The organism is Chryseobacterium suipulveris (assembly GCF_022811685.1).
Lineage (GTDB): Bacteria > Bacteroidota > Bacteroidia > Flavobacteriales > Weeksellaceae > Kaistella > Kaistella suipulveris.
On the sequence record NZ_CP094532.1, the window covers coordinates 1,320,247 to 1,377,589 of the forward strand.

Annotated in this window: 61 protein-coding genes and 1 tRNA gene (2 of these 62 running past the window's edge); 29 read left to right on the forward strand and 33 right to left on the reverse strand. The window is 38.3% G+C overall.

Annotation, left to right across the window (positions count from 1 at the left end):
- The 9 genes from MTP09_RS06250 to MTP09_RS06290 all read right to left on the reverse strand — a co-directional run.
- Positions 1–291, reverse strand: the 5' portion of a protein-coding gene (locus MTP09_RS06250) for an ArsR/SmtB family transcription factor (RefSeq protein ID WP_243551232.1). Its footprint begins 36 nt before the window's first position; the window shows 291 of its 327 coding nt (coding positions 1–291); it begins with the start codon at positions 289–291; its stop codon lies beyond the left edge, outside the window.
- 305 nt (positions 292–596) lie between these two features.
- Positions 597–1,013, reverse strand: a complete 417-nt coding sequence (locus MTP09_RS06255; protein ID WP_209391450.1) for an RDD family protein — start codon at positions 1,011–1,013, stop codon at positions 597–599.
- A gap of 272 nt (positions 1,014–1,285) precedes the next feature.
- Positions 1,286–1,738, reverse strand: a complete 453-nt coding sequence (locus MTP09_RS06260; RefSeq protein WP_124806579.1) for a DoxX family protein — start codon at positions 1,736–1,738, stop codon at positions 1,286–1,288.
- Positions 1,739–1,790: 52 nt separating this feature from the next.
- On the reverse strand, positions 1,791–2,363 hold the full coding sequence (locus MTP09_RS06265) for a Crp/Fnr family transcriptional regulator (protein ID WP_243551234.1): 573 nt from the start codon (positions 2,361–2,363) through the stop codon (positions 1,791–1,793).
- A gap of 234 nt (positions 2,364–2,597) precedes the next feature.
- Positions 2,598–3,032 carry a hypothetical protein gene (locus tag MTP09_RS06270; protein ID WP_243551236.1) on the reverse strand — a complete coding sequence of 145 codons (435 nt, stop codon included), beginning with the start codon at positions 3,030–3,032 and terminating at the stop codon, positions 2,598–2,600.
- Positions 3,033–3,036: 4 nt separating this feature from the next.
- Positions 3,037–3,315 (reverse strand): hypothetical protein, encoded by a 279-nt coding sequence (locus MTP09_RS06275; protein WP_243551238.1) that lies wholly within the window; start codon positions 3,313–3,315, stop codon positions 3,037–3,039.
- A gap of 1,172 nt (positions 3,316–4,487) precedes the next feature.
- Positions 4,488–4,787 (reverse strand): hypothetical protein, encoded by a 300-nt coding sequence (locus tag MTP09_RS06280; protein WP_243551240.1) that lies wholly within the window; start codon positions 4,785–4,787, stop codon positions 4,488–4,490.
- 883 nt (positions 4,788–5,670) lie between these two features.
- Positions 5,671–6,366: a DUF6624 domain-containing protein gene (locus MTP09_RS06285; RefSeq protein ID WP_243551162.1), complete on the reverse strand. Its 696-nt coding sequence runs from the start codon at positions 6,364–6,366 to the stop codon at positions 5,671–5,673.
- A gap of 871 nt (positions 6,367–7,237) precedes the next feature.
- On the reverse strand, positions 7,238–7,735 hold the full coding sequence (locus MTP09_RS06290; protein WP_243551110.1) for a hypothetical protein: 498 nt from the start codon (positions 7,733–7,735) through the stop codon (positions 7,238–7,240).
- 626 nt (positions 7,736–8,361) lie between these two features.
- On the opposite strand from MTP09_RS06290, the gene MTP09_RS06295 reads away from it, so the two are divergent.
- Positions 8,362–8,559 (forward strand): hypothetical protein, encoded by a 198-nt coding sequence (locus tag MTP09_RS06295; RefSeq protein ID WP_243551242.1) that lies wholly within the window; start codon positions 8,362–8,364, stop codon positions 8,557–8,559.
- 68 nt (positions 8,560–8,627) lie between these two features.
- Here MTP09_RS06295 and MTP09_RS06300 read toward each other — a convergent pair whose 3' ends face one another.
- The 5 genes from MTP09_RS06300 to MTP09_RS06320 all read right to left on the reverse strand — a co-directional run bounded on the left by MTP09_RS06300 (position 8,628) and on the right by MTP09_RS06320 (position 11,677).
- Positions 8,628–9,044, reverse strand: a complete 417-nt coding sequence (locus MTP09_RS06300) for an RDD family protein (protein WP_209391450.1) — start codon at positions 9,042–9,044, stop codon at positions 8,628–8,630.
- Between the two features lie 189 nt (positions 9,045–9,233).
- Entirely contained in the window at positions 9,234–10,097 is an 864-nt protein-coding gene (locus MTP09_RS06305; RefSeq protein WP_243551244.1) for an AadS family aminoglycoside 6-adenylyltransferase, read from the reverse strand.
- A gap of 225 nt (positions 10,098–10,322) precedes the next feature.
- Complete coding sequence (locus tag MTP09_RS06310; RefSeq protein ID WP_243551246.1) at positions 10,323–10,703, reverse strand: hypothetical protein; 381 nt, start codon at positions 10,701–10,703, stop codon at positions 10,323–10,325.
- On the reverse strand, positions 10,693–11,007 hold the full coding sequence (locus MTP09_RS06315) for a hypothetical protein (RefSeq protein WP_243551248.1): 315 nt from the start codon (positions 11,005–11,007) through the stop codon (positions 10,693–10,695). The genes MTP09_RS06310 and MTP09_RS06315 overlap by 11 nt, the downstream gene beginning before the upstream one ends.
- Before the next feature lie 226 nt (positions 11,008–11,233).
- Positions 11,234–11,677: an HNH endonuclease gene (locus tag MTP09_RS06320; protein WP_069148679.1), complete on the reverse strand. Its 444-nt coding sequence runs from the start codon at positions 11,675–11,677 to the stop codon at positions 11,234–11,236.
- Positions 11,678–12,954: 1,277 nt separating this feature from the next.
- Here MTP09_RS06320 and MTP09_RS06325 point away from each other — a divergent pair.
- On the forward strand, positions 12,955–14,055 hold the full coding sequence (locus tag MTP09_RS06325) for a tyrosine-type recombinase/integrase (protein WP_243551250.1): 1,101 nt from the start codon (positions 12,955–12,957) through the stop codon (positions 14,053–14,055).
- Between the two features lie 237 nt (positions 14,056–14,292).
- Here the strand turns inward: MTP09_RS06325 and ggt are convergent, their stop codons facing one another.
- The 3 genes from ggt to MTP09_RS06340 form a co-directional block, all read right to left on the reverse strand.
- The gene (ggt, locus tag MTP09_RS06330; RefSeq protein ID WP_243551252.1) at positions 14,293–15,978 is read right to left on the reverse strand and encodes a gamma-glutamyltransferase; all 1,686 of its coding nucleotides are present in this window, start codon (positions 15,976–15,978) and stop codon (positions 14,293–14,295) included.
- Positions 15,979–16,002: 24 nt separating this feature from the next.
- Positions 16,003–16,452, reverse strand: a complete 450-nt coding sequence (locus tag MTP09_RS06335; RefSeq protein ID WP_243551254.1) for a GAF domain-containing protein — start codon at positions 16,450–16,452, stop codon at positions 16,003–16,005.
- 164 nt (positions 16,453–16,616) lie between these two features.
- Positions 16,617–18,044: a TonB-dependent receptor gene (locus MTP09_RS06340; protein WP_243551602.1), complete on the reverse strand. Its 1,428-nt coding sequence runs from the start codon at positions 18,042–18,044 to the stop codon at positions 16,617–16,619.
- 54 nt (positions 18,045–18,098) lie between these two features.
- On the opposite strand from MTP09_RS06340, the gene MTP09_RS06345 reads away from it, so the two are divergent.
- The 5 genes from MTP09_RS06345 to MTP09_RS06365 all read left to right on the forward strand — a co-directional run bounded on the left by MTP09_RS06345 (position 18,099) and on the right by MTP09_RS06365 (position 21,876).
- Positions 18,099–18,863, forward strand: a complete 765-nt coding sequence (locus MTP09_RS06345; RefSeq protein WP_243551256.1) for an MBL fold metallo-hydrolase — start codon at positions 18,099–18,101, stop codon at positions 18,861–18,863.
- Positions 18,864–18,931: 68 nt separating this feature from the next.
- Positions 18,932–19,013: transfer RNA gene (locus tag MTP09_RS06350), tRNA-Leu, on the forward strand.
- 395 nt (positions 19,014–19,408) lie between these two features.
- Positions 19,409–19,942 carry a YceI family protein gene (locus MTP09_RS06355; protein ID WP_243551258.1) on the forward strand — a complete coding sequence of 178 codons (534 nt, stop codon included), beginning with the start codon at positions 19,409–19,411 and terminating at the stop codon, positions 19,940–19,942.
- Between the two features lie 27 nt (positions 19,943–19,969).
- Positions 19,970–21,307 carry a hypothetical protein gene (locus MTP09_RS06360; RefSeq protein WP_243551260.1) on the forward strand — a complete coding sequence of 446 codons (1,338 nt, stop codon included), beginning with the start codon at positions 19,970–19,972 and terminating at the stop codon, positions 21,305–21,307.
- A 59-nt stretch (positions 21,308–21,366) separates the two neighbouring features.
- Positions 21,367–21,876: a hypothetical protein gene (locus MTP09_RS06365; protein WP_243551262.1), complete on the forward strand. Its 510-nt coding sequence runs from the start codon at positions 21,367–21,369 to the stop codon at positions 21,874–21,876.
- Between the two features lie 80 nt (positions 21,877–21,956).
- Here the strand turns inward: MTP09_RS06365 and MTP09_RS06370 are convergent, their stop codons facing one another.
- The 3 genes from MTP09_RS06370 to queG form a co-directional block, all read right to left on the reverse strand.
- Entirely contained in the window at positions 21,957–22,634 is a 678-nt protein-coding gene (locus MTP09_RS06370; RefSeq protein ID WP_243551264.1) for a TIGR02117 family protein, read from the reverse strand.
- A 585-nt stretch (positions 22,635–23,219) separates the two neighbouring features.
- Positions 23,220–24,152: an IS256 family transposase, variant Zn-binding type gene (locus tag MTP09_RS06375; RefSeq protein ID WP_456237125.1), complete on the reverse strand. Its 933-nt coding sequence runs from the start codon at positions 24,150–24,152 to the stop codon at positions 23,220–23,222.
- A 202-nt stretch (positions 24,153–24,354) separates the two neighbouring features.
- Positions 24,355–25,284 carry a tRNA epoxyqueuosine(34) reductase QueG gene (gene queG, locus MTP09_RS06385; RefSeq protein ID WP_243551266.1) on the reverse strand — a complete coding sequence of 310 codons (930 nt, stop codon included), beginning with the start codon at positions 25,282–25,284 and terminating at the stop codon, positions 24,355–24,357.
- A 77-nt stretch (positions 25,285–25,361) separates the two neighbouring features.
- On the opposite strand from queG, the gene MTP09_RS06390 reads away from it, so the two are divergent.
- The 6 genes from MTP09_RS06390 (at position 25,362) to MTP09_RS06415 (ending at position 29,657) form a co-directional block, all read left to right on the forward strand.
- On the forward strand, positions 25,362–25,649 hold the full coding sequence (locus MTP09_RS06390; RefSeq protein ID WP_243551268.1) for a rhodanese-like domain-containing protein: 288 nt from the start codon (positions 25,362–25,364) through the stop codon (positions 25,647–25,649).
- A 254-nt stretch (positions 25,650–25,903) separates the two neighbouring features.
- Positions 25,904–26,479 (forward strand): hypothetical protein, encoded by a 576-nt coding sequence (locus MTP09_RS06395; protein ID WP_243551270.1) that lies wholly within the window; start codon positions 25,904–25,906, stop codon positions 26,477–26,479.
- Positions 26,480–26,593: 114 nt separating this feature from the next.
- Positions 26,594–27,643: a glucokinase gene (locus MTP09_RS06400; protein WP_243551272.1), complete on the forward strand. Its 1,050-nt coding sequence runs from the start codon at positions 26,594–26,596 to the stop codon at positions 27,641–27,643.
- A 55-nt stretch (positions 27,644–27,698) separates the two neighbouring features.
- Positions 27,699–28,274 (forward strand): YceI family protein, encoded by a 576-nt coding sequence (locus tag MTP09_RS06405; RefSeq protein WP_243551274.1) that lies wholly within the window; start codon positions 27,699–27,701, stop codon positions 28,272–28,274.
- Between the two features lie 111 nt (positions 28,275–28,385).
- The gene (locus tag MTP09_RS06410) at positions 28,386–28,952 is read left to right on the forward strand and encodes a YceI family protein (protein ID WP_243551275.1); all 567 of its coding nucleotides are present in this window, start codon (positions 28,386–28,388) and stop codon (positions 28,950–28,952) included.
- 63 nt (positions 28,953–29,015) lie between these two features.
- Entirely contained in the window at positions 29,016–29,657 is a 642-nt protein-coding gene (locus MTP09_RS06415; RefSeq protein ID WP_243551277.1) for an alpha/beta hydrolase, read from the forward strand.
- 23 nt (positions 29,658–29,680) lie between these two features.
- Here MTP09_RS06415 and MTP09_RS06420 read toward each other — a convergent pair whose 3' ends face one another.
- The 3 genes from MTP09_RS06420 to MTP09_RS06430 form a co-directional block, all read right to left on the reverse strand.
- On the reverse strand, positions 29,681–30,028 hold the full coding sequence (locus tag MTP09_RS06420) for a tellurite resistance TerB family protein (RefSeq protein ID WP_243551278.1): 348 nt from the start codon (positions 30,026–30,028) through the stop codon (positions 29,681–29,683).
- A 56-nt stretch (positions 30,029–30,084) separates the two neighbouring features.
- Complete coding sequence (locus MTP09_RS06425) at positions 30,085–31,170, reverse strand: BT_3928 family protein (protein ID WP_243551279.1); 1,086 nt, start codon at positions 31,168–31,170, stop codon at positions 30,085–30,087.
- A gap of 141 nt (positions 31,171–31,311) precedes the next feature.
- Entirely contained in the window at positions 31,312–31,878 is a 567-nt protein-coding gene (locus MTP09_RS06430) for a DUF1599 domain-containing protein (protein ID WP_243551604.1), read from the reverse strand.
- 348 nt (positions 31,879–32,226) lie between these two features.
- Between MTP09_RS06430 and folP the strand changes: the two genes are divergently transcribed.
- Positions 32,227–33,072 (forward strand): dihydropteroate synthase, encoded by an 846-nt coding sequence (gene folP / locus MTP09_RS06435; protein WP_243551280.1) that lies wholly within the window; start codon positions 32,227–32,229, stop codon positions 33,070–33,072.
- Positions 33,073–33,241: 169 nt separating this feature from the next.
- Here the strand turns inward: folP and MTP09_RS06440 are convergent, their stop codons facing one another.
- A complete protein-coding gene (locus MTP09_RS06440) occupies positions 33,242–34,393 on the reverse strand; it encodes a glycosyl hydrolase family 18 protein (protein ID WP_243551281.1) in 1,152 nt (383 codons plus the stop codon).
- A gap of 222 nt (positions 34,394–34,615) precedes the next feature.
- Between MTP09_RS06440 and MTP09_RS06445 the strand changes: the two genes are divergently transcribed.
- A complete protein-coding gene (locus MTP09_RS06445; protein WP_243551282.1) occupies positions 34,616–34,927 on the forward strand; it encodes a hypothetical protein in 312 nt (103 codons plus the stop codon).
- Positions 34,928–35,097: 170 nt separating this feature from the next.
- Here MTP09_RS06445 and MTP09_RS06450 read toward each other — a convergent pair whose 3' ends face one another.
- The 8 genes from MTP09_RS06450 to MTP09_RS06485 form a co-directional block, all read right to left on the reverse strand.
- Positions 35,098–35,175 carry a hypothetical protein gene (locus tag MTP09_RS06450; RefSeq protein WP_243551606.1) on the reverse strand — a complete coding sequence of 26 codons (78 nt, stop codon included), beginning with the start codon at positions 35,173–35,175 and terminating at the stop codon, positions 35,098–35,100.
- 196 nt (positions 35,176–35,371) lie between these two features.
- The gene (locus MTP09_RS06455; RefSeq protein ID WP_243551283.1) at positions 35,372–37,165 is read right to left on the reverse strand and encodes an acyl-CoA dehydrogenase family protein; all 1,794 of its coding nucleotides are present in this window, start codon (positions 37,163–37,165) and stop codon (positions 35,372–35,374) included.
- A 15-nt stretch (positions 37,166–37,180) separates the two neighbouring features.
- The gene (locus tag MTP09_RS06460; protein WP_243551284.1) at positions 37,181–38,362 is read right to left on the reverse strand and encodes a thiolase family protein; all 1,182 of its coding nucleotides are present in this window, start codon (positions 38,360–38,362) and stop codon (positions 37,181–37,183) included.
- Between the two features lie 56 nt (positions 38,363–38,418).
- Positions 38,419–38,778 (reverse strand): four helix bundle protein, encoded by a 360-nt coding sequence (locus MTP09_RS06465; protein ID WP_243551285.1) that lies wholly within the window; start codon positions 38,776–38,778, stop codon positions 38,419–38,421.
- Between the two features lie 99 nt (positions 38,779–38,877).
- The gene (locus MTP09_RS06470) at positions 38,878–41,271 is read right to left on the reverse strand and encodes a 3-hydroxyacyl-CoA dehydrogenase/enoyl-CoA hydratase family protein (RefSeq protein WP_243551286.1); all 2,394 of its coding nucleotides are present in this window, start codon (positions 41,269–41,271) and stop codon (positions 38,878–38,880) included.
- A gap of 9 nt (positions 41,272–41,280) precedes the next feature.
- The gene (locus MTP09_RS06475) at positions 41,281–41,733 is read right to left on the reverse strand and encodes a MarR family winged helix-turn-helix transcriptional regulator (protein ID WP_243551287.1); all 453 of its coding nucleotides are present in this window, start codon (positions 41,731–41,733) and stop codon (positions 41,281–41,283) included.
- A 162-nt stretch (positions 41,734–41,895) separates the two neighbouring features.
- Positions 41,896–42,819, reverse strand: coding sequence for an ABC transporter ATP-binding protein (locus MTP09_RS06480; protein ID WP_243551288.1), 924 nt, complete (start codon positions 42,817–42,819; stop codon positions 41,896–41,898).
- A gap of 214 nt (positions 42,820–43,033) precedes the next feature.
- Positions 43,034–44,005, reverse strand: coding sequence for an iron ABC transporter permease (locus MTP09_RS06485; RefSeq protein ID WP_243551289.1), 972 nt, complete (start codon positions 44,003–44,005; stop codon positions 43,034–43,036).
- 128 nt (positions 44,006–44,133) lie between these two features.
- On the opposite strand from MTP09_RS06485, the gene MTP09_RS06490 reads away from it, so the two are divergent.
- Entirely contained in the window at positions 44,134–44,892 is a 759-nt protein-coding gene (locus tag MTP09_RS06490) for an NHL repeat-containing protein (RefSeq protein WP_243551290.1), read from the forward strand.
- A 41-nt stretch (positions 44,893–44,933) separates the two neighbouring features.
- The gene (locus tag MTP09_RS06495) at positions 44,934–45,182 is read left to right on the forward strand and encodes a hypothetical protein (RefSeq protein ID WP_243551291.1); all 249 of its coding nucleotides are present in this window, start codon (positions 44,934–44,936) and stop codon (positions 45,180–45,182) included.
- Between the two features lie 110 nt (positions 45,183–45,292).
- On the opposite strand, the gene MTP09_RS06500 is transcribed toward MTP09_RS06495, so the two are convergent.
- Entirely contained in the window at positions 45,293–45,865 is a 573-nt protein-coding gene (locus MTP09_RS06500) for a TlpA family protein disulfide reductase (RefSeq protein WP_243551293.1), read from the reverse strand.
- Positions 45,866–45,897: 32 nt separating this feature from the next.
- Between MTP09_RS06500 and MTP09_RS06505 the strand changes: the two genes are divergently transcribed.
- The 12 genes from MTP09_RS06505 to MTP09_RS06560 all read left to right on the forward strand — a co-directional run.
- Positions 45,898–47,025 carry a 2Fe-2S iron-sulfur cluster-binding protein gene (locus MTP09_RS06505; protein ID WP_243551295.1) on the forward strand — a complete coding sequence of 376 codons (1,128 nt, stop codon included), beginning with the start codon at positions 45,898–45,900 and terminating at the stop codon, positions 47,023–47,025.
- A gap of 59 nt (positions 47,026–47,084) precedes the next feature.
- Positions 47,085–47,642: a SanA/YdcF family protein gene (locus MTP09_RS06510; RefSeq protein WP_243551608.1), complete on the forward strand. Its 558-nt coding sequence runs from the start codon at positions 47,085–47,087 to the stop codon at positions 47,640–47,642.
- Positions 47,643–47,726: 84 nt separating this feature from the next.
- A complete protein-coding gene (gene udk / locus MTP09_RS06515; protein WP_243551297.1) occupies positions 47,727–48,344 on the forward strand; it encodes a uridine kinase in 618 nt (205 codons plus the stop codon).
- 1 nt (position 48,345) lies between these two features.
- On the forward strand, positions 48,346–48,699 hold the full coding sequence (locus MTP09_RS06520; RefSeq protein ID WP_243551300.1) for an FtsB family cell division protein: 354 nt from the start codon (positions 48,346–48,348) through the stop codon (positions 48,697–48,699).
- Between the two features lie 188 nt (positions 48,700–48,887).
- Positions 48,888–50,057, forward strand: coding sequence for a methylmalonyl-CoA mutase family protein (locus MTP09_RS06525; protein ID WP_243551302.1), 1,170 nt, complete (start codon positions 48,888–48,890; stop codon positions 50,055–50,057).
- 48 nt (positions 50,058–50,105) lie between these two features.
- Positions 50,106–51,257, forward strand: a complete 1,152-nt coding sequence (locus MTP09_RS06530) for a class I SAM-dependent methyltransferase (protein ID WP_243551304.1) — start codon at positions 50,106–50,108, stop codon at positions 51,255–51,257.
- Between the two features lie 85 nt (positions 51,258–51,342).
- Positions 51,343–52,008, forward strand: coding sequence for an OmpA family protein (locus MTP09_RS06535; RefSeq protein WP_243551306.1), 666 nt, complete (start codon positions 51,343–51,345; stop codon positions 52,006–52,008).
- Positions 52,009–52,227: 219 nt separating this feature from the next.
- Positions 52,228–53,610, forward strand: a complete 1,383-nt coding sequence (locus MTP09_RS06540) for a dipeptidase (RefSeq protein WP_243551308.1) — start codon at positions 52,228–52,230, stop codon at positions 53,608–53,610.
- A 124-nt stretch (positions 53,611–53,734) separates the two neighbouring features.
- Entirely contained in the window at positions 53,735–54,751 is a 1,017-nt protein-coding gene (locus MTP09_RS06545) for a T9SS type A sorting domain-containing protein (protein ID WP_243551310.1), read from the forward strand.
- 65 nt (positions 54,752–54,816) lie between these two features.
- On the forward strand, positions 54,817–55,521 hold the full coding sequence (locus MTP09_RS06550; RefSeq protein ID WP_243551313.1) for an SDR family oxidoreductase: 705 nt from the start codon (positions 54,817–54,819) through the stop codon (positions 55,519–55,521).
- A gap of 222 nt (positions 55,522–55,743) precedes the next feature.
- Positions 55,744–56,490: an electron transfer flavoprotein subunit beta/FixA family protein gene (locus MTP09_RS06555; RefSeq protein WP_243551315.1), complete on the forward strand. Its 747-nt coding sequence runs from the start codon at positions 55,744–55,746 to the stop codon at positions 56,488–56,490.
- Between the two features lie 197 nt (positions 56,491–56,687).
- On the forward strand, positions 56,688–57,343 hold the 5' portion of the coding sequence (locus MTP09_RS06560) for an electron transfer flavoprotein subunit alpha/FixB family protein (protein ID WP_243551317.1). The gene runs 292 nt beyond the window's last position; the window shows 656 of its 948 coding nt (coding positions 1–656); it begins with the start codon at positions 56,688–56,690; its stop codon lies off the right edge, out of view.

Consider the following 57,343-nt stretch of genomic DNA (forward strand, 5'->3'; position numbering starts at 1 on the left):
TGTTTCAAAATAAAATTCAAACATTGAAAGTGTTTCTTCATTAATGCAGTAACACACGGAATTTCCTTCTATATTTCCTTTTATTAATCCTGCGTCTTTAAGTTGTTTTAAGTGTTGTGAAACGGTTGGTTGTGCCAAAGGCAGTTTATCTACAATATCACTGCAAATGCATTCATTCACTTTTAGAAGATATTCCAAGATTGCAATTCTTGCAGGATGTGCCAATGCTTTCGCAATGTTTGCGATTTCATTTTGTTGGTCTGTAAAATGTTCGGTTTTTGTTGCTCCCATTTTTCTACATTTTGATATTGCAATATTACGATGAATTTTTTAATCTTAAAATATTTTTTCGTTTTTTTGTCTTTTTATACGGGATTTTGGTTAGAATTGCAGGTAACGGAAAAAGTATTGGCGAAGTGCGGGCTTAATTTGAATGAAAGTTCAAGTTCAGACCAATCGTAGCCGATATTTTTTCCATGGAACTAAATTACAAAAAAATTGTGGAATGGAAAAATAGCGGCGGCTAAAAAGAAGAGGATTTTCAATTCCGATGTTCCGCCCGCATTTTGCCAATACAATGTTAGCTGCAGTGTCTTTTATTCAGTCAATTTTATCACTTTAGTTTTTGCAAGTAAATCACCCAATCGCTGGCTTTCTGGCGAATTTTTAATAATAATTATTCCAACCAAACCGAAGAGAGACATATCAATTGGATCGAGTAAATGTCTTAAAAATGATTGTTTAAAGTCAATATTCTTTTCAGTATTTAAATCAACAGGTTTAAGTTTCATCAAATAATTTCCCAAAGTTGAATTCAGGGTTGATTCAATAACACAAAAATAGAAAAACCAAAAAATAAAGATTGGAATTGCTTTTAGTCCATTTACGGAATATTCGCCTAATTCATTTTTTTCTCCAAAAGTAAAAATGTAAATGCAAGTTAAAGTCAAAACAATTGAATAATCAATAACTCCAGCAATAATTCTAGATATTAGATATTTTTCTTTTTTCAATTTTTAGTTTTTTAAGAATTTGGATTTTAGCGGAGTCTTTCTGACATTGCAGCTAACGGAAAACGGCTTGGCGAAGGCGGGGATAAGAAAGACGAAACTTCCAACTAAACCCGAACCGAGCAAAAACCATTTTCGTTTTTTCAAAATTACAAAAAATAAAAAACGAAATGGTTTTTTGCGGCGACAAGTGAGAGAATCTCCTAACTTATAACTTCAACCCCGCTTTTGCCAAACCGATGTTAGCGGTTCGGGCTGTTGGTCTGTGTCATTTGTCAGCCTTTAATAGCTGAAAGATATGTCCAAACTATAAACAGAATTTGTAACGGTATTCTAAACCACAAATACGTCAATCCGTTTCCGTCAGAAGTCCCTTTTTGATAATCAATATGATTTATAGCTGCAAAGATATTTGCAGGAAGTATAAGGAGAAAAAATGCAATCAACAGCCACGCTGTAACTATTCGTAAACTCGGGATAAAAAGTCCAACTGCTGCCACAATTTCTATAATTCCTGTCAGATAAACGACTGTCGTTTTGTAGGGTATAAAATCGGGCAACATCATTGTCATACCTTTGGTAAATGTGAAATGTGCAACTGCCGTAAACACAAGCATTACCGACATTGCAATTCTTCCTGACGAGGCAAAGTCATAATTGCCACGAAAAATTTTAGTTGCAAAAAGCAAAACTGAAAACACAGAAAGTAATACTAATAAAGGTTTCATATGTATTTTTTTGTGGCAAAGGTCAGCATATTTATAGAGTGAAACAATGAACCTAAGTTAAGAAAATACGTTTACGTATTCTGCTCAACGCTTGTGGGGTAATACCAATGTATGAAGCAATATATTTCAATGGGATTTTTTCTATGAGTTTAGGTTGTTCGGTAAATAAATTCAGGTAACGCTGTTCGGCAGTTTCGTTTAGAAGCGAAAGTTCTCTTTGGGATTTTTTGAGAAACAAATCTTCGCTTGCCTGTCGTCCAATGGTGTTTCCGATTTTAGTTTTCTTATATATGCTTTGCAGGTCGTTATATGTCAGTCGCCAAAGCGTTGTTTTTGTTAGCGTCTCTATGTTGTAAGAAGAAGGTGTTTGGGTGAGGAATGAATTATAGCCACTTACAAAGTTGTTGTCAAATATAAAAGCGAATGTCAAGTCGTTTTCTTCTTTTGGAATATAGGAACGCACAATGCCTGTTTCAACAAATGAAAGGTAGTTTTCTGTTTGTCCCGTTTTTAAGAGAATATAATTTTTAGGAAACTCCTTCCTTGTGAGTTTTGAAGAAAAAAATTGCCAATCTTTGTCTGTCAGCCTAACGTTTTTTTCAAAATATTGTCGTATTTGTTCCATTATAAATGCTTGCACCGCTGTAGGTTAGCCTGACCGCTAACGGAAAAAGTATTTGCGAAGGGCGGGCTAAATTTAACTGAAAGTTCAATTTCGACCGAATGAAGCAAATTGCTTTTTCAGATTACCAAATTACAAAAAAAAGTAATATGAAAAGCAAGTTGCGACTAAATGCATCGGGTTTTTCTATTATATATTCAACCCCGCCTTTTGCAAATACAATGTTATATGCCGTTTTTATTTACGATAATTCTCAGGTGAAAATGGGTCATTATTTGATTTCCTCGCATTTTCACTTCTCAATTTTTTAAATAAATAATCAAATGCATTTAAAACTCTCCTATACTGTTCTTTATCATCAAAGAATAACCTTGCAAGGTTTGAATATCTCGTTTCGTAACTTGTATTATAATTAGGATTGTCAATACATTCAATATTATTTATGCATTTAAATTGAACTTGGAAAGTACTAAAGGGATACCAACCTAATTCAATATCAGAATAATGGAACTTTCCAACTCTTGAAATTGAAATATACCCCTGCTCATCAACACTAATAGAATTTCGGCTCAAATTATTATTGATATAGTTTATCGTTTCAGTTTTTGACATATTTTGGGAAAACAAAACTTGAAACGAAACAATTGTAATAAATGTAAATATGGTTTTCATAAAATCATAATTTTTTTAAATCTTCATAAATTCTTTTAAGCAAATTTCCAGTTGAAATCAAAACTGGAAGTGTATTTGAAACTAAATTATAATGGCGCGAATACAATGTTTCAACACTTGTGTTTAATATTGATAATTCGTTATCGATTTCGCCGGAAGTATATTCAATTCTTTTGCTAGTATATTCCTTAAGTTCATTTAAATTTAATTCTGAAATTTCATCTTTCTTGCTGAAATCCAAAGAAATAATTTGCTTTTTTAAGTCATCAAGTGTATAGTTCATACGAGTTTTGTTTTAAAATGGCATATAACGGGAAAGGGCTTGGCGAAGGCGGGGATAAGATAGACGGAAATTCCAACTAAACCCGAACCGAGCAAAAACCATTTTCGTTTTTTCAAAATTACAAAAAATAAAAAAACGAAATGGTTTTTTGCGGCTAAAAATGCTAAAAAGTTCAACGCAAGGGAACTTCAACCCCGCTTTTGCCAAACCCATGTTGTGCGCAGTATTTTTAGTTCGGCGACTTGGATTTAACTCGTTAAATTCAGGTCAGAGAATTAAAAATCAAGCACGACAATTTTTTTCACCCACGAAATAGCGAAGATTTTCAGAATTTTATTCACGGATTTTAGAAAAGCATTCACGCAGAATTTATTCACGCAGTTAAGTGAAAAATTTGTAAAAGTCAAGCACAATTTTTACAATCCAGTGGAATTTTTGTAGATTGATTTTAGGCTTTTTGCGCATTTTTCAGTCAGCGTTTTGAAAAATTCAGCACAATTTTTAATACTCAAATCCGTAAGTTTTTCGCAAAGTTTTTTTCTGGATTTAGGAAAATCAGCGCAAAGAATTTCAGATTTCATTCAGTTTTAGAAGTTTAAATTCAGGTCAAAATTTTGATTTTTCAGACCGAAATTTCTTTTTGATACCGCGCTTCTAATATTGCGCACAACGGAAAAAGTATTGGCGAAGTGCGGGCTAAAAATGAACTAATGTTCAATTTTCGACCAAACGGAGCCGATGCTTTTTTCGGATTGTTAAATTAAGAAAAAAATCAATACGAAAAAGCAGCGGCGGCTAAAAATCACAAATCTTTCTACTTGGATTCAACCCCGCATTTTGCCAATACTATGTTAGCAGAAGTTGTATTTTATTTTTTTGTAAATTGTTGCTATTTTCTTCGTGATTTTCTTTAATTTGGAAATACTTCAGTAATTTCAGTTGAAATTTTTTATTGCAATCCAATTTAGAGGCATTCCATTCTTTATTTTTCTTACTTCTTCTATTTGCTCTATTTTTTTGCTTTTTTCAATCCATTAAAATCTAGAAGAATAATATTTTCGGTTTCAATTTTTCCATAAGTCAATTCTCCGATTAAAAAAAACTCGATTTAACATTTTTTACTAAATCGTAGATTAAGAATTTTCCAACTATAGATTGATTTGAAGATTCCATTATTTATTCAGTTTTGAGAAGAATTTCTGCAAAATATTTTTTCTATCATTCTCTGCAAGTTTATAAGGTTCATAAATTCCATAGATTAAATTTGAAAATTCTCCGGCAGAAAACCTTGTCGTTTTATTTCCAGAATTTATTTCGTAAACATTAAAAGAATAATTTTGTTTGTAGAGTGGATCTTGAATTTGAATTGTTTCTCCAGTATTTTTCCATTCAAATTCCCAAATATTTAAATTGTCAATATAATACGGTTCACTATCAACAATAGTTTTTTTGAACTGCCAAATTTCTTTCATTTTTTTGTGGGGAATTTGGTTACAATTTCTGCTAACGGGAAACGGCTTGGCGAAGGCGGGGGAAAGAAAGACAAAAAGTTCAACTAAACCCGAAACCAGCAAAAAACCATTTTCGTTTTTTCAAAATTACAAAAAATAACAAACGAAAATGGTTTTTTTGCGGCGAAAAGTGCAGAAATTTTCTAAATGATAACTTTCACCCCCGCTTTTGCCAAACCGATGTTGTGCGCAGTATTTTCGGTTCGAGGACTTGGATTTAACGGCGTTAAATTCGAGTCAGAGAAGTGAAAATCAAGCACGACAGATGTTTTCTGGTGCAGAATTACAAAATAAATTCAGAACTTTAGTCAGCGAATTTTTTTAAATCTCCGCGCAAATTATATTCATTCAGTTAAGCGCAATATTTGTCAAAGTCAAGCACGTTTTTTGAAAAAGTTAATGAGATTTTAATTAGAAATTTTAATGCGCAAAGTTTTTTAAAAGTCAAGCACGATAATTTTAAAAGTCAGCGCAATTTTTTTGAAACTCAATTCCGCAATTTTCTTAACAAAGTTTTCTTCATAATTTTTAAAAGAATTAGCACAGAGTTTTAAAAATTTAAGTCAGTTTTAGAAGTTAAACTCGAGCAAGTTTTAAAAATTAAAACCGCATTTTCTTTTGATAACCGCACTTCAAATATTGCGCACAACGGAAAAGGGCTTTGCGAGGTGCGGGCTACTGCAAACCGAAAGTCGGGAGGAGAACCAATCTCTAGCAAAAACCATTTTCATTTTTTCAAATTTACAAAAAAAAATGAAATGGTTTTTTGCGGGTATTTTCTAGAATATTTCTGAGATTTCCTTCAACCCCGCATCTTGCAAAACCCATGTTATCGGCAGTTGCTTTATTTTTTTGTTAATTTCTCAATTTCTTTAAGTGTATATTTTTTTGAATAATCAATTCCCATTGATTTCGCATATTCTTCTATTGACATTTTAATATCCATAGAAGTTCTTAATTCATTTACTTTTTCAGGATTTTCAATTGGCCAAATAAAATTTGTCCATTCTTCCTTTTTGGTTTCGGGATTAACAAATAATCTTCCTGCACCTTGAGTTCCATAAATTTGTTCTTTACCTTGATACATAAGCATCCTATCTTTCATCATTGCGATTTGTTGTTTACTTAAATCTCCATTTTCTTGTGCTTTTATCATTAATGGAAAATACTTTTCAATAATTGGAAGTTTTGAATGTTGAATAACATACCAAACTGCATTACTTAGTTTCTCTCCGACAAGTTCCTTTCCTGGATAACCATATTTTTTGATTATTTTTTCCGTTTTTAACAAATTGATACTGTCATTTTTTTCTGTTATTTTCCATCCTTGCTTTTGAAATTCACTTTCGCTTATTTTATAAGTCTGTAAAATTTCATTTTTTCTTTCTGGCCTTAAATCTGGTGTCCAAAGTTCTCTCAATTCTTGGTCAGATTTTAGAATTTGAGTTAATTCACTTTTCAGTTTGTCTTTCTGATTTTGAGTAACAGAGCAAGAGGTTAAAAGTGCTAAAAAAGTTATAATTGTCAATTTAATTTCCATTTCAAACATAATTTTGGTATACAATTGCCGATAACGGAAAACGGCTTTGCGAAGGCGGGGATTTTACAACCGAAAAGTTCTATAAAAACTACACCGAGCAAAAACCATTTTCGTTTTTTCAAAATTACAAAAAATAAAAAAACGAAATGGTTTTTTGCGGCGAAAAGTGCTGAAAACTTTCAACGCAAGGTAACTTCGCCCCCGCTTTTGCAAAACCGATGTTATGTGATGTGGCAACTTTTCAGCGTATTTTCAGCAGTCAGATTCAGTTTCATCGCCTTTATTCAGCAAGATTTTAAAAATTCAGCGTGAAATTTGTAAAAATCAGTCAGATGAAATATTCAGAGCGTTAAATTTCAAAAATTTTTTCGGAAAGTTTTTGCGCGCGAGTTTTTTTCAGCGTTTTTATTTTCAGGAAGTTGTTTTTCAGGCAGAATTTTATTCAGCAGCGTGATATTCAAGCGTAAGTTTTTTTTCACGCAGAGTTTCCGTTAGTGATTTGGTGTCAGAAATCAGTTTTTTTAAGTCAAGTCCGCATTTTATTTAGTCAGTCAAGCAGAAAATGAATTCAGACCATATTTTCAAGCACATTTAGGTCTGGATTCAGTTTCTTTTTATTCACTAAAAATCGTGGATTTTATTTCGGAGCGTGATTTTAGGCGCCATATCACATAACGGAAAAAGTATTTGCGAAGGGCGGGCTAAATTTAACTGAAAGTTCAATTTCGACCGAACGAAGCAAATTGCTTTTTCAGATTGTTAAATTACAAAAAAATACAATATGAAAAGCAAGTTGCGACTAAATGCAACTGATAGTTCTATTAAAGATTTAACCCCGCCTTTTGCAAATACTATGTTATACGACGTAATTTTATTTCTTTGTAAATATGCTGTCAACTTTTTTAAAAATTTTCCTTCTTAATTCGTTCTCATTTGAATTCGGCTTTCCTAAAATAAATCCAATCCATTTTGTTGAGTTTTTATTTTCTGTTGATAAATAGATAGAGTCAATATTGGATTGATTATTATTTTGAAAAGCAATTTTTCCATCTATTCTGTCAAGAATATAAATTTCAGATTTTTCAATATTATTTCGGAATTTATCCATTGCATAATCTGACAATTTAGTTCCATCTTCAAATTTTACAATTTGATTTAGTATACCTTTTTTTCTTTGAAAATCAACAAATAGAATTCCATTTTTAGGGATTTTATATTCTATGTTTTGTTTATTATAATCAATATTTTTTTTCTGTCGATAAATTACAATAAAATTATTCACATTGTTAGGAACAGTAAAAATTTCTTTAGGATTTTCCTTTTTACAACCTAAAAATAATATTAAAAATATTACTAAAATTTTATTCAACGTAGTTTTGGTATTATGTCGTATAACGGAAAAAGTATTTGCGAAGGGCGGGCTAAATTTAACTGAAAGTTCAATTTCGACCGAACGAAGCAAATTGCTTTTTCAGATTGTTAAATTACAAAAAAATACAATATGAAAAGCAAGTTGCGACTAAATATATCGGGTTTTTCTATTATATATTCAACCCCGCCTTTTGCAAATACTATGTTAGCTGTAGTAATTTTTCTTTGATTTATTTCAGCAAATTTATTACTTTTTAATATTAAGGGGATTAATAATGAACTAAGTAATATAAATAATGTAAAAAATTTATCAAGAATTTTAGTTTTCTTGTTTCTTCTTGGAGTGAGAGTCTTTCCAACAACTTCTATAATTATATTTCTATTATAAATTTTTCTTATTAAAAAATTGAAAATATTGTAAGAACTATAAAAATTATTGGAGAAAAATAATATGTTTCAAGAGTTAAGGTGTTAAATCGGATTATTCCAATTACACTTAGGAATAATGAGATTAGTATATATTTTAATGAAGATTTAAATTCAAATAATTGATGATATTCATGTAGATTATTTTGTTTGTTCTTTTTCTCAATTAGAAAAATTATGAATCCGAATCCAATTAAAATGGAAAGTATTGTTAAGAATGAATTCATTTTCTATTTAAACGTCATTTTTGGAATTATTACAGCTAACGGAAAAAGTATTGGCGAAGTGCGGGCTAAAAATGAACGACTGTTCAATTTTCGAACAAGCGGAGCCGATATTTTTTCCATGAAACTAAACTACAAAAATAATGTGGAATGGAAAAATAGCGGCGGCTAAATGTGACAAATCTTTCAATTATCCCTTCACCCCGCATTTTGCCAATACTATGTTAGCTGCAGTGTCTTTTATTCAGTCAATTTTATCACTTTAGTTTTTGCAAGTAAATCACCCAATCGCTGGCTTTCTGGCGAATTTTTAATAATAATTATTCCAACCAAACCGAAGAGAGACATATCAATTGGATCGAGTAAATGTCTTAAAAATGATTGTTTAAAGTCAATATTCTTTTCAGTATTTAAATCAACAGGTTTAAGTTTCATCAAATAATTTCCCAAAGTTGAATTCAGGGTTGATTCAATAACACAAAAATAGAAAAACCAAAAAATAAAGATTGGAATTGCTTTTAGTCCATTTACGGAATATTCGCCTAATTCATTTTTTTCTCCAAAAGTAAAAATGTAAATGCAAGTTAAAGTCAAAACAATTGAATAATCAATAACTCCAGCAATAATTCTAGATATTAGATATTTTTCTTTTTTCAATTTTTAGTTTTTTAAGAATTTGGATTTTAGCGGAGTCTTTCTGACATTGCAGCTAACGGTTTGGGTATTGCCGAAGGCGGGGATTTTTAGCACAAAAGTTCAATCGAAGAACGAAAGTTGAACCTTTCACAAATGCCCAATAGAAGCCGTTCAGCCCCGCTTTTGGCAATACCATGTTGTACGACGTAGTTATGTTTTGAATTTTAGTTCGGTTAAATATTTTCGTATGTCTTTTTCTAATTTATCATGGTATTTATAATCTAGTTTTTTAGATAATTCTGTTCCTATTTCAGAAACTAAATCAACCATTGAAAATAGAGCAGTCCAATTGTCTTCTATATTACTTCCTGAAAATGTGTTTTCTGTTTTTGCCCACATTTCTTGGTTTAGATACTTTTTGAATAGCCTTCCGTATTTATTGGTTGTTACGTTCCAATTGTGTTCACTTGCAATGAACCATTCAATTAAGGGAACTAAATATCCGGTGCGAATTACTGTTTCTGACATATATTTTGCATAGAATATTTCGTCTCTCGCAAGACATTTAGCCACATAAGTCGTGTCCCACCAAAAGTCATTGAGTAAATTATTAAATTCTTTTTCAGTCGGTTTTTTGATAATAGAAACTTGATAAGTAGGTTTCAACATTTGGGTTGTAATACCATCTTTGTCAATCAGAATTTTATAGCCAATGTCCCAATCTTCGGGTAATTCTTTTTGTTCAGTTTCTTGTATGAAATTTGATTTGCTATAAAGTTTAAAATCTGCTTTTACTCCATCCTCATAAAGAACCATTTTCATTGCGTGTTTATTATCAAATGCGTTTTCGTCCTCTTCAATCATCGCAATTGGATTTCCGAAGTTAAGCGTCCAGCTTTTGTCTGAAATATAGTTTGCGTTATTCTCAAAAATAAACTCAATGTCTAAATCGCTAAATTCGTCAACAGGTGCTAAAGGATTTACGAGTGAACTTGTCAAAAGTAGGACTCTGACATCTTCATTTTTTTTCGCCCACTCAATAATTGATTTTAGTTTTTCGTCTCTAACGTTCATTTTGTGCGGTTCGGTTTTACTATGTCGTACAACGGAAAAGGGCTTTGCGAGGTGCGGGCTACTGCAACCGAAATTTCAAGAGGTGACCGAACGCTAGCAAAAACCATTTTCATTTTTTCAAATTTACAAAAAAAATGAAATGGTTTTTTGCGGGTACTGCTTAAAAGTTTTCTGAGATTTCCTTCAATCCCGCATCTTGCAAAACCCATGTTACCTGCAGTTTTTTTATGAGTTGTTATTTTCAAAACTTTTCCAATTATTTTCAAACTCATTTTTGTCAATTTTTTGAAATTTAAATAATTCCTTGAAATCGAAATATTTCAAGTTATTATCTGTCCAAAATCCATAATTATTCTTCCACGGCATAACCATAATTGGTTCATTTTGATTATTTATTCCGATTTCTCTTATCGGAATACCTTCTTCATCAAATTCAATTAGCCAAGTTTCAATATTTGAAATTTTTTTATCAAAATCAGGGTTTGCTTTAGGAATTACTATACTAGTTAATTTTTCCAAAATTTTTAAGAAAATATTCGTTTCCGATTTTTGCAAATTTGATTTTTGTTCAAAGTTAATTTTGAGATAGTTTCTTTTAAGCATCATTTTTAGCGTAATAAATTAGACGCTCTACTTTTTTGTCATCAGATTTATATTCTTCCATTTGAGTTAAATCATTATAAAAGTCTTGAAGCACAAACATTTCTAAAAAATAATCGAAATTGGTACAATATTTTTCCGTTAATTCTTGCAGCTTTAAATTCTCCATTTCCTCAACAGGAATTTCTAAAGCGATAGCGTTGGAATTATGTTGAAAATTTTCGCCAATTTTTTGAGCAAAAACCACATTAATATATTCTTCGGTATCTTCAAAAGAATTACAGCCTAAAATTATGTCTTTTAAATTCATTTTCAGTCTTTTAATGCGGATTTTTGGTTAAAATTGCAGGTAACGGAAAAAGTATTGGCGAAGGACGGGCTACTTTGCTGAAAATTTCAAAGGAAGACCGTACCTGAGCAAAATGCTTTTTCAGATTTCTAAATTACTAAAAAAAGAAATATGAAAAGCATTTTTGCGGATATTGTTAACTGAATTCTCATAGACAATATTCACCCCGTCTTTTGCCAATACACTGTTATCTGCTGTTTCTTTTTGCGGTTTTTTTAATTTTTGAGTTTTTAGCGCGGACTTTTAGCGCATTTTTTGTCCTTTTTTCAATCATTTTAGCATTTTTAATGTTCCATTCGCTTCTCGTAATCCATTTCAAATTATCAGCACGATTATTCAGAGGATTTCCGTCAATGTGTTCCAATAAAATTTGGTCTTCGCTCGGTTCGGGAAGAAAATTTTCAGCAACTAATTTATTCAGGCTGAAATATTTAACGGTTGTATTTTTATTTTCAGTTTTTGAGAAAGCAACTTGCGCTGTAAATCCACCAACCAAAGAAGGCTTCAAAAATTTTGTTTCTTTTTGTTTCTCAACGCCGTTTTTGTCCACATATTTTTTTCCAATTCGTCTTACATTCCCGAAGTTGGAAATTTCGTAATTAAATTCTTTATGTTTTTTCCAAATTTCCATTAAAATTCTCTCAAGTCTTATTGATACGCTGTTTTAGTGAAATAGCAGATAACGGGAAACGTATTGCTGAAGTGCGGGCTTTTACACCTGAAATTTCTACTAAAAACTGCACGAAGCAAAAAATGTTTACCGCTGACTAAATTAATAAAAAAATGGAGGCGGAAACATTTTTTGCGACTAAATTTCACAAAATTTTCAACGCAAGAGCCTTCAATCCCGCATTTTAGCAATACGATGTTATGTGATGTGGCAATTTTCCATAATTTTTTATTCAGTTAGATTCAGTTTTCAGAAGTTTCATTCAGCAAAGTTTTTAAAATTCAGCGTTATTTTTAAAAGTCAATCGCGAATTTATTCACACAGTTAAAATTTCAGAACGCTAAAATTCAAAAATTTTTTCGGAAAGATTTTGCGTAGGATTTTCAGTCAGAATTTTTTATCAGAGTGATTTTGAAGCGTTAAATTGTTTTCACGCACATTTTCCGTTAGTGATATGGTGTCAGAAATCAGTTTTTTAAGTCAAGTCCGAATTTTATTCAGTCAGTCATGTTTGAAAATGAATTCAGACCTTGTTTTCACGCATTTTTGGTCTGGATTCAGTTTCTTTTTTATTCACTCAAAATCGTGGAGTTTATTTCGGAGCGTGATTTTTGATGCCATATCACATAACGGGAAAGGGCTTTGCGAAGTTACGCCAAAAACGAGGCTGCCATAGCTTTGGAGGCGTAATTTTGCAAAACCCATGTTATCTGCTGTTTTTGTTTAATATTCATACCGCTAATCTACAAAAACAGTTTCAGTTTTATCTCCAATCTGCTTGTTTTTTTTCGTTTTTTTATTTTGCAAAACCCCGCTTTGCGAAGTCATAAAACGAAGAGAGGAAAATCTCAGTGTCAAAAATTTTTGTTTTAAGCCACCGAAGGAAAATCCATGGTGTTGACTTTGTCATTTTTTTTCGGTAACTTCGCCAAACTTAATAGCGAGTATTCGCTTTGAAAGTAAACTTTCAGCAAAGATCTCTTTGTAAGTTTGACAGCGAAATCCATACTTCCTTTCGCTTAATCTCAAAAATTTTTTCCGCTAAAATCCAACCTGATTTTCCTCTAAAAACCGCAATATTGGTATAAAATTGCAGATAACTCTCAAATATACGCATAAATCCCATTACAACAAACAATTTATGCGATATTTTCAAAAAGCTGTAAATCAATAACATAAGCTGTGTTTTTAATAAAAAAAATTGCTATTTTTGTTTTGGATAATAAAAATACGTAGTGATGGATATTGAATTGACGAACCCGCCCTTTCTTGATCCCGAAATATTTACCGTAACCGAAGGTGAACATAACGGCAGAGCCGTGTTGTGGATCTCTTTCAGCTACTCGAAAGACGCGGTTCAGGAAATCAAGCAGAAACTGCCCGAAGCGAAATGGTCGCAATCCAACAAGAAATGGTACCTCCAGAATTCCAATTCAAACCGCATAAAGTTGGGACTTTCAGAAAGAACGGTAGGAAAGGAGGTCCTGTCGAAAATTCCCGAACACAATTTGCAGCCCTTTAACGATTTTGTAAACTGCTTGAAACTGAAAGCGTACAGCCAAAACACCATCCGTACCTACAGTATCGAGTTTGCGCAACTGCTGATCGCCATTAAGAACCATAACGTGCAGGATTTGACCGAGGAGAAACTGAAAAGCTATTTCCTGTACTGCATCAACGAGCTGAAACTTTCTGAAAATTACCTCCACAGCAGAATCAACGCGATTAAGTTTTATTTTGAAAAAGTGCTGCACCGCCCGAAAATGTTTGTCGATATTCCGCGCCCGAAAAAACCGATTCTTCTGCCGAAAGCACTTAACGCTTCCGAAATCAAAAAGATCATTAACAATACCGAAAACCTGAAACACCGGCTGATCATCAAACTTTGCTATGGAATGGGACTTCGGGTGAGCGAAATCGTGAAGCTCCGCGTTCAGGATATCGACAGCAAGCAGATGAAGGTTTTGGTATCCTGCTCGAAAGGAAAAAAAGACCGCTACGTCAACCTTCCCGAAAGCATCCTGCTCGAACTTCGGGAATATTACAGAATCTACCGCCCAGAGAATTTCCTTTTCGAGGGCAAAAACGGCGAGCAGTACGCGGTGAGAAGCGCACAGGCGGTTTTCAAAAAGGCGATGAAGAAATCGGGAATCAGAAAAACGGTGGGAATCCACAGTTTGCGCCACAGTTACGCCACCCATTTACTCGAAGCGGGAACCGACATTTCGCTGATTCAGAAACTTCTGGGACACAACAACATCAGCACAACGCTGGTTTACGCACAGGTCACCGACAAAAATATTTCAAAGGTCAAATCGCCGCTTGATGGAATAGAGTAGTTGCAGTGGTGAAGTGGTAAAGTAGTTCAGTAGTTCAGTAGTTCAGTAGTTCAGTGTTGCAGTGGTTGTTGCAATTGTTGCAGTGGTTCACTGAACCGTCACTTCGTCTTCGACGAGACCACCCCTCCAAAGGAGGGTAATTTTCAACTCCTAACTCTCCAACTCTTCCGACTTCGGTCCTCGGTCTTCGGACTCCAACTCTTCGTTTTTCGTATTTCGTAATTCGTACTTTCGAAGCTATTCGACCCCCACCGAATCATCACCGCGTCCGTCTGCAACTGCGGTTAGGTTTCCAGCTTCGTCGATCACGATGATTTCGGTTCTTCCGATTTGTGGTCGGTAATTGCTTTTGTATCCTTTCTTTTCCAGTTCCTTCACCGTATTTTCGGGGAATCCTTTTTCGTAATCCACCGTTTCGGGAAGCCATTGGTGATGGAATTTCGGGGAATTTACGGCAAGATTTGGCGACAGTTTATAGTCAATGATATTCACAATCGATTGATAAACCGAGGTCGGAATCGTAGTTCCGCCTGGAGTTCCCACGACAAGATAAGGTTTGTTGTTTTTCAATACGATGGTCGGTGTCATCGAACTCAGCATTCTTTTACCGGGTTCGATTTTATTGGCTTCACCACCGACTGCGCCGAACATATTGGGAACACCGGGTTTGATCGAGAAGTCGTCCATTTCATTATTAAGGAAAAACCCAGCTCCAGAGACGACCACTTTGCTTCCGTACAGTCCGTTCAACGTAGTCGTAACTGCAACTGCATTTCCCTCTTTGTCGATAATTGAAATATGCGTGGTTTCTGTGGATTCCTTTGTTGGTGGGGTGATTTTGCCCACTTCCGAACTTGGCGTCGCTTTATTTGGGTTAAAGGATATCCAGCGGTTTTTGAGGTAGTCGTCGGAAATCAGCATTTCGGTTTTGTCATTAATAAAAGCAGGATCACCCATAAATTCTGCGCGGTCGGCAAAAGCGCGCCGTTCTGCTTCCACCATAATCTGTACTGCTTCAGGAGAATTGTGCTGGAAATTTTGTAGGTTTTCAAAAGAGGACATTTTCAGCATTTGTGCCAAAAGTATTCCACCACTTGAAGGAAGCGGCATCGAAACAATTTCGTTTCCTTTATAATTAAAGGTGAGCGGTTTTCGCTCTGCAACTTTATAGTTTTTAAGGTCGTTCTTGGTGATGATTCCGTTTCCGCGTTTCATTTCGGCAACAATGAAGTCGGCGGTTTTCCCTTCGTAGAAACCTTTCAGTCCATCGGTTTGGATTCTTCTTAAAGTTTCTGCCAATTCCTTTTGGATGAGAAGGTCTCCCGCTTTCCAACCCTGTTCTTTATTGAAAACGGTTTTGGTGAAATTATTTTTCGCGAACTCTTTTTGAAGCGAATTCAGCAATGCCGCTTCTTTTTCGGTAATGGCAAATCCCTGTTCAGCCAAATCGATCGCGGGCTGAATCAGTTGCTGCATCGGGAGTTTGCAATGTTTTAAAGTTGCATAAAATCCCGCGACAGAACCAGGAATTCCTACCGCCAATCTTCCGTTTTGGGAAAGGTCGGTGTTGGCTTTTCCGCTTTTGTCGAGGTACATATTGGGCGAAGATTTTTCGGGTGCCGTTTCTCGATAGTCCAAGGTGAATTTTTCGCCGTTATTTTTCACGCCTACCAAAAATCCACCGCCGCCGATATTTCCAGCTTGTGGATAAACGACCGCCAAAGCATATTGGGTTGCAACCGCTGCATCAAAAGCATTCCCGCCCATTTTCAGAATCTTTGTACCCGCTTCACTTGCGAGCGGATGTGCGGAAACAACCAAACCTTTATCCTTGGTTCGGATTTCTTTGACGATATTGATATCGGTAAACTGAGCCGAAATGGTTTGTGAAACCAAAAGCAGCAATAGCAGGAATTTTTTCATCTCAAAAGATTTTCAGCGATGACTTTATAGAATCTCCGAAACTTCTTTGCAGAGCCATTCGAGCATTTCGCGATCGTCATCGGTAAACGGATCTACGGAATGCGAGTCGATATCGATCTGTCCGATATTTTCACCGTTCTTGAAAATAGGGACCACGATTTCCGCTTTGGTGTCGATGGAGCAGGAGAGGTAGTTGTCCTGAAGATGCACATCGGGAACCACAAATGTTTCACCGGAAACCGCGACCTGTCCGCAAATGCCTTTACCAAAAGGAATGATTTTGTGGTCGGTTTCTGCACCAACATAAGGTCCGAGAATCAGCTCGTCTTTATCGCCGTTCTTAAAGTAGAATCCCGTCCAATTGAAGTGCGGGATTTCCTGATCGAGAAGGTGGCAGATTTTCTGCAGTTTGTCCTCCGTATGATGTTTCGGACTTTCCAAAATCGAGGAAAGCCGTTTTTTGATTTCTGACATTTTTCTTTTTTTTGAGAGTTTGTCTAATTTTTTTTAATAAACCTAAATTTGCTCCCTTTAGGGACGGGGTAACCAAATTTAGGTTTATGTATGATGAACGAAATTTTTAGGGTCGGGGTAAAGAAAATTTCCGGTTTTTTTTCTGAATAAAATCTAAACAGGATTTAAGAAAATTCTTTTAGCTTAACTTCTTCCTTGTAGCCGAACATTCCGCGTTCCTTAATCATATCGGCAACGCCTTCCGGAAGCTGCGTTTCCCAACCTTTTTCGTGGTTGGCGATTTTGTTGAGGATTTCCCGAGAATAGATTTCGGAGTAGTCGGGATTGTAATTTTTAATGTCAACAATCCTTTTGTTCAGCTTGAAATATTTGTAGAGTTCCTTCAGGTTGTCGTGTACTTTCAGGTTGTTGGAAGTAAGGAGTTCGTGCGTTTCAGGGTCTTTGTAGGGGTAAAGATATACGCGCATGTCTTTTCTGAAAAACTTTCCGAAAGCTTCCAGGATTCCACCCGAAAGATTTTTGTAATAATTTTCGTCGAAAACGTCGAGCAGGTTGTTCACGCCCATTCCGACACCGATTTTTCCATTGGTATAACCCGCGAAATAATCGATCAATCGGTAATACTCCGAGAAGTTGGAGATGATTACGGTATATCCCAATTTCGCCAGAACATCGACTCTGTCGAGAAAATCCCGCTCGTCAATATCGCCGGATGCCCTCAAATTAGAAATGGTGATTTCAAACAGAACTTCGGTGTCTTCATCGGTACATTCCCAATCTTTCTTGAATATTTCGAGCCCTTTTTCAAACATATCGATATTCACCAAAGTCACCGGACGGAAACTTCCGCGAATCGCAAAAATATTCTGCTTGTAAAGAATGTCAGCAGGAAGCATATTGTTGCCTTCGGAATTGAAGATTACCGCGTCGGTCATTCCGTTTTTCACCAGCTGCAAACTCATCAGTCGGTTGTCAACATAGGCAAAATCAGGACCGCTGAAATCCACCATATCGATTTCGACATTGTCGGTAGAAATATAATCGTAGAGTGAATTGAGCAGCAACCTTGGATTATCAGAATAATTAAAGGCACCATAAATAAGATTTACACCCAAATTTCCCAATGTTTCCTGCTGAAGCGTGGCATCGTTTTCGTTAAATTTCACGTGAAGAACGATCTCGTTATAGTCTTCATTCGGATCAAGCTGAAAACGCAGTCCAACCCAACCGTGTCCTTTCATGGTCTTGTCAAAATTAATGGTCGTTACGGTATTGGCGTAGGAAAAGAATTTCTTTTCCGGCATTGCCTCCCTCGAAAGCCGCTCCTCGATGAGCGCAACTTCATAGCGAAGCATCTTTCTTAAACGGTTTTGGGTAACGTATCGATTTTTGGGCTCTTTACCGTAAATCGCATCGCTGAATTCTTTATCATAAGCCGACATTGCCTTTGCAATGGTTTTGGAAGCGCCGCCTGCTCTGAAGAAATGGCGAACGGTTTCCTGGCCGGCTCCAATTTCGGCAAAAGTTCCGTAGATATTGGCATCTAAATTAATGGCTAAAGCTTTCTGCTTTGGTGTTAACTTTTGATTAATCACTTGAAAATTTAATTTTCCGTAAATTTACAAAATAAAAGCGACCTCAAAAGAATGAAGTTGAAATTTTTTGGAACCGGGACATCACAGGGAATTCCCGTGATTGGCTGTGATTGCGAGGTGTGTACTTCGCAAAACAGTAAGGACAGAAGATTCCGTTCGTCGGCAATCATCACCACCGAAACAGGAAAAAAAATCCTCATCGACTGCGGCCCAGATTTTCGGATGCAGATGCTCGAAAACCATGAAGACCATATCGACGCCGTTCTCATTACCCACGAACACAACGACCACGTCATCGGACTCGACGATATGCGTCCGCTGATTTTCAAGAATCAGAAACCCATTTCAATTTACTGTATGAAAAGGGTGGGGAGAGAAATCGTGTCGCGCTTTCCCTATGCTTTCGCTGATGTGAAATATCCCGGTGCTCCTTCGTTTGATCTGCATGAAATCTCGGAACCGTTCAAACTGTTTGATGCAGAAGTAATTCCTGTTGAAGTGGCGCATTTCAATACCTCGATTTATGGTTTTAAATTCAAAAAGCTCGCATATATAACGGATGCGAGTTCTATTTCTGAAACCGAAAAAGAGAAGTTGAAAGCCCTGGATTATCTCATCCTGAACTGCATCAGGAAAGTGGAACCGCATCCTGCACATTTCATTCTCCCGCAAATTCTTGAACTCAATGAAGAGCTGAAACCGAAGCACCTTTATCTCACCCATATTTCCCACCATCTTGGGCTTCACAACGAAACGGAACGCGAACTTCCTGATAATGTACACCTTGCTTTTGACGGTTTGGAGCTGGAGTTCTAAAATTGTGATTTTTCAGAAAAATATTTTTCAGGTATCAAAATTAATTCTATATTTGCACACCAATTTAAGCCCAGGTGGCGGAATTGGTAGACGCGCTAGACTCAAACTCTAGTATCGAAAGATGTACCGGTTCGATTCCGGTCCTGGGTACAAATCCTCTGATTTTTGTCAGAGGATTTTTTTGTTTGAAAAACTGTATGTCGCTCTGAATTTTACATCTGTCAAAAACACCGATATTTACGATAATACTCATTTATTTCGATTAACAACCGCACTTTTCTATGATTTCTGTCATTGTTTGTTAATCAGCTGTTTAAAACTTTTTTTAACATTATTTAACGATGTTTCTCTTTTCTTAATATTTGATTAATACAATAGCTGTTTAATTAAATAAAATTTAAACATATAGTTTTTTTATTTTTGTAATGATAATTATTTTCAAAAAAGAGATATATATCATGATTAAAAATGTGTAAAAATTGTTGATTTAACAAAATAGAGTGTTACCTTTGTATCAGAAAAAGAAACAATATTAATTAGAAGCAATGAAGAAGCTTGTGGATTTTAAAATGATGTTGATGGCATTCGGTCTTTTTGCCGGAATGGTTTCTGCACAAAAAATCAGCAGCTCCAATGTAAAGACTACCCTTGAAGGAAGTTCCACGCTACAGGATTGGAAAATGACTTCCACTACTGGGACTTTTTCAGGAACCGTTTCCGGAAAAACGATTAAAGAGGTGAAATACCAGATGGCCGCAAAAACCCTCAAAGGAAGCAGCGCCACAATGGACGACAACGCTTATAAATCAATGAAGGCAGATCAGTTTCCAGACATTTCGTTCACCGCAACTGCAGTAAATATTGGAAAAGGAAAAATAACCGGTAAGTTGACGATTACCAACGTAACCAAGACGGTAACCTTCCCAATCAATGTGACGAAAACAGGAAACTCCTATACCATCAACGCGACGAATAAGATCAGACTTTCTGACTACGGCGTAACCGCTCCCGCATTTATGATGAACAGCGTGAAAACAGGAAACGACGTGACGATCACAGTGAATATAACAGCTAAATAGAAAATAAACAATTAAAATTTTGAAAATATGAAAACTATGTTAATGAGAGCTTCAATGCTTGCAGTGCTTTTCTCAGGAGTGAACCTTATGTACGCTCAAGAAGATGCGACAACATCAATGAGAGATTACCTTGCTCCAGAAAAAACAACAAGAAATGTATTTGAAGATCCAAAAATCGCTTCACCTGAATACGACGGTATCAAAGTAGTGGTAGGAGGTGACTTCGCACTACAGTTCCAAGGTCTTGACCACTGGACTGAAAACAAAAATCTAGGGGTAGTAACAGGAACAACACAACCTAATTACCTTGTAGATATGGGTAATGACTTCAACCTTCCTACTGCGAACCTCGACGTGAACGCTTACTTGGCAAAAGGTGTGAAAATGCACTTGAGAACTTACCTTTCTGCTCGTCACCACAACGAAGCTTGGGTAAAAGGTGGTTACATCCAAATCGATGATCTGGATTTCATCAAACCAGGATTCATGGGCGACATCATGAAACACGCAAGAGTGAAAGTAGGTATGGACGAAATCAACTACGGTGATGCCCACTTCAGAAGAACAGACAACGCGAGAGCAATTACCAACCCGTTCGTAGGAAACTACATCATGGACAGCTTTACAACTGAAGCTTTCGGTGAGGTGTACGGATTCTATAACAACTTCTTCGGTATGGTCGGAGTTTCCAACGGTAAGCTGAACCAAACCGCAGTGAAAGGAACCAACTGGAACTCTCCTTCAGTATATGCTAAAGCAGGTTTCGACAAACAGATCAATTCTGACCTTAGAGTAAGACTAACCGGATCATTCCTTCAAACCAACGGATGGAACACAGGTAGCTACTTATACAGTGCGGACAGAGGTGGATCAAGATACTATTATGTACTTTTAACTGCTAATGATCCTATGGGAACTTCCAGCCAGTCAACTGGTAGATTCAACCCTGGATTCAGAAAAATGCAGGCGTTCCAAGTGAACCCATTTGTGAAATACAACGGACTTGAATTCTTCGGAGTTTATGAATATGTAACAGGACAAAAAACTTTAACCGCTCCTAAAGGTAGAGGTAGCTATACTCAACTCGGTGCAGAGCTTCTTTACAGATTCGGTGGAAAAGAACAGTTCTACGTAGGTGGACGTTACAACACTGTAAGTGGTAAAGATGATGCAGATGGCGCAACTCTTGAAAGAAAAATCGACAGATACAATCTTGGAGGTGGTTGGTTTATGACCAGAAATGTACTTGCAAAAGTGGAATATGTGAACCAACAGTACAACAACAGCGCAGTATGGGGTGCAACTAGCGCGCTGCAAGGCGGTAAATTCAATGGAGTAATGGTTGAAGCGACCATAGGTTTCTAATTTTTAATATTTCTTTTGAAAGGGGGATTGCTTTTCAATCCCCTTTTCTATCTAAGCTCATGAAAAACAAAATCTTATACCTGGTTTTTACCTTTGTCACAGGGTTTTATTTTTCTCAGCAAAATGCGGTGGAAATCAATGGCTGGACGAATGTCAACACTTTCAAATGCGTGAACAACGCATTCAGGAACTCCACTTCGATCTACTCCTTTATGGGAAACGAATTGCCGAATGTGGTGCTCAAAGTAGATGATTTCGACTGCCGAAACAGAATGATGACCTCCGATTTCAGAAAGACGCTGAACTCCGACAAGTATCCAAACCTCACCATCAAGTTCCTAAACTTCAGCAAAGGAAACGGAAACCGGTTCAACGCCGTGGTAGAAGTGAAAATGATGAACGTGGTGAAAAAGTACAATATCGAATTCAGCCAGTACAAGAACAGTTTGGTCGGGATCAAGCGACTCAAGTTCTCAGACTTCAATATCGTGCCACCGAAAAAAATGGGAGGGATGGTGTATGTGAAAGACGAGCTCGATCTTACTTTCAGCTTAGGAATAAAAGACTAAAATAACAGCATGTTATCAACTTAATTTTTTCATGATTATTAAATGATGTTGTGGAAGCTCCCTTTAACCGGGGAGTTTTTTTATTCGTAATGCTGAAAAATCCCAAAGTCAGACGGAGTCCATAATGCCGCTTTTTGTCCCGCCGCTTTCAGTCCGTTGTTCGACCAGGTGTTGCAGGTTTGCAGGAAACTGTAGCTTCCTTTCGCATCGTAGAAGGCGTCGTTTTTTCCATAAACCGCATCGGTCTTGATGAGAATAGGATTTCCATTTGCGTCGCGGTCAAACTTGTCATTAATAAATTTGATTAAATCCTGATACTGTTGCGAAGTCAGTTGAATACTTTTACAGTCTTTACCAACCTGCATTTGGTCGTAGAACGTGCAGTGCATCGCAGATTCGCTCAACCAGAAAGCGGCCTTCACCGCAACTGAAGGTTTCAGTTCCGCCCAAGTCGGAGTTTCCAGATAGAAACCTTTATCGCCCCATCCAATCGCCAAATATTTGAAGTCTTCCCTTTTCGAGAGGGTGTTTTCAAACCGGATTTCTTTGCTCCAGTCGTATTCCGCCGACTTGATGGGGACCACCAAATCGGTGTGAACGCCGTTGGTTAGAATAAAAATTTCGACATTTTTTGTTTCTGAAACTTTTTTTGCAGGAACTTCGATGAAAGGAATCAGGTATCCGCACAACAGGTAAAGTACGATAAATCCTATAAAAACCCAAATTGCTTTCAGGATATTGATGATTAGTTTTTTCATTAAGCAAATGTAAATAAAATTTAACGTTAAATTTTTCGCACAATATTTGTTGATATCAAATTAATTGTTAAATTTATTAACGAAAATTTTATCATTTATGCAGAAGAAATCTAAATCTCAGAAAAGATTCAAAATTCGGGTAAAGGTTGCGCCAAAAAGAAACCGCTCAAGACGTTGATTTTCGCAGAAGTTCTCACTTCCTGAAAGTCAATTTTTTTGATCTTTCTCGTTCAAGAAATCGATTAGACTTTAAATAAAACTAAAGTCAAATGTTTTAACCCCCCAAATTTCGGAAGTTTCCTTTTCCGAGCGGAACATTTTCCCCTTTTTTTTGCTTGATAACAATTATGAATATGATCTACTATACCATTATTAATAATTGAGGTAATGTGGTCAAAAATAGTTGGTGTTTTTTTAAAAAATAATTTGTAATATTCGGCTGTTGGTTGGAAGAGGAAGCGAGCCATGCAGAGGTGCAACTCGCCAGCAATACAACTGACGCTGTAAACGATAGTTTAGAGGGATGGTTTCGACCATCCTTTTTAATAAATTATCGGAACAGCCAAATGGCTAAAAAACCTTTCATCACTTCTGGTTTTTATAGAAAAGATACCATTGAATGAATTTTTTGCGCCTACTTTTAGTAAGTCCTCTATGAATATTCAGATTGCCTTTCAGATGTCCGAAGAAGGATTCCAGACCATTGGTGGTTTTCGGTATCTTAGGATTCTGTAGAAAGGTGAACATATTTGGAAGCGCCTTTTTGATCACTGAAAAACTTCGCCTCACCATCTTGTGAGTATACCAATACCTTCCTGTTTCCTCATTGTAAGATTTTTCATTGATAAACTCTTTGTGCTGCTCGAACCAATCCACAAGCTCCCGTATCCAATATTGCTTTTTTGACTCGCAGTCGATAAAGTGAAGTTTACACGCGATCTCTCTAAGTTCGAAACCTGCTCTTGTTTTAGGATGTGCGGAAAGCCATATCTTGCACATTCTCTGGATATGCACCAGGCATCTCTGCATCGGAACTTTCGGGCATACCTTTCTAATAGCCTTAATCAGGGATTTATCTCCGTCGCACGTAATCCCACCAATTTTTACACCCAAATCAAGAATATTTTGAAGATCTTCCCTAAGTTCTTCAAAGTGTTCGCCATCGGTTATTCTGTAAAGCTGGGTTTGTTTGAAGACATCGTCCCTAAAAACGACAAGACAGATTTCATTGGAAAAATATGTGGCGTCAATCAAAAGATAGACTTCCTTGTTCTGACTGTAACTCAGCTGTGGAGCCTTTGCCAGCATAAGGTTAAAATATCGTTGGAGCGTACTGATCGAATATCCGGATTCAATTGAAATCTGCTCGTAAGTTTGTCGACCTATGATCCACTTCCTGAACCAAATCTCTTTATTTTTTAAACTTACGGATTTGTTTTCAAGCGTAAAGTAAATCCCGCAGTTCTTACACTTGAACCGCCTCTTGCCTTTCTGTTTTCCCCACGAAATGGTATCCAAACTTCCACAACACCAACAACGATTTTTTTTGAATTTTCAGACATAAAAAAAATTTATTGAAACAAAGTTCAATAAACTTTTGTAATCGCATCTAATAATCGGTATTACAAAGAATTTTACCAACTATTTTTGACTATTAAATCATAATTGATTAATTGCTTTTTGCTCAGTATCGTAATAGTATAATTCCAGTTGACCTATATTACTTTTGAAGAAATTCCATATTTCTTTTTAAGCCAGAAAATCTGGTTCTCTTTACGGGCGACTTCCGAAATATTTCAGAAAACAGTTCCTGTGTAATTTCCTTCCAGTCTTCTCTTTTAAAGGTTTTCAGAAAGGCGTTTGGTCGGAATTTTTCTTCCAAAGTCGGTGTGGCAAAACGGTTCCACGGACACACATCCTGACATATATCGCAGCCAAACATCCAGTCTTCCATTTTGTTTTTAAAGGTGTCGGGAATTTCGTTTTTCAGTTCGATGGTGGCGTAAGAAATACATTTGCTTCCATCGATGATCCTATCGGAAACAATCGCGTCGGTCGGACAAGCGTCGATACATTTCGTGCAGGTTCCGCAGTGGTCGGTTGTCGGCGCATCTTCCTTCAGGTCAAGATCACAGATGATTTCAGCCAGGAAATAGAAGGAACCTTGCTGTTTGGTAATCAGATTCGCATTTTTTCCGATCCAGCCAAGTCCTGATTTTCTCGCCCAGCTTCTTTCCAAAATTGGCGCGGAGTCAGTAAAAACCCTGCAGTCGAAGTCACCGATTTCCTCCCGCAGTTCGGCAACCATTTCTCTCAGGATTTCCTTGATGATTTCGTGGTAATCATTTCCGTACGCGTATTTGGAAATCTTAAAACTGTCGATGGTTGAAATTTCTTCTGCAGGAAAATAGTTGTAGGAAAGCGAAATCACCGATTTTGAACCTTCCACCAAAAGTGTGGGATCGAGCCGCTTGTCGAAATAATTTTCCATGTACGACATTTCGCCGTGGTAATTCTGTTTCAGCCAGTTTTCGAAGGGTTTTGCTTCTTCCTCCAAAAAACCTGCCTTTGAAATTCCACAACTCTGGAAACCAAATTTCTGAGCTTTAGCTTTGATGAGGGCGGAATATTTTTCGGCGTTTTGTGACATAGATTACGTTGCAAAACTAACATTATTTTATAAATTTGGATTTCGAAATCATGAGATTAACCTTTAATAATACAATTATGAATTTAGATGAAATATTGAAATCGGGAAACTACCAGCTGATCGATGTTCGCGAGCCAATGGAACTTGAAATGGACGGAAGCATCGATGGTGCAGAAAATATTCCTTTGGGAGAAGTCGCCGACCGAAAAGACGAAATCCTGAACCTTGAGAAACCTGTTGTATTGTTCTGCAGAAGCGGAAACAGAAGCGGAAAAGCGCTCGAATACCTCACTGCTGAAGGATTGCAGAACGGCTACAACGGCGGAGGTTACGCAGATCTTCAGGAAAGATTGGACAATCTTTAAGGATAATAATCAAATAATAATGAGAGTCAATTGCAAAATTGGCTCTTTTTTTTTTGTCAAAAATTTGCCTTTTCTGCCAAAAAATTGTTGGTTTTCTGTCACACAAAATGTAAATAGTTGTTTAATTTTCTGAATATTTAAATGATTGATAACCATTAACTTATATTTTATTTTATAGTTTTTGTTTTAGTGACAGACTGATTTTGGCACGATTTTGACAAGTCACTATCCTGTAAAACTTAAAATTTGAAATTATGAAATCAATGAAAAAATCAATCCTTGCGTTAGGATTAATTACGGCAGGTTTAGTAAGTGCACAAAGTGCAGATATGAGAAATATGCTAAAAGTAGGAGCTAATGTAGGTTTAGCAGTTCCAGCGGAAAACGCATCAGCAAACATTGGTCTTGATGTAGCATATCAGAACTTGGTAACTCCAGGATTTGGTTTGGGTATCGCAACTGGTTACAGCCATTTCTTTGGAAGAGAAAACACAGTAAATAACGTAAAAGTGAATAACAATGACTTCGGTGTGGTTCCTGTAGCTGCATTGATCAGAGTTTATCCTAAGCAAACAGGTTTCTACCTTGGAACTGATTTGGGTTACGGATTTATTGTAGGTGACAAGAAAGTTGCTTCAAACAGTACAGTTGACCGACCAACAGGAGGTTTCTATATCAAACCAGAAATCGGATACCACAACAGAGATTGGAATTTTGCACTTCAATACCAGAAAACTTTTACAGGAAGTACTGGCGAAATCGGCTCACAGAAATATAGTGCAGGAGCTTTAGGAGTTGGAGTTGGTTACAATATTCCATTAGGAAAATAATTTCATCAGAAATAAAGTCGGGACTAAAACCTTTTCAATTTTTTTGGAAAGGTTTTTTTGTTTTTTCAAATATTTTTTCAAAACAATTATTATCTTTGGTTTTTAGACAGTAAAATGGAAAATAGAAATAAATTCAAACTTTTTCTACCCGCAATCTCCAGTGCGAAAAACAGTGGTGTTACCTTGGTCGCTGCCGATGTAAGGCATGAGGAAACCTTCGTCGGGTTGTACCGTGCCGAAAATCAGGAAGTAATACTGAAGAATGAGGCAGTTTACCACACTCAGAACTTTGATTCGGTGACTGAAATCCTGAAAGATTTTATCAGCAAAAATTCAGACGAGAAAATAAGTAGGGTAGCTGTAGCGGTTCCTGGTCCTGTAATCGCCGGAAAAAGTGAGCCACAACGATTACCATGGAAACTGGATGCGGAGGAAATCAAAAACGACCTACAAGTTGAAAAAGTTTTCCTGATCAATGATTTGGAAGCTTCTGCATACGGACTCTGCAGCGTTTCGGAAAAAAACATTTACACTGTTTACAAATCGGAGAACTTCACTCCCGGAAATGTAGCTATTTTAGCTCCTGGTGCAGGTTTGGGTGAAGCTGGACTTTTTTGGGACGGCGAATCTCTGAGACCTTTTGCAACGGAAGGTGGCCACTGCGAATTCTCGCCAAGAACCAACGACGAAGTGGAATTCTACCAGTTTCTGAACAAAATCTACGGCATCGTAAGTTGGGAAACCGTTCTTTCAACGTCGGGACTTTTTAATATCTATCGTTTTGTACGCGACATCAAGCGACAAAAACAACCTGAATTCTTAACCAAAGCAATCGAGGAAGGCAATTTCACCGAGGCGGTTATCAATGGCGCACTCGAAAATAAAGACCGAATCTGCAATGTGACCATCGACACTTTCTTGGTTTTTATGGCGAGAGAAGCCAACAGTCTTGTCTTGAAACTCAAAGCAACCGGTGGTTTGATTCTTTCAGGAGAAATCCCAATGCTTCTGGAGAAATTCTTAAAGAACAAGACTTTTTACAAGCACTTCATCATCAGTGATAAAATGGAATCGGTGCTGAAAGATATTCCGATTTATTTGGTAAAAGACAAAAATTCGATCATCAACGGAGCCGCATCTTACGCTGCATTTTTTGAAGATTAATAATTAATAACTCCGATTCTGTCGGAGTTTTTTTGTTTAATGGTTTGATTTTTTAATGATGAAAAAACTGATTTTACTTTCCCTATTACTCTTTGCAGTCTGCATTTATAGCCAATCCCGAAAAATCATCGATTCAGAAATCCGCTGGAAAGCGTATAAAACCTTGAAGGCAGAATCGATGTCACACTACGGAACCGTGAAACTGAAATCAGCAACCGTAACTTTTAACGGGAATGATTTGACTGGCGGAAGTTTCAGTATGGATATGAACTCGATCGATGCCGAAGACATGAATGGAAACCCGAAACTGAAGAAAATGCTCGAAAACCATTTGCGGAGCGATGATTTCTTCGATACCGAAAAATTTCCCGTTTCGACTTTTCAAATAAAATCGGTGAAGAAAAGCAATAACAGAAACTACGACGTACAAATTTTGGGAGTTCTTACGATTAAAGGAATTTCAAAGAACATTACCTTCCCCGCAAAAACTGTGACCGCGGGAAACACGACGACCATCACTTCGGCAATGTTCACCTTCAACCGGAAACACTTCGGACTGAAATACAATATTTTCGAGGACATGCTCATCAGCAACGATGTGGAGATGAATGTGAAGATCGTGGTTCAGTAGTTTCTTTCAACCTATTAGGTTTTCGCCAAAGCTTCAGCTTTTCTTAACATACATCAATGCCGAAGTTTCTTTAATAACCCTATTTTTGCCGAAAAATAAAGTAAAAGATTTATGAAAAAATTAGCATTGTTTGCAGTTCTTGCAGGAGGTTTGGCTTTCGGTCAGTCGAAAAAGGTAGTAGCGTCTGAAGCAAATTGGTGGGGTTACAAAATCGCAAAAACTGAGGCATCATCACATAACGGTACGGTAAATGTGAAATCCGGAAATATCGTGATGAAAGGAAACCAGGTTGCAGGCGGAACTTTTGTTTTGGATATGACTTCGATCAACACAACAGATTTGACAGGAGAATACCAAACCAAACTGAACAACCACCTGAAAAACGGTGACTTCTTCGAGGTAGACAAATTCCCTGAAGCGACCTATACCATTACTTCTGTTAAGAAAAATAATGATAAGATTTATAACTATATCGTCAACGGAAACCTTACTGTAAAAGGAAAAACCAACCCGGTTTCATTCCCTGCAAAAATTGCGTACAGCAAAGGTGTGGTAAGTTTGGTATCTAAAAAATTCTCTTTCGACAGACAGAAGTTTGATGTTGCCTACAAATCTACAGCGCAGGATGTTTTCATTAAAGACGATGTAGATATGCTGGTGAAAGTTACTGCAAAGTAATCGGTACAAAAAATCTATGGTTAAAAAGAGCAGAATCATTGCTCTTTTTTTTATTTTTGAAGTATGAAACTGTATGTTGTAAGCGGATTGGGAGCCGATTTCAAAGTGTTGGAAAAACTGAAATTTCCAGAAAATATGGAAGTGGTTTTTCTCGACTGGCTCATTCCCGAAAACCATGAAAGCTTCGGTCATTACATCAAAAAAATGGCGGATCGGATCGATGACTCGGAACCGTTTTCGCTGTTGGGATATTCGTTCGGCGGAGTGATCGTGCAGGAAATCGATAAGATCAAACCTGCGGAAAAAGTGGTGATTTTAGGAAGCATAAAATCCGACAGTGAAAAGTCGAGGTTTATCAAAGCGGGTGAAATTTCCGGAATTCCAAAGTTTCTTCCTGTGTCTTTCTTTAACGAAAAATCCACAGTTGCTTATTCTTTTTTGAGAAAAGTCATTGATCCAAAAAACCCGAAATTGATGGAATATTTCACGGTTCGTGATCCTTATTATTTGAAATGGTCCATCGAAAAAATGGCGGGTTGGAAATCTCAGGAAAATCCTAAAGTCATCCAGATTCTTGCGGATCGCGATATTGTTTTTCCGCCAAAATATTCAAAACCCGATTACGTCATCAAAAACGGAACGCATCTTTTTCCGGTAACTAAGGCGAAAGAGGTATCAAAAATACTATCTGAAATTTTCATGTAGAATTCCTGTAATTGGAATTTTCATTAAAGTTTCCACATATTCTTCAAGAGCTTGTAGAAGTGGTGTTCGCGGTCGGTTACCTCGTCATCTGCTTTGATGAGCGACTTGGCAAACTTGGCAAATTCCTTTCTTTCCTTTTCGGTAGAGTCGTCGTGGAAGCATCTTGCGTGGAATTCGAAGTGGTCTTTCCATTCTTCGGGTTGAAGGAGTGCGATGACTTCAAGCTCGTTGTCGAGATTCATTTTGAAGGGAAATTCTTCCGCGAGGTATTCCTGGATTTTCATTCCTTCTTCAGGGGCAAATTCACCGTCCACGGATGAAAGGATCATTAATAAATGATAACCTGCGATGGATTTATTTGACTTTTGCATATTCGGTTTTGTTTGATTTTATTTGAGGTTGTTTGAGGTTGTTCGAAGTTGTTGGATTATTTCTTCAGATAGTCTTTTGCCGAGAGTTTATCGGTGATTTTTCCGTTTTGTAAAGTTAAGACAAAAGGATTGCTTCTTGCAATGGTTTTAATTGCGGTTCCGTCCATCATTCCGTTTTGAATTTGGGTGAACGTGTTTGGATCTGTCGATATTCCGAAAACTGTTGCATCTTTCAGATTCTTCACCTTTGCCTCGGTTTTAGCGATCAGATCTTTGTCGGCATTTTTCGGGTCGTAAGAAAAAACAAGGACTGCTTTTGGCGCTTGCAGTATTTCTTCGGTCAGATCCATTCCTTCAGCGGTTTCGGGTTTGAATTTTGCAATTTCAGATTCGTAACCCTGCTTCACGATTTTCGAGGTCGTCTTTCCTTCCTCGATTTTCCACGGGCTTCCTTCTTTCCAGTATTCTTCTTTGTTCACATATTCATCCTGGTTTACATCGAGTACTTCGCCAGTTTTTTCATTTTTAAGGGAGTAGAATGTTTTATATTCTGAAGGGTTTTTTGCGATTTTGGCTTTCTCGGCATTTAAGTCCGTTCCGATTTTATAATGTCTGAAGTCGATCAGCGGTTCGTGAGAAATTCCCCAGTTAATCACAAAAACCATCGTAAGGAAAGCAAATGCGGAAGCATATTTTTTGAAGCTACTTTTTTCTTCGGGTTGGTTGAGTTCGTTGCGATACAGCATCCACAGAATAAGAAGTCCGACTAAGAGAATGATGTCTTTCCAGAAACTTTGCCAAGGGGTAAATTTAATGGCGTCGCCGAAACATCCGCAATCAGTCACCACATTGAAGTAGGCGGAGTAGAAGGTGAGAAATGCAAAGAAAACACAGAGTGCGATCAGAACCGTTAAAGTAAGTTTTAGCCGCATTCTCAGCAGCAGCATAAATCCAAAAACCAGTTCGATCACCACCACGAAAATCGCAATCGGCAATGCCTGTTTCTCAAAAAATGGCATGTTGAAAACGGTGGGCGAAAAATATTCCTCCAGTTTGAAGGAAAAACCGATGGCGTCAACTGCTTTCACAAAACCCGATGCGATGAAAACCAGGGCGATGAGGATTCGTAAAATGTGCTTCATAGAAATAGTTTAAGGTTTGATGTTTAATGTTCTTCCAAGTTTCAAGTTTGTACCATTTCAGATTTCGTTCTTCCTTCTTCGAATTTCGTAATTCTTACTTCGTACTTCGTATTTCCGTCTTCGGACTTCCGTCTTCCAACTTCAGACAAATTTCGGTTTGAATTCTTCTTTCTCCTCCGAAAGTTTGATCAGCGCAAATACCGAGTAATTCAGCATATCATAAAAATTGGCGTCAATTCCTTCAGAAACCAGCGTCACTTCTTTGTTTCTGAGAATCATCTTCATCCTCAGAATCTTCTGGTAAATCATATCGGTGATGGATGAAATCTCCATATCGCGCCAAGCTTCGCCGTAGTCGTGGTTTTTTCTTTCCATCAAAGCTTTTGCTTCCGCGGTAAATTTATCGTACAGGAAAACCATTTCTTCCTTTGTTCCGTCGAAATCGTCTGCAAAACCTTTCTCGATCTGGATCAGTCCGATCGCCGAATAGTTCACAATTGCGGTAAAGTTTTCTTCCTCACTTTCACCTACTTTCGAGATTCCCGTGATCTGGTAATTTCTTAAGCTTTTTACTTTAATCAAGATTTGGTCAACTACAGAAAGTGTTCTCAAAACTCTGAAGGAAGCACCGTAATCCGACTGCTTTTTGATGAAGAGTTCGCGGCACCCCGCAATTACTTCATCAAACTGTAATGATGTTCTCGTCATAATTTTCTTAATGCTCAAAGATAAGGATTTTGCTCGGAAGTCGGAAGTTTGGAATCCCATTTACCAGGTCAAACACAATATGATTTTAACCACAAAAGTCACAAAAGAATAGTGCTTTAAATCAGTACTAAAGGAAATGCCACAATGCTTTTGGAAGATAACAAAATAAAAAAGCGAAGATTTTTTGAACTTTTGTGTTCTGTTAGTAAGTATTATTTTCAACTTCATCATTCTTTAAACATTAAGCTTTTGTCCCTTTTGTGGTAGTAGTACATTTGTTTTCTTAATGCGTATGACATTCCCATTTACAGCCAATTTCGGTGAGAAATATTTCGGTAAATTTGCGTTATGCAGAATCCCTTAACCAACATCGGTTACCATTCAATCAACTGCCACGGAAAATTGGTGGACCTCACTTTTCCCAAGATAATGGGAATCCTGAATCTTACTCCCGATTCATTCTCGGACGGTGGTAAATTTAATAACGAAAAAGCAGCTTTGCTCCACGCTGAAGAAATGATTCGTGATGGTGCGGCGATCATCGACATCGGTGCGCAGTCAACCAGACCGAACTCTGAGTTTCTGACGGCTCAGCAGGAAATTGAAAGAATCGGGAAAGTCATCTCTTTAATTAAAAAAGAATTTCCTGAAACGCTGATTTCGCTCGATACTTTCCACGCCGATGTGGTGAAGTTTGGAAATGACGAGGGAATCGATATTGTCAACGATATTTCGGGAGGATACTACGATCCAAAGATGTTTGAAACAGTAGGAGAGAACGGACTTCCCTACATCCTCATGCATGTAAATCCCACCTACGAATCCATGCACGAGAAAATAATTGAAGAAGATATTTTGATTAATGTCAACCGATATTTTTCTGAAAAAGTTCTGGAATTGCAGGCATTTGGAGTTAAAGACATTATTCTCGATCCAGGTTGCGGATTCGGAAAAACGGTGGAGCAGAACCACCAGCTGCTGGATGAGCTGGAATTCATCGGATTTGGAAAATTTCCATTATTGGTGGGGATTTCCAGAAAGTCATTTATTTATAAACCTTTAGGAAAATCACCTTTAGAAATCAATGAAGAAACCCAGAAACTCCATCTGAAATCATTGCAGAAAGGAGCGAAAATTCTCCGCGTGCACGACGTGAAGGAAACAGTGAAGGTACTAAATGAATTTAATGTTTGATGGTTGAAATTTAAAGTTTCAAGTTTCAAGTTTCAATCCTGAAATCTGAAATCTGATGTCTGAAATCTGACATCTGACATCTACGAAGTGGTAACATTTCCCGTCCGTTTCAGTACGCCCCAACTTTGGATTTCGCCTTTCACCGCTTTTCTGATGGATTTAAAGTGCATCAGCGGGCGGTTAACCAAACATTGTTTTTGGAGGCAAATTCATCGGCGCTTCCTGCGAAATCATACGCATAATGGAGGTTGTAGGAATTATTGTCGAAACTGATTTCCGATTTCGAAATTTTAGCACGGTCAATCGCCTGACTGTAGGTGATGTCTTCAGTTCGGGTGCCGTTTTCGTCCTTAATCCATTGTCTTCCATACGCACCGATTCCCAAAATCAGTTTTTCCGACGGAACATCTTTAGCAATCGAATCCATCTGTTTTTCGATCCATTTTTGGTCAGCAATCGGTCCAGCTTGCGACGGGTCGTTGAACTGATCATACGCCATGATGATGAAATAATCAGTATAATCTTTCAGAAATTTCACGTTGTAATCGGAGTTATCGGCCATAATGTCGATGGAGACAGTGAGCCCGTTTTTCCTGAACTGTGTGTAAAGATTCTTCATAAAGGAATTCAGAAACTCGTCGGAATTTTCATTCATTTCCTCGAAGTCGATATTGATTCCCTGAAGCTGGTTTTGCTTTAAAGTCGAAATAATCTGGGCAATAAGATTATTCTGGATTTTCTGGTCCTGCAAAACCGTGTGGAGCAGATCGCCGCTGAAATTTCCCTGTTTTCCAGGAACCGAAATAAAGTTGTTGAGGATCGGCTGAATGCTCAATTCGTAATGTTTCATCACCGAAAGTGCTTCCTTGTCGATTCTGGAATCCAACTGATAAGTTTTCGGATTGATGAAAAACCATTCGGGATAAATCGTGTTGAGTTTACCGCCATTGGAACGCAAATCGAGCAGTGACAATGGACTCCAAGGTGTGTAGAAAGCCGCGCGGATCAGCTTCGCATCAATCGGTTGTTGATGCTTTTCTTCGTAGGCAATCCTTTTGTTGAGGAAATCTTTAAACCCTTTAAATTTCTTGTTTAGTGGGGTAGAAAGTGTAAATGCATTGGAAGGATTGACTTTCGATTTGTAGGAATTTCCCACAGAATTCATCACGGGCATCGATGGGTTTTTTCCCCTAAGTACGGCGATTACGACAACTGCGGTGGTGAAGATCAGGATTGCTCCTACGATTCTAAGTGTCCATTGGGTTGCTTTGTAGCGTTTTGCGTCATTGGTTTGGAAAACCTGTCTGGATTTGTCGGACATTGATTGCTTTTATTGTGCAAATTTCTCCAATTAATATTCCACGCAGAAAAATGTGGATTAAATTTTAATTAAAATTTTTGAGGGAAAAACATTGAAATAGAAATTGTAAGAATCTGTATATCAAAAAATTAGTTATCTAAATGAAGCTATCAACTTTAATGTAATTTTAATTTTCCGTTTGAGCAGAAATCTTTATTTTTAACACATCAATTTTTCAAGAAAATGAACCTTACTCCTGAAGGACAAAAACTCTTTAACAAACTGATTGCAGAAATGCTCGATGACGGCTTTGTGAAAATCAGCGAGAATACCTTTTATAAGAAATTAGGGAATATCACCGTGTCTTTGGGAGAACAGGCGCTGACCATTGCGCATCAAGGGAAACTTTACGGAATTATTCCCGAACGCGAATTCCTGAAATTAGCCAACAGCTTCGAACCGATTTTGCTGCAGATCAAATACCTATTGGCTTTTTCGATGAGGCAGGATATGAATCGGGTGGTGAATTTCTTTACGCATTATTTTTTGAATTAGTGAAGTTATCAAATTGTGTAAGCCACTAATTCATTAATGAATTCTTTTGAAAAAAATCAAACGCAAAAGAATCATCTCTTTTTTATCTAAAATATTTTTGTTCGGTTGAAGACTTTCATTTCAAAAATAATTTCACAAAAAAAGCAGGGTACACCTGCTTTGAAATTTAGTTAATTTTCAACCCTGAACGAGACTTTGCATATGCAGCCGCAGGAGATAATCTGTCCGTCTTTCACGTGGCATTTCATATCTTTCACATAAACGCTGTCGATATTTTTATGGTTTTGGATGCTTCCGCAACTGCTTGTTACACAGCGTCATCAAAACTTACTGATGAAGTGGCGATCGGTGAATTCCTGATTTTTAACGATAATTAACGATTGATTCAACAAAAAGAACGCCCCGAAAAACTTCGGAGCGTTCAAACCACATATCAAACTATTACTAGTAAGATCCTTTTTCGATGTAGTGTGCAGCCACTTTTTCAGTAAGCGCCACCACATTCGGCATATTCGTGTATTTCGTGAATCTTCTCAATCCGGAAAGCATCATTCTTTGCTCATCACCTTCAGCAAAAGAAACGATTCCTTCTTTTGCTGCTACAGTGATTTTTTCTACAGCTTTGTATAGGTTAAGCTGAGCCATTGCTGCTTCTACAGATTCAGGAGCGAAGTGTTTTTCTGCTCTCAATACTGCAGATTCTGCCATATAGATTTGGTTCAGGATTTCAGAAGCATTCAGTAATAAGTGCTGCTGTTTCTCAATATCCATCATAAATTTCTGAAGTGCAGCTCCGGAAACCATTAGGAATACTTTCTTAAGGTTGTGGATTAATGCTTTTTCTTCAGACATATAAGCTGAATAATCTGGAACTTCGAATGAAGGGATTCCCATCAGTTCTTTTCCAATTGCCATTGCTGGTTTCAGAAGATCCAATTCGCCTTTCATTGCTTTTTTAATCAACATTCCTACAGAAAGAAGACGGTTGATTTCGTTGGTTCCTTCGTAAATCCTACCGATTCTCGCATCTCTCCAAGCTGCTTCCATTGGTGCATCTTCAGAGAATCCCATACCTCCGTAAATCTGGATTCCTTCGTCAGCAATATTCTGAGTCAAGTCAGATACAAACACTTTAAGGATTGAACATTCTACTGCGAATTCTTCCAATGCCTTCATTTCAGCTTTTTGGTGATCCATTCCTCCTGCAATTAGTTCAGCAACTTTGTCTTCTACGTTTTTCGCTGCTCTGTATGCACCTGCTTCGGAAACGAAAATTCCAGTCACCATTTCAGCAATTTTCTTGCGGATTGCCCCGAAAGTGGAAATCGCAACACCAAACTGTTTTCTTTCGTTGGCATAATTAATGGCAAGATTCGTGATTCTTCTTTGTCCGTCGATATTTGCAGCAGCCAGTTTAATTCTACCTGCGTTCAATGCGTTCAAAGCGATTTTGAAACCGTTGTTTCTTTCACCCAAAAGGTTCTCCACAGGAATTTTCATATCGTTGAAGAACACCTGACGAGTTGAAGATGAACGGATTCCCAATTTGTGTTCTTCTTCACCAAGAGTCAAGCTTGCTGGATCTTCCAATTCGCTTCTGTTGATTACGAAACCTGTGATGTTTTTATCGTCATCAATTTTAGCAAAGAATGTGAAAGTATCCGCAAAACCTGCGTTGGAAATCCACATTTTCTGTCCGTTGATGATGTAGTGTTTTCCGTCTTCGGAAAGTCTTGCTTTTGTTTTTCCGCTGTTCGCGTCAGAACCTGCATCCGGCTCTGTCAAACAATACGCACCAAATTTTTCTCCTATTGCCAAAGCCGGAAGATATTTTTGCTTTTGTTCTTCAGTCCCGTACAGTAGGATAGGAAGCGTTCCAATTCCGGTGTGCGCTCCGTAAGCAGTAGCCAAAGATCCGTTTGCTCCCGAAACGATGTCGCAAGCAAGCATTGTGGAAACGAATCCCATTCCAAGACCGCCGTAGTTTTCAGGAACAGCGATTCCTAAAGTTCCCATTTCACCAAGTTTGCGCATGGTTTCTTCAGTCAGTGCATAATCTTTTTTCTCGAAACGTTCGCGGTGCGGAACCACTTCTCTTTCCATAAAATCTTCAAGAGATTCGCGAAGCATTTTTTGTTCTTCAGTCAGTTCTTCAAGGGAGAAGATTTCCTGTGCGTCGAAATCTTTAATAAGGAATTCGCCGCCTTTTAGTGTGTTTTGTGTTGTTGTATCGCTCATTGCTATGTTGTTTTTTTATTTTAAAAATTCGAAAATTGAAGCAGCTCCTTGTCCTGTTCCTACGCACATTGTCACCATTCCATATTTGTTACCACGTCTGCGCATTTCATCGATTAACTGAACCGTAAGTTTCGTTCCGGTGCAACCAAGAGGGTGACCAAGTGCAATCGCACCTCCGTTGACGTTCAGGATTTCTTTGTTTAAATCCAGTTCTTTCTGAATCGCAACGGATTGAGAAGCGAAAGCCTCATTTAATTCAATTAAATCGATGTCTTTCAGTTCAAGTCCTGCTTGTTTAAGTGCTTTTGGAATAGCGTAAACAGGTCCCATTCCCATAATTCTTGGTTCCAAGCCTGCTGCTGCGTAAGAAACCAATCTTGCTTCAGGTTCAAGACCTAATTCTTTCACCATTTCTTCGCTCATCACGATAACGAAAGCGGCACCATCCGACATTTGAGAAGAGTTACCTGCCGTAACCGAACCTCCAGCTGCGAAAACCGGACGAAGTTTTGCAAGACCTTCAATAGAAGTATCTTTTCTTGGACCTTCATCTACCGTGAAATCGAATTTCTTGGTTTGCATTTTTTGGTTTTCATCCAGGAAATTGTATTCTACCGGAATCGGAACGATTTGATTGGCAAATTTTCCTTCTTCCAATGCTTTCAATGCTTTTTGGTGAGAATGGAAAGCGAACTCATCCTGTTCTTCTCTTGAAATATTGAACTGTTTTGCCACGGCTTCTGCGGTGTAACCCATTCCCCAATAATAATCAGGGTTAGATTTTGCTACATCGGTTTCAGGAACCGGTTTATAACCTCCCATCGGAATATAACTCATTGATTCCGTTCCACCTGCGATGATACAATCTGCCATTCCTGCCTGGATTTTAGCAGAGGCAATCGCAATCGCTTCGGAACCTGATGCACAATATCTGTTCACCGTAACTCCCGGAACTTTGTCGGTATGAAGTCCCATCAGAGAAATCAAACGGGCAACGTTCAGTCCCTGTTCTGCTTCAGGCATTGCGTTTCCAACGATCAGATCGTCGATTCTGTTTTTATCGAGTTGCGGAACATCAGCCATCAATTTTTCAATAACTGTAGCCGCCAATACATCGGGTCTTGTGAACCTCAAGCTGCCTTTTGGTGCCTTTCCAACGGCAGTTCTGTATCCTTTAATTATGTATGCTGTTCTCATTTACATTAGAGATTAAGAGACAAGAGACACGAGATTTTCGCGCCTTTGTCTATTGATTAGATTTTATTTTTGATATTTTCCTTAAATACATAAACCATTTTCTGAACTTCATCCAACTTGCTTAAAAGCGGTTCATTCACTTGTTGTGAAATGAAATTCAATCTTTCTGAAATAATCAGTTGCGTTTGAAGTTCATAAGACGAACCGTAAGCAATGTTCAGGAAATTGTAAAATTCTTTTTCACGCTCTCTTCCTGCGCCTTCCGCGATATTTGATGGAATTGACACAGCAGATCTCTTTATTTGAGATGATAAACCGTATCTTTCGTCATTTGGCATATCTGTAAGTGCTTTGTACACATCAACACACAAGTCGATGGAATCGTTCCAAATTTTTAATTTCTTGATATTATGCATCTTTTTCTATTTTAGAGTGGAGATTTAGAGACAAGAGATTTGAGACTGTATTTGTTGACTTTTTGTAAGTCTCGTGTCTCCAATCTCTCCGTCTCTTGTCTAATTCCTCAAAGGTTTTCCGTTTTGAAGCATATACTGAATTCTCTCTAAAGTTTTTCTTTCACCGGTAAGTGACAGGAATGTTTCTCTTTCAAGGTTCAATAAATACTGCTCAGTTACTAAAGTCGGCTCGGAAAGGTTTCCTCCAACCATTACATATCCTAATTTATCGGCAATTTTCTTGTCGTGTTCAGAGATGTAATTTCCTGCAAGCATTTGGTCGGTTCCCACATAGAACATCCCTAAAGCATCTTTACCAAGAACAGTTACTTTCTGCTCGATTGGTTGTGTGTAACCCTGTTCTGCAAGCAGTTTCGCAACTTTCTTCGCTTCAGCAATCTGACGGTTTTTATCTACCACCACAATGTCTTTGTGCTGCTCCAGAATTCCCATATCATAAGCTTCGTAAGCGGAAGTCGCTACTTTACCCATTGCGATATTCATAAATGCGTCGCGAAGTCTGTTCGTTTTCACGTCATCTTTGTTGAATTCGCGGGAAGTTCTTAAAGTAAGCTCTTTAGTTCCACCACCTCCAGGAATTACACCAACTCCGGTTTCAACCAGTCCGATGTAAGTTTCTGCTGCAGCGACCACTCTGTCGGCGTGCATCGTCATTTCGCAACCACCTCCTAAAGTCATTCCGAAAGGTGCAACCACCACCGGAATAGAGGAGTAGCGAACTCTCATCATTGATTTTTGGAAGTAAGCAATTGCCATATTCAGGTCGTCCCAATCTTGGTCAATCGCCATCATCAGAATCATTGCTAAGTTTGCTCCAACAGAGAAATTTGCACCCTGATTTCCGACAACTAAACCGTCGTATTCTTTTTCTGCAAGGTCAATCGCACGGTTCAGTCCGTCAAGAACGCCACCGCCAAGTGAATTCATTTTGGAACGAATTTCAAAGTTGATGATTCCGTCGCCCAAATCCTGAATTGCAGATTCGGAGTTACTCCAAAGTGTTTTATCTTTTCTGATATTATCGAGGATAATGAACGCATCCTGTCCAGGAATATCAGCATAATCAGATTTTGCTTGGTCAAAGAAAATTTTGTGACCTTTTTCGTTTACTTTATAGAAAGACTCAACGTTTTTCACCCAATCTGAAACTTCGTAACCGGCTTCTTTAGCCAGTTCTGCACCTTTCTGAACACCAACGGCATCCCAAATTTCGAAAGGCCCGTTTTCCCAACCAAAACCTGCACGCATGGCATCGTCGATTTTGTAAACTTCATCAGAAATTTCAGGAACTTTATGAGAAACATAAGCGAACAAAGCTCCAAGAGATTTTCTGTAAAGGTCTCCGGCTTTGTCTTTTCCACCGATTAGAACTTTGAAACGGTCAATCGGTTTATCAATGTTTTTCGTCATTTCCAGGGTAGGAAAGTTGGATTTGCCCTGAAGTTCGTATTCCATCGTATCTAAATTTAGACCGTGGATTTCGGATTTTCCTTCAGCGTTTTTCACTTTTTTGTAGAAACCGCCATCTGTTTTTGAACCAAGCCATTTATTATCCACCATTTTTTGGATGTAATCCGGCAATTCAAAAACATTATTGAAATTGTTAGCTTCAGCACCGCTTCCGTGAACGCCTTTCGCCACCATTACTAAAGTATCCAAACCAACCACATCCGCAGTTCTGAAAGTCGCCGATTTCGGACGGCCAATTACAGGACCTGTTAATTTATCAATATCGGTAACAGAAAGTCCAAGATTTTTCACTTCGTGAAGAAGGTTCATCATACTGAAAACCCCGATTCTGTTGGCGATAAATGCAGGCGTATCTTTTGCAAGAACCGTAGTTTTACCCAGCATTTTAGCACCATATTCCATATAGAATTTAGCGATTTCAGGATCGGTATCTTTGGTTGGAATTACTTCAAGAAGCGGTAAATATCTTACCGGATTGAAGAAGTGCGTTCCAGCGAAATATTTTTTGAAATCATCGCTTCTGCCTTCCACAAGCATATTAATCGGAATTCCGGAAGTGTTGGAAGATACCAAAGTTCCCGGCTTTCTGAACTGCTCAATTTTTTCGTAAACCGACTTTTTGATGTCGAGCCGTTCAACCACTACCTCAATAATCCAGTCGGTATTTTTGATTTTCGGTAAATCGTCATCGAAGTTTCCAACGGTGATTCTGTCGGCAAATTTTGGCGTGTAAAGCAGGGCAGGACTTGCTTTTTTCAGTTTCTCAAAGTTTTCGGAAGCAATTCTGTTTCTTACGGCTTTGTCGTCTTTGGTAAGACCTTTTTTCTGTTCGGCTTCGGTCAATTCGAAAGGCACGATATCGAGCAAAAGCACCTGTACGCCAATGTTGGCGAAGTGCGCCGCAATACCGGAACCCATAATTCCTGAACCGAGAACGGTAACGTGTTTAATACGTCTTTTCATTATGATTTTTTATTTTTTTTGATTCAGATCGTTTGCAATTTTCAGGATGTCGCTCATCACTTCCTTAAAGATTTCCAGTTTTTCGGGAGCGATTTTGTCCATCACTTTTTTGTTGAAGTTTACAACCACTTCCTTCGAAAGGTTGCGGGAATTCAGGCCTTTGTCTGTCAGTTTGATAATCACCTCGCGTTTGTCGTTGGTGGTTTTTTCTTTGTAGATGTAGCCGTTGTCCTCCAAAAGTTTGATGATCCTGGTTAAAGAAGTTGGCTCAATCGCCATTTTTGGACCGAGGTTGGTACTTCTGGTTCCTTCTTTCGGGTCGATTTTTAAGAGTGTAAGTGCCTGAACAGCGGTCGCGTCGTGATCCTGTGCCATTTCTGAGTACATTTTCGAAACAGCGAGCCAGGTAGATTTTAGAATTAAGTCGATGTTCTCAACTTTTTCAGAATTTTTCTTTTCCATAACTTACTTAATGTGGTTCAGACAAATATAACAAAAAAATACTATGCATGCATAGTATTTTAGTCTGTTGAGTTAATAGATTGATAATCAGAAAAATAATTGATATGATTCACATAATTCTATGCATGCATAATACTTTAAACGCTATCTGTAAATGTAGATTTAATGGTAGTTTTCAATTAAATCTGCAATTTCTTTAAAGGAACCACATTTTCTTTGGGAATTGTCGATCCAAATCTCCCAAAAACCGTCCTTAAACTCAAAATTTAAGGAAGAGAGATTTTTTTTGAAGTTTTTTTGAAGAAAAGAGTACAGCATTTCCTTCTGTAAAACCGGAGCTGAAATCTTCGGCGGAACGAAATCTTCATTGAAATGAAACAGCTTCGGATTCAGCAGTTCATCGTGACCAATTAGAATATCTTCCGTAATTCCTGATGAAAGTTGTAAGTCCTTGATAAACCAAATCTTGTCGGAAAATTCCTTTGCCAAACGCCAATCGTGAGAAGAGAAAAGAATGAGTTTATTCTGAGTTTTTGCGAGGGTTCGAAGGAGCTTCAGGATGATGATTTTGTTTTCCTCATCAAGATGAGTCGTGGGTTCATCCAGAATAATCATCGGCGAATTCTGCGCTAAAGCCCGACCGATAAAAGCTTTCTGCAAGTTTCCATCCGAAAGTTTCTGCAAAGGAAAATCTTTATACTGACTTAAATTCAAGTCGATGATGATTTCTTCAATTTCTGATTTGTCCTCTTCATTTAATTCAAAATAATATGGATAATGAATGTATTTTCCGAGCGAAACGAGATCTCTTAAAGTATAATTTGCGGGAACTTGCGCTTTAGAAAAAACTACGGCAATCTGTTCGGCAATCTCCTTGTTGGAAAGTGTTTTGACGTTTTTACCATTAACAGAAATATCTCCATTCAAAACAGGTATTTGGTGGAGTATGGATTTGATCAAAGTGGTTTTGCCGACGCCGTTGTTTCCGATGAGAAGGCCAACTTCACCCAGATCCATAGAAGCATTCACGCCTTTAATTAAAGGAGTTTTGTAGCCGATGTCTGTATTTTTTAACTCTAAAAACATTTTTCTCACAGAGATTTTCACATATTTTTATCTTTATTGAAGTAATCTTAATATGCTTGGTACTGACTGAATTAATGTAAATATCGTCAATACGATGACTGAATTAATATAAAATACGTCATTATGCTGACAGAATTTTCAAAACCTATTCAAATATTAACACAAAATCTTTTGGTTAACCTCCAAAACTTGGCTCTTCCGATAGCTATCGGAATTACTTGGCTCTTTTTGTGAGCATCATCAGTATCACCGGAATTCCAAACAGCGATGTAATCACATTCAGCGGAAACTGCGTGAGTTCCGAGATCACCGAAAAAACCTGCATAATCAGAATTCCCAAAATCATATTCAAAATCCATTGCTGCCACAGTTTTGCCGGGTTATAAATCATCCTGCTGAAATGCGGTACCACAATCCCAATAAACAGGATCGGTCCCAGAAAAGCGGTGACAGAAGCCGACAGCAAAGATGATGAAATAATGACAAGGAATTTCAGGTGCTGAAGATTCACGCCCAAACTTTGCGCATAAGCCGAACCTAAGGAATTTCCGATCAATGGCTTTATCGTTTTGAAACTGAGTAACAATCCAAAAACGACAATAATTGCCAATACCAAAATCTGGTTTCTCGACACTTGGTTATTTGCCCCGAAACTCCATAAGATATAGTTTTTTAAACTCTGATTTTCCGCATAAAACTGAAGGATCGAGACCACCGCTCCCGCCAAAGCCGAAACCAGAAAGCCGAAAATTATCAGAAAACTTTTGTCCTGAAACCGATTCGAGAAAGCAAGCAAAACCACCATCAACAAAAACGCTCCGAGAATTGCCGAAAAACTCAGGAAGCTGTTTTGCAAGAATTCTGGCAGCACGAAGTCCCTCGAAAAGAAGATGTAGAAAGCCACGCTTAAACTCGCGACCGAAGTAATTCCCAAAACCGACGGACCCGCCAGAGGATTCTGAAAATATTCCTGCAAAAGAAACCCCGAAGTGGGAATCGAGATTCCCGCCAAAAGCATCACCAAAACGCGGTTGATGCGCAGCCCGGCAATTTGTGAGTTTTCAGCTGTTGACGAAAGAAAGTCCTCAACTTTCAAATCAATGAACCCTGTGTTTAAGTTGATGAAAACAACAACGACGCACAGCAAAAATAATGCAAAACAGTATTTTGTAAATTTATTATTCATTGAAAAAGATGGCGTCTTATGGTTTTTTGCATTTCACTTACTCAACCTCGCAGGTAAATGATTTGCGATTTAATAGATGGGGAAACGGATATAATTTCGTGTCAAAATTAACAATTAAAATAATTATTATGAAAACGAAAATCTATCTGTTTGCTGCAATCGTATCAGCAATAATTTCAATGAAGGCACAGATCCATCCCGGGAATTCATTAGTTGTACCTGAGTTTGGTACCGGGCTTAGTAAGACTTATGTGTCAAATGGTGCTTTTCAAGTAATTGCAAAACCATATTTTACGATTAACTTGAAAACAGTTCCAAATAGTTTAGCGACCAATGCAGGTCCTAATACTGTTGCGATGTACAATAATGATTTATTTGTAAGCTTGTCTCAAGCCAATCAGCGGATTTATAAGTTTCCGAACTATGGTCCAGATCCTGTACAGTCGATCGCCAATGTTTCCCAGGTTACTAATCTTTCGTCGGATTACGTCGGGATAGCTTTTGATTCGATGGGGAACCTCTATGCTTCAGAAGGACCGGCTTATCTGAATACAAATATTTATAAATATACCATTGCAGACAAGTACGCCACAAGAGTTAATTTAGGAAACGGTGGAGTCACTTCTTATTTCTCCAATATTACTTTTGACGCGGCAGGAAATCTTTGGGCAAGTGATTATCTCAATAACAGAATTGTGGCTATAAAAACCGCAAATCTTAACACGGTCGGTGCACAGATGCATTCGTTCTACACCAATTCTTTAAGTTGGGCAGCAAATGGAGGAGTTGCATCAAATGACGACGTGAATCTTAAGTCAAAGAATATTGTCAGATTGTTTAATTTGCCGGAAGGTGTGGCTTTTGATAATCAGGGAATTTATGGGTAGCCAATAACAGTGATAATACTGTAAATGCCGCAGGAACTATCGTGAAGATTACCCCAACGAAACTTAATCAAATTTTAGCGGTAAACGGCGGCATTTCGGCTCTCCCTAATGAAAGTAACTCTGCAACTGGTTTCTATATATGGAATTTGCCCAATGGACCCAACGGACATCCAAAACTGGGAGGTATGCAAATCGACAAAGCCAAAGCGAGACTTTATGTGAGCGATCAAAATAACGGATCAGGGATGTGGTTTCGATCAGCAGATTGGCATTTTTCAACAGTTCTGTAGAATCACGGGTCATCTCGAACCATTTTTGCGATTAGGTTTTCACGCTCAAAAGCAGACCGATTACGGTCAGGAAAATTAGTTTTTTCATGGTGTCAAAGTTTTTTTTGGTGTTATTTCATTGAGTTCAGTTTTTCTTCCAGCATTTCCTTGCTCATCATTCCCACGGTTTCATCGGTTTTGTCACCTTTTCTCATAAAAGTGAAAGGGATCGATCCACCGTCCCACTGTTTGAAATTGGCGTGGAAGAATTCTGGAGTGACCTTCATTCCGTCCAAAAGGATGATGTTGTTGGAAAGTCCCTGTTCTTCGCCAAAATTCTTCACCTTCGTGTTCCAGTCGTTTTTGTCGTCCAAACTGATGAAGGTAAATTTCACCGGCTGCGATTTCAGTTCCTGCATTTTTTCTTTGAAGTGGGGGATTTCGCGCATACACGGACCGCACCACGTCGCGAAGAAGTTGGTCACATAAAGCGTGTCGTTGTTTTGTTTAGCCAGGATTTTGGAGGTTTCTTCGGGAGAAACTTCTACGGCTTTAAAGGGAATTATTGCTTCAGAGGTTTCATTCGATTCTGAAACAGTTACGGAATCTTCAGTTTGTGCTTCGGTATTTTCTTCAATTTTCGATTCTTTTTTACAAGCCGAAAACATCGCCAAAACCATTGCTCCCAAAATTACTTTTTTCATTTATTTTTTATTATTTTTGAATGTTAAATCTTATGGAAAAACTTCTGCCGAAAGCAAAACAGCAAAAATTTCATCTGCTAAAATTAACCAAAAAGCAGCAACTGACCAAAAACACTTTTTCACTGGAATTCGAAATTCCAGAAAACCTGAAGCAGGAATTTCGTTTTGATGCGGGTCAATATGTCACTTTGAAATATCCGTCGAAAGGCGAGGTTTATCAGAATGATTTTTCGATGACTTCTGCGCCGTATGAAGAAAAGCTGACTTTAGGAATCAAAATCAATAGTGAAGAGAGCTCTACCAACGATTTGTTCCACGGTTTCGAACCTGGTCATCTGGTGGAAGTTTCGGAACCGAAAGGAAGATTTACTTTGACATCGAAACCCCACGAATTCCGCACCATCATTGGTTTTGCGGGTGGAATCGGGATCACTCCGCTGCTCAGTCATTTTAAGAATATCCTGCACAACGAACCGAGAACACGGCTCTACCTGTTCTACGGAAATACGACCAAGGATAATGTTCCCTTTAAGAAAGAGATTGATGAATTGGTTGAAAAAAACAAGTCGCGTTTTGAAGTTCATTATTTTTATTCAAGAGAAAAAGTTGGGAATGCCTTTTTGGAAGGACGGCTGGACGAAAAAAAACTGCACCTCATTATCAATCAGCTGATGATGATCGACGATACTGATGAAGAGGTCACTTTGTGGGATTCTGTGGACGAGGTGCTGATTTGCGGAAAAGGGGAGATGATTAAATCTCTCGCAAACGCTTGCTACAACAACGGAATTCCGAAAAAGAACATCCACTTTGAACTGTTCGAGGAGTATAATGAAGACATTTATTCGCAGGAAAAAGAATTCCCTTTAGTTGAAGACATTGCGGTTGATTTTAAGATATTCAACAACCGTTATCAAACCTCGTTGAAGGATAATAAAATGAGGTTGCTTCAGCAATTATTGATACAGAAATTTCCTGTTCCGTATTCCTGCAAATCGGGAATTTGCGGCAGCTGCGAATGTGTTCTGGAAGAAGGGGAGGTAGAACTTTTAGAAAACGAATACCTCACCGAAAAAGAGGAAAAATCAGGAAAGATTTTGGCGTGCATGTCGGTAGTTTTGAGCAAAAAAATAAAGGTAAATTTTGATCTGGATTCTTGAAGAAAATTTTAGACATATTAAAATCATTTTTCAATTTGGTTGAAATCGGGATTTTGCTGATGATCTTGGCAAATATCTGGGTTTTCGCGTTGACCAACGGTAGAACCTACACCAAAATTTCTAAGATTCCGCCGAGAGAAACTGCACTGGTTTTGGGAACTTCGCCGAAAATGAAATCGGGGCTTTCCAATCCTTACTTTACGTCGAGGATGAATGCCACCGCATTGCTTTACCACCACGGTAAAATCAAGAAAATCATTGTGAGCGGTGAAAAAAGCGCTGGTTACGACGAACCTGCCGCGATGAAGAATTTCCTCGTCTATCAGGAAGGAGTTCCCGAAAATATTATCATTGAAGATCCGAAAGGTTTCAAGACCCAGATCAGCATCAAAAACTGTTTGGAGGTGTACAAACAAAATGACGTGATTATCGTTTCGCAGGGTTTCCACAATTTGCGGGCACTTTTTTATGCGAGAAACAGCAATATGAACGCGCTCGGTTTTGATGCGCAGGATGTGTCGGCAAACCAAAGTTTCTACCGAAACCAGTCGCGGGAATTTTTGGCAAGAGTGCTTGCAGTGGTGTATTACGTCTTCAACATCGAGCAGCACAGTTAAAAACCCAATTTGTTTGATGATGATTTTTAACATTAAATAAAGCGGAAATTCAATCTAAATATTATCTTTGTAAAAAAGTAAAATATGCTCGTCATCGGAATTGCAGGCGGAACTGGATCGGGAAAAACCACCGTGGTCAACAAAATTTTGCAACAGTTGAATACTGAAGGCGTGAATGTCCTTTCCCAAGATAATTACTATCATGACAATCAGCACCTTACGCTTTCTGAAAGAGAAATGCTGAACTACGACCACCCGAAATCCATCGACTTCGATCTTCTGATCAAGCATGTGAAAATGCTGAAAAATGGCGAGACCATCAATCAACCGCTGTATTCGTTTGTGACGCATTCCAGAACCGGCGATCACGTTGCAGTGGAACCGAAAAATGTTCTGATTGTTGAAGGAATTCTGGTCCTTACCAACAAAGATCTTTTGAAAGAATATGACTTGAAGGTCTTTGTGCACGCTGATTCCGACGAACGCTTAATCCGCAGAATCCGTCGCGACACGCAGGAAAGAGGGCGAGATCTGCAGGAAGTTCTTCACCGCTATCAAACGACGTTGAAACCGATGCACCTGGAATTCATCGAGCCGTCGAAAAACGAAGCCGACCTGATTGTTCCGAATATGAAGCAGAATACGGTCGCTATTGATTTTCTGTCAACCGTCATCAACAACACCCTGAAAAAATCACACTGAAATGAAGGAATTAATTAAGGACATCCAGCCCAAAACTCCCGCATTTAAATTCGTGCGAAAGTACTTTCTGAACAAATACTTCATCACCATTTTCCTTTTTTTGGTGTGGATGATTTTTTTCGACAGCACCTCGTTTCTCGTGATTAATGAGATGAACGGCGAGATCAACAAGTACGAAAAACAACTCGCTTACTACAAATCCGAATACCAAAAGAACGACGAGTTCTATAAAAAGCTGATGAACAACAAATCTGAAAAAGAAAAGTTTGCCCGAGAAAATTACTTCATGAAAAAACCAAACGAGGAAATATTTATCCTTGTCGTGGATTCAAGCAATATTAAAAAGCAGAAATAATTTCGCGTGAATAGTGAATTGCTTCGCAGCGAATAGTGAATTTTCCTTCGGAAGTCAATGGTGAATTTTGAAATGTGAAGCATTCACGAACTCAAAAAAAAAAAATAAATAAAATTGTGAGTAAACTTGAAACTTGAAACTTGAAACTTGGAACTCGAAACTCGAAACTTGAAACAAAAAATAGGGATATGTTCAGTAAGGTAAACTTTTCCGATTGGGAAAATTTGGTTCAGAAACAGTTGAAAACCGAAGATATTTATGCCACCCTCTCCAAGGAAAATTTAGAGGGGATTTCGGTGAAACCTTTTTACGATACGGTTTCGAAACCATTGAAGAATATTCCCAAAATCGAGGAGTCCACACAGTTGGTTGCCAAATACAATGAGGATTTGGAGGATGATGTTTTCGCTTTTCTCCTCAACGAAAATGTGGAAGACCTTTTCGAAAAGGTAGTTTACGTAAACAATAAGGATTTGGTGGAACATATTTCGATTGACGAAAACAACCGCTATTTCTCGCTGATCGATATTTTTTCTGATGATCTTGAAGGAAAAATCAATAAGCAGCTCGGGAAAGAACTTCTCGCCAAAAACTTCGAAAGAAATATCTGTGTCGATGTTTCACTCCACCAAAATTCGGGAGCCGCGATCTATCAGCAATTGGGAATCGCTTTGGCGAAAACCAAGGAATTGACCGAAATTTTCGGGAAAGAAATTCTAAAAAACATTATTTTCCGATTTGCAGCGGGTGGAAATTACTTCTTCGAGATCGCAAAAATAAGGGCGTTTAAATTATTGTTCAACCAGCTTTCAAAAGAATTTGGGATGGATGAGGTTCCGTATATTTTTGTGGAAACCTCGATGCGAAACAAATCTAAAAACGACGCCGAAAATAATCTGATCCGTTCAACATTGGAGCTTTCCGCAGCAATGATTGGCGGCGCAGACGCTGTTTTCGCCAATGACTTCAAAATCGGTTCAGAGAATTCGCTTTCCGAAGAAATTTCATTTAAACAACAGATTATCCTTGCTTACGAAAGCATCATCAATGTTTTTGACGACGCTGGAAACGGAAGTTACTATATCGAAAACATCACCCAACAGTTTGCCGAAAAATCCTGGAAACTTTTCCTTGAAATTGAGGAAGCAGGTGGTTATTGCGAACTTCTGAAATCGGGACAGGTGCAAAAGAAAATCTACGAACACGCGATCGCTGAACAAAACTGGGTGGAAGATGGCAAACTGAAACTGATCGGCCTAAACCTTTACCCAAAACTGGAGAAAACAAAATCTGTGGAAGAGCTGTATTCTGAAAAAGAAATCCGAAAAGTTCGGTTGGCAGAAATGTTTGAGGATTGAGGTTCGAAGACCGAAGATAGTCATTTTCATAAAAATATTCGTGCATTCGTGGCAAAAAGCATTCTGCATCCAGTGGTACAACAATTCATTAATGCAAATCTAAACACCGATTTGCATTCTTTGTTATTGAAGAAATCACCGTTTCCGGAAGTTTCAATGCAGGAGATTGTTCAGCAGATTAAAGGCAGAAAAGTGGCGGCGAGAAAGTTTCCGTTTCTGCTGAAAGGGGATATTGTTTTTCCGCCCAATCTCAATTTGGAACAGGCATCATCGCAATCCACAGCGGAATTCAAAGCTCAAAATCTGAAGGGAAGTCAATTTCTCGATCTTACTTGCGGTTTCGGGATCGACGCTTTTTTTCTGTCTAAGAATTTTGAGGAAGTTACTCTTGTTGAACAGAATCGGCAACTGCTTGAAATTGTAGAACATAACTGGAAAGTTCTCGGAAGGAACGCAAATTTCATTAATGAAAATCTTGAAGGATTTCTACTAAACAACAAGGAGAAATATGACATGGTTTATCTTGATCCCGCGAGAAGGGACGCCCATAAAAACAAGAAATTCCTGCTTGAAGACCTTTCGCCAAATCTGCTTGAAATCAAGAATGAACTGTTCAAGATTTCTGAACAAATCATCATCAAACTCTCGCCACTTATCGATATTTCCTATTTGATTTCGACGTTAGAAAATATTTCGAAAATCGAAATTATCGCCGTGAAAAATGAAGTGAAGGAGTTATTGGTATTCATCCACCCGAAAATTAATAGTGAGGATGTAGAAATTTCTTGCGCTAATCTTGAGAGTGAGGATTCGCTTTTCTGCTTTAATTATAAGGAAGAAAAATCTGCAACCGCAACTTTTTCCGAACCGCTGAAATTCATCTATATTCCGAATAACTCCGTATTGAAATCGGGTGCTTTCAATTTGATTTCGGAACAATTTGGGTTAATGAAACTTCATCCCAACACACATTTTTACACCTCCCAAAAAATGTTGCAGGAATTTCCAGGGAGAGTTCTTGAAGTGGAAACCGTTGAGTCAAAGGAGATTAATAAGGGAGAGAAGTTCAATATCATCTCTAAAAACCATCCGTTAACTCCCGATGAAATCAAGAAAAAATACAAAATTTCAGACGGTGGAAACCGATACCTGATTTTCACGCAGTCGCAGAAGGGGAAACTCATTTTGAGGTCGAAATAGAATTTGTGCAAAACTTTTGCTGAAAATCTTAATATTTCTTACTTTTGGGCAAACTTTTGAAATTCAAATAAAATCAAACTTAGATATGAAGAAAATTGTATTGGGAATTGCTTTGGCGAGTTTTGTAATCAGCTGCAAGAAGATTCAGGCGGGTTCCAACAAAGGCGTGCTTAGAATGGACGAGGGAACTGAAAGATACAGCGACATCGAAATCGGTTCCAACGCAAATGCACACGAAACTTCCGCAACAGGCGGTGCAGCTGCAACTGCAGGAAAATCCGATGTGGCGATCGACCTTAACGGAACCGAGTTGAAGGGTTACAAAGGCGGCTTGGAAGATTCAATGATTTCTTTCCTGAAATCCGATGGCTACAAAAACGCTGCAGACGACGCTGCTTTGAAGGACAGATGGTACGATTTCGACAAAGTGAACTTCAAGATGGGATCATCCAACCAATTGGAGGCAGGTTCTGCGGAGCAGCTTCAGAATTTGGCGGCAATCCTTAAAGCATATCCTGATGTGAAAATCAAAATCGGCGGATATACCGACAAAACCGGTGACGAAGCCGTAAACAAAAAAATCTCTCAAGACAGAGCCAACTTCATCAAAGCTGAATTAGGAAAAGCTGGCGTTGGTGCGCAAGTACTGGCAGCAGAAGGTTACGGAAGCGATTTTGCGAAAGTTCCTGCAGAAGCGTCCGATGCAGAAAGAGCGGTGGACAGAAAGATGTCTGTACGTTTTGCAAAATAAGAACCTTGTCAAGGTTTTAAACCTTGATAAGGTTATCAAATAATCTTCAAATGTCTTGCTTCGGCGGGACATTTTTTTTATTTTTGAGGAAGGTTTAATTTGTACGTGATGAACATCATTAAGAAGTTAGAGAAAAACTTCAAACCTCAAACCTCAAACCTCAAACGTCAAACTTCAAACCACCTCAAACCACCTCAAATAATCTCAAACAAACACCCAATGCAGGAAACTTTAAACTACATTCACGACAACAAACAACGTTTCGTGGATGAACTTTTTGAATTGTTAAAAATCGCCTCTATTTCCGCAGATCCCGCCTACAAAGACGAGGTTCTGAAATGTGCGGACGAAGTGGCAAAACACCTAAAAAATGCAGGAGCCGACAATGTGGAAGTTTGCCCTACAAAAGGCAATCCGATTGTGTACGGAGAAAAAATCATCGGCGAAAACTTGCCGACCGTTTTGGTTTATGGGCATTACGACGTGCAGCCACCTGATCCGCTCGATCTATGGAAAAAACCACCTTTCGAACCGTATATCGAGAAAACAGAAATCCATCCCGACGGAGCCATTTTCGCAAGAGGTTCTGCAGACGATAAAGGTCAGTTTTTCATGCATTTAAAGGCATTTGAAGCGATGATGAAAACCAATACTTTGCCGTGTAACGTGAAATTCATCATTGAAGGTGAAGAGGAAGTTGGTTCGGTAAGTTTAGGAGAATTTGTGGATGAGAACAAGCAGAAGCTGAAATGCGACTGCATCCTGATTTCGGATACAGGACTGTATTCTTCGGAACAGCCGACGGTAACAACCGGACTTCGCGGATTAAGCTATATGGAAGTAGAAGTGGAGGGACCAAGCCGCGATCTCCATTCCGGACTTTACGGAGGTGCGGTGCCGAACCCGATCCACGTGCTTTCAAGGATGATTTCGAAGTTGATCGATGAAGACGGAAGAATCACAATTGATGGTTTTTATGACAATGTTTTGCAGGTTTCTGATGATGAAAGAAAAGAAATGGGCAAACTGAAAGACGATCCAGATGCATTCAAAAAATCCATCGGTTTGAATGGAGTAGAAGGCGAAAAAGGATATACCACATTAGAAAGAACTTCGATCAGACCTACTTTAGACTGCAACGGAATTTGGGGCGGTTATACTGGTGAAGGCGCAAAAACGGTGATTCCGTCAAAAGCTTTTGCCAAAATTTCGATGCGTTTGGTTCCTTATCAAACTCCCGACGAAATCACAGAAAAATTTACTTCCTATTTTAAGAAAATCGCTCCTGAAAATGTAAAGGTAAAAGTTACCCCGCATCACGGCGGAATGCCTTATGTTTTGCCAAGCGACACCAAGGAATTCTTGGCGGCGAAAAAGGCGATGGAGTCTGCTTTCGGCAAAGAAGTTTTACCGTACAGAAGCGGAGGAAGTATTCCGATTACGGCAATGTTTGAAGAGGTTTTGGGAGCAAAATCAGTATTGATGGGATTTGGACTCGATTCTGACGCAATCCATTCACCCAATGAACATTACGGACTATTTAACTTTTACAAGGGAATTGAAAGCATCCCGCTGTTTTTTGAGAACTATGCAAAAAGTTAGAATTAAAAGCGCCACTCGGCGCTTTTTTTTGTGGTAAAACCGCTATTCGCTAAATACTAATTGAGCTTTTTTCCTTTTGTATATTCACTTTAAATAATATTTTTGTCGGCTAAATTTTATTTAAATGAAAAAACTTTTACTGATGAGTGCTTTTGCACTATCTACAGCTGTTGTTACAGCACAGGTTATTGAAGCTGACAACTATGACACTTACACTTTGGGAGATGTTGGGACAAACTTTGCATTTGGGGCTCCAGGACAAGGTGGGATGTTCCTGAATGGTGGTTCAGCGCCTGATTATCAAATTGTAAATATTGATGCAGCTCACGACAAATCGTTCCAGGTTACTACCGGTGCTGGTGCAGTAGTTGCTGACAACAGACAAGCGGTTAAACTGGGTTTCGGAGCAGCTTGGTCTGCAAGAACTGCAGGAAATGATGTGTTGAAGGCAACTTTTGAAGTGTACACTGGTTCTTCAACAGGTAATGTTTATGCAGGAACCAATGTAACCAATGCAACAGCGGGAATTGTAGGTTTGCGTTATAACTCAGCTACAAAAATGTTTGTTGGTATGGCGAATTTAACTAGCAATGCTACACAAGCGACCGGCTTTTACAATATTACCGGAATAAGTGCGGCAACCTTCCCTGCGAATACTTGGGTAACTGTCGGTTTTACCTATGATAAAGTGAACGGCGTTATTACTTATACGATTGACGGTGTAAAATCAACTTTGGCAATAAATGGTTATACCATCACAAAAAACTTGGATGGTTCACAGTTCAACGTAATCAGTCAGGTTTCAACAAGTCCTGCAAATACAGCATCGTTGGTATCAGCTATAGATAATTATAGTGTTGAAGCTGTAAATGCTGCAACTTTGGGTGTAACGGTAGTTGGACAAATTGCTGATCACAGTGCAGATGTAACGATTTATCCAAACCCTGCTACTGACATTATCAATCTGAAATCGACTTCAAAAATTATCAGTGCAAGTATTATCGACCTTTCAGGCAAAGTTGTAACTTCAAGCAAAGTAACCAATAACCAAGTTGACGTTAGAAACTTATCGAAAGGAAACTATATTCTTAAAGTGGAAACTGAAACTGGTACAGTGACCAAAAAATTCCTTAAGAAATAATTTACAGTTATTATAAAATGTGTTAAGAGCTCCCGATTTGGGAGCTTTTTTCGTAAATTTAGAGAATGGAAAAGAAAATCGCATACATCACAGGTGGAACCAAGGGAATCGGTTTCGGAATCGCACAAGTTTTATTGAGAAATGGGATTAATGTCGCCATTTCAGGAAGGAAGTTGGAAGATGCTCAAAAAGCTGCGAAACTTCTTTCAGAAAATTCTGGAGAGGTTTTAGGAATTTCATCCGACGTCAGAAATTTTGAGGACGAGAAAAATGCAGTTTCAGAAACGGTCAGGAAATTTGGCAGATTAGATTATGTCATTGCCAATGCAGGTCTTGGAATTTTCAAGCCAGTCGATGAACTTTCGGTCGAAGACTGGAACGCGATGATCGACACCAATCTCACCGGAGTTTTTCACACGATGAAAGCATCAGTGGAAGAACTCAAGAAAACGGAGGGCTACTTCATCAGCATTTCGAGTTTGGCGGGAACCAATTTTTTCGAGAAAGGTTCAGGTTACAACGCTTCGAAATTCGGTGTGGTCGGTTTTACCCAAGCCGCGATGACCGATTTAAGGAGATATGGGATCAAAGTTTCGACAATCATGCCGGGTTCGGTTTCTACTTATTTTAATGGAAATGAACCTTCAGAAAAAGATGCGTGGAAAATCCAACCGGAGGATCTCGGTGAAGTCGTAATGGATATTCTACGGATGCATCCGCGTGTTTTACCAAGCAAAATTGAAATCAGGCCTTTAAAACCAAACAGTTAAATTATGTGAGCAATAGAATTTTTCTAAAAATACTATGCATGCATAATACATTTTTTCATTATCTTAGCAAAATTACAAATCCAAACACTTTCCTATCCAGAAAGTGGCTGTACAAAGGTTTTTAAGGAAATCGGGTTTTGACGGTTTTTTGTCAAAATCAGAACTTTCAGCTTTTAGGAGGTAATTTTCGTTAAAATAAATTATTAAAAATATCAAGAACCAATGAAAATATTAGTTTGCATTAGTAGTGTTCCGGATACTACTTCCAAAATTAATTTCACGGCAGACAAATCTGCTTTCGACAAAAACGGAATCCAGTGGGTAATCAACCCGTTGGACGAATTTGCTTTAACAAAAGCGGTAAAACTTCAGGAAACTCAGGGAGCGACCGTTACGGTTGTAAACGTGGGCGACGCCGCAACAGAACCTGTGATCAGAAAAGCTTTGGCAATCGGAGCAAATGATGCAGTTCGAGTAAACGCAGAACCGAAAGACAGCTTCTCAACAGCTAAAGAAATTGCGGCAATCGCACAAAACGGCGGTTACGACCTTATTCTTTGCGGAAAAGAATCCATCGACTACAACGGAGGTTCAGTTCCCGGAATGATAGCTCAGCTTTTAGACAAACCTTTCGTGAACGCATGCGTTGGCTTAGAAGTAAACGGTGGTGAAGCAACCGCAATCCGCGAAATCGAGGGTGGAAAAGAAACCATTTCTGTAAAACTTCCGGCGGTAATCGCAGGACAGAAAGGTTTGGTTGATGAAAAAGATTTAATCATCCCAAACATGAGAGGAATTATGTCGGCACGTACAAAACCTTTGCAGGTGCAGGAAGCTACGTCATCTGAAGTAAAAGTGCAGGGAGTTTCCTACGACGCCGTTCCACCAAGAGCCGCTGTGAAAATGGTTTCTCCGGACAATCTTGACGAACTGGTAAGATTACTTCACGAAGAAGCGAAAGTAATTTAATAAGACAAAAGGAAAAAGACAAAAGGAAAAAGACAAAAGGCAAAAGGCAAAGGAATAAAGGATTAAGGAATAAAGGATTAAGGAATCCCTGAAATTTGAAATGTGAAGCATTCACGAACTCAAATAAAAAAATAAATAAAATTGTGAGTAAACCTGAAACCTGAAACGTCAAACTTTAAACTTTAAACAAAAATAAAATGGCAATATTCGTATACGCAGAAAATATTAACGGAGTGTACAAGAAAGCAGCTTTCGAAGCGGTTTCTTACGCTAAAGCAATTGCAGACCAAGCCGGCGATTCGGTTACCGCAATTTCCGTGAACCCAACCGATTCTTCAGATTTATTGTATAAATATGGAGCAACCAACGTACTCAACATCAAAGACGACGGACTGAAACATTTCAGCGCAAAAGCTTATGCACAAGCGGTGAACGAAGTCGTAAACGGAAACACCATCGTTTTCCCACACACAACCGACGCTTCCTCAGTAGCGCCGATGTTGGCAATTATGAAAAACTTTTCCCTGATCACCAATGTTTTGGAGGCACCGGAAAGTCTTTCACCATTCCAGGTGAAAAGAAGAGCATTTTCAGGAAAAGGATTCATGCACGCGAAAGCTGACGGAAACGGAGTAATCGTTACCGTATCTCAAAACGCTTTCGGAGTAAAGGAAAATCCGGTTGCAGGAACCGAGGAAGTGAAAAATCTTTGCGTTACCAATGAAGACACCAAAGTTCTTTCGCACGAACAAAGCTCAGGAAAACTCGATCTGAAGGAAGCTGAAATCGTAGTTTCCGCAGGTCGTGGAATGAAAGGACCGGAAAACTGGGGAATGATCGAGGATCTTGCCAA

Excerpts from the sequence above, each read along its gene's own strand:
- MTP09_RS06260 (WP_124806579.1), bottom strand. The coding sequence starts at position 1,738 with ATGAAACCTTTATTAGTATTACTTTCTGTGTTTTCAGTTTTGCTTTTT.
- MTP09_RS06265 (WP_243551234.1), bottom strand. The coding sequence starts at position 2,363 with ATGGAACAAATACGACAATATTTTGAAAAAAACGTTAGGCTGACAGAC.
- MTP09_RS06270 (WP_243551236.1), bottom strand. The coding sequence starts at position 3,032 with ATGAAAACCATATTTACATTTATTACAATTGTTTCGTTTCAAGTTTTG.
- MTP09_RS06275 (WP_243551238.1), bottom strand. The coding sequence starts at position 3,315 with ATGAACTATACACTTGATGACTTAAAAAAGCAAATTATTTCTTTGGAT.
- MTP09_RS06280 (WP_243551240.1), bottom strand. The coding sequence starts at position 4,787 with ATGAAAGAAATTTGGCAGTTCAAAAAAACTATTGTTGATAGTGAACCG.
- MTP09_RS06285 (WP_243551162.1), bottom strand. The coding sequence starts at position 6,366 with ATGGAAATTAAATTGACAATTATAACTTTTTTAGCACTTTTAACCTCT.
- MTP09_RS06295 (WP_243551242.1), top strand. The coding sequence starts at position 8,362 with ATGGAAAGTATTGTTAAGAATGAATTCATTTTCTATTTAAACGTCATT.
- MTP09_RS06305 (WP_243551244.1), bottom strand. The coding sequence starts at position 10,097 with ATGAACGTTAGAGACGAAAAACTAAAATCAATTATTGAGTGGGCGAAA.
- MTP09_RS06310 (WP_243551246.1), bottom strand. The coding sequence starts at position 10,703 with ATGATGCTTAAAAGAAACTATCTCAAAATTAACTTTGAACAAAAATCA.
- MTP09_RS06315 (WP_243551248.1), bottom strand. The coding sequence starts at position 11,007 with ATGAATTTAAAAGACATAATTTTAGGCTGTAATTCTTTTGAAGATACC.
- MTP09_RS06320 (WP_069148679.1), bottom strand. The coding sequence starts at position 11,677 with ATGGAAATTTGGAAAAAACATAAAGAATTTAATTACGAAATTTCCAAC.
- MTP09_RS06325 (WP_243551250.1), top strand. The coding sequence starts at position 12,955 with ATGGATATTGAATTGACGAACCCGCCCTTTCTTGATCCCGAAATATTT.
- ggt (WP_243551252.1), bottom strand. The coding sequence starts at position 15,978 with ATGAAAAAATTCCTGCTATTGCTGCTTTTGGTTTCACAAACCATTTCG.
- MTP09_RS06335 (WP_243551254.1), bottom strand. The coding sequence starts at position 16,452 with ATGTCAGAAATCAAAAAACGGCTTTCCTCGATTTTGGAAAGTCCGAAA.
- MTP09_RS06345 (WP_243551256.1), top strand. The coding sequence starts at position 18,099 with ATGAAGTTGAAATTTTTTGGAACCGGGACATCACAGGGAATTCCCGTG.
- MTP09_RS06355 (WP_243551258.1), top strand. The coding sequence starts at position 19,409 with ATGAAGAAGCTTGTGGATTTTAAAATGATGTTGATGGCATTCGGTCTT.
- MTP09_RS06360 (WP_243551260.1), top strand. The coding sequence starts at position 19,970 with ATGAAAACTATGTTAATGAGAGCTTCAATGCTTGCAGTGCTTTTCTCA.
- MTP09_RS06365 (WP_243551262.1), top strand. The coding sequence starts at position 21,367 with ATGAAAAACAAAATCTTATACCTGGTTTTTACCTTTGTCACAGGGTTT.
- MTP09_RS06370 (WP_243551264.1), bottom strand. The coding sequence starts at position 22,634 with ATGAAAAAACTAATCATCAATATCCTGAAAGCAATTTGGGTTTTTATA.
- queG (WP_243551266.1), bottom strand. The coding sequence starts at position 25,284 with ATGTCACAAAACGCCGAAAAATATTCCGCCCTCATCAAAGCTAAAGCT.
- MTP09_RS06390 (WP_243551268.1), top strand. The coding sequence starts at position 25,362 with ATGAATTTAGATGAAATATTGAAATCGGGAAACTACCAGCTGATCGAT.
- MTP09_RS06395 (WP_243551270.1), top strand. The coding sequence starts at position 25,904 with ATGAAATCAATGAAAAAATCAATCCTTGCGTTAGGATTAATTACGGCA.
- MTP09_RS06400 (WP_243551272.1), top strand. The coding sequence starts at position 26,594 with ATGGAAAATAGAAATAAATTCAAACTTTTTCTACCCGCAATCTCCAGT.
- MTP09_RS06405 (WP_243551274.1), top strand. The coding sequence starts at position 27,699 with ATGATGAAAAAACTGATTTTACTTTCCCTATTACTCTTTGCAGTCTGC.
- MTP09_RS06410 (WP_243551275.1), top strand. The coding sequence starts at position 28,386 with ATGAAAAAATTAGCATTGTTTGCAGTTCTTGCAGGAGGTTTGGCTTTC.
- MTP09_RS06415 (WP_243551277.1), top strand. The coding sequence starts at position 29,016 with ATGAAACTGTATGTTGTAAGCGGATTGGGAGCCGATTTCAAAGTGTTG.
- MTP09_RS06420 (WP_243551278.1), bottom strand. The coding sequence starts at position 30,028 with ATGCAAAAGTCAAATAAATCCATCGCAGGTTATCATTTATTAATGATC.
- MTP09_RS06425 (WP_243551279.1), bottom strand. The coding sequence starts at position 31,170 with ATGAAGCACATTTTACGAATCCTCATCGCCCTGGTTTTCATCGCATCG.
- MTP09_RS06430 (WP_243551604.1), bottom strand. The coding sequence starts at position 31,878 with ATGACGAGAACATCATTACAGTTTGATGAAGTAATTGCGGGGTGCCGC.
- folP (WP_243551280.1), top strand. The coding sequence starts at position 32,227 with ATGCAGAATCCCTTAACCAACATCGGTTACCATTCAATCAACTGCCAC.
- MTP09_RS06440 (WP_243551281.1), bottom strand. The coding sequence starts at position 34,393 with ATGTCCGACAAATCCAGACAGGTTTTCCAAACCAATGACGCAAAACGC.
- MTP09_RS06445 (WP_243551282.1), top strand. The coding sequence starts at position 34,616 with ATGAACCTTACTCCTGAAGGACAAAAACTCTTTAACAAACTGATTGCA.
- MTP09_RS06450 (WP_243551606.1), bottom strand. The coding sequence starts at position 35,175 with ATGAAATGCCACGTGAAAGACGGACAGATTATCTCCTGCGGCTGCATA.
- MTP09_RS06455 (WP_243551283.1), bottom strand. The coding sequence starts at position 37,165 with ATGAGCGATACAACAACACAAAACACACTAAAAGGCGGCGAATTCCTT.
- MTP09_RS06460 (WP_243551284.1), bottom strand. The coding sequence starts at position 38,362 with ATGAGAACAGCATACATAATTAAAGGATACAGAACTGCCGTTGGAAAG.
- MTP09_RS06465 (WP_243551285.1), bottom strand. The coding sequence starts at position 38,778 with ATGCATAATATCAAGAAATTAAAAATTTGGAACGATTCCATCGACTTG.
- MTP09_RS06470 (WP_243551286.1), bottom strand. The coding sequence starts at position 41,271 with ATGAAAAGACGTATTAAACACGTTACCGTTCTCGGTTCAGGAATTATG.
- MTP09_RS06475 (WP_243551287.1), bottom strand. The coding sequence starts at position 41,733 with ATGGAAAAGAAAAATTCTGAAAAAGTTGAGAACATCGACTTAATTCTA.
- MTP09_RS06480 (WP_243551288.1), bottom strand. The coding sequence starts at position 42,819 with ATGTTTTTAGAGTTAAAAAATACAGACATCGGCTACAAAACTCCTTTA.
- MTP09_RS06485 (WP_243551289.1), bottom strand. The coding sequence starts at position 44,005 with ATGAATAATAAATTTACAAAATACTGTTTTGCATTATTTTTGCTGTGC.
- MTP09_RS06490 (WP_243551290.1), top strand. The coding sequence starts at position 44,134 with ATGAAAACGAAAATCTATCTGTTTGCTGCAATCGTATCAGCAATAATT.
- MTP09_RS06500 (WP_243551293.1), bottom strand. The coding sequence starts at position 45,865 with ATGAAAAAAGTAATTTTGGGAGCAATGGTTTTGGCGATGTTTTCGGCT.
- MTP09_RS06505 (WP_243551295.1), top strand. The coding sequence starts at position 45,898 with ATGGAAAAACTTCTGCCGAAAGCAAAACAGCAAAAATTTCATCTGCTA.
- MTP09_RS06510 (WP_243551608.1), top strand. The coding sequence starts at position 47,085 with ATGATCTTGGCAAATATCTGGGTTTTCGCGTTGACCAACGGTAGAACC.
- udk (WP_243551297.1), top strand. The coding sequence starts at position 47,727 with ATGCTCGTCATCGGAATTGCAGGCGGAACTGGATCGGGAAAAACCACC.
- MTP09_RS06520 (WP_243551300.1), top strand. The coding sequence starts at position 48,346 with ATGAAGGAATTAATTAAGGACATCCAGCCCAAAACTCCCGCATTTAAA.
- MTP09_RS06525 (WP_243551302.1), top strand. The coding sequence starts at position 48,888 with ATGTTCAGTAAGGTAAACTTTTCCGATTGGGAAAATTTGGTTCAGAAA.
- MTP09_RS06535 (WP_243551306.1), top strand. The coding sequence starts at position 51,343 with ATGAAGAAAATTGTATTGGGAATTGCTTTGGCGAGTTTTGTAATCAGC.
- MTP09_RS06540 (WP_243551308.1), top strand. The coding sequence starts at position 52,228 with ATGCAGGAAACTTTAAACTACATTCACGACAACAAACAACGTTTCGTG.
- MTP09_RS06545 (WP_243551310.1), top strand. The coding sequence starts at position 53,735 with ATGAAAAAACTTTTACTGATGAGTGCTTTTGCACTATCTACAGCTGTT.
- MTP09_RS06550 (WP_243551313.1), top strand. The coding sequence starts at position 54,817 with ATGGAAAAGAAAATCGCATACATCACAGGTGGAACCAAGGGAATCGGT.
- MTP09_RS06555 (WP_243551315.1), top strand. The coding sequence starts at position 55,744 with ATGAAAATATTAGTTTGCATTAGTAGTGTTCCGGATACTACTTCCAAA.